The sequence below is a fragment of the Photobacterium sp. WH77 genome (assembly GCF_022014395.1).
In the GTDB taxonomy this organism is placed as follows: domain Bacteria; phylum Pseudomonadota; class Gammaproteobacteria; order Enterobacterales; family Vibrionaceae; genus Photobacterium; species Photobacterium arenosum.
On sequence record NZ_JAKLTE010000006.1, the window covers coordinates 56,391 to 114,061 of the forward strand.

Below are 57,671 nucleotides of genomic sequence, written 5' to 3' on the forward strand. Positions count from 1 at the left end.
GAAGCGGAAATCCCGGAAATTAATGCCGGTGATTTGAAAATTGATACTTTCCGCGCCTCCGGTGCCGGTGGTCAGCACGTTAACACCACGGATTCTGCCATTCGTATTACCCACTTGCCAACCGGCATTGTGGTTGAGTGTCAGGATGAGCGCTCGCAGCATAAAAACAAAGCGAAAGCCATGTCTGTGCTGGCGGCCCGTATTATCAAGGCCGAGGAAGAGAAGCGTCATGCTGAAGAAGCCAGCACAAGACGTAACCTGCTGGGCTCTGGCGATCGCTCCGATCGCATTCGTACCTATAACTATCCGCAAGGCCGGGTATCTGATCATAGGATCAACCTGACCCTCTATCGCTTGAACGAAGTGATGGAAGGCGAGCTGGAAAGCCTGATTGATCCTGTTGTGCAGGAACACCAGGCGGATTTGCTTGCTGCCATGGCTGATCAGCACTGATGAATCCCGCCATCGACGTTGCACTTAAGCAAGCGGTAACGCAACTGATGAACGCCGGCTCTGACAGTCCGCAGCTTGATGCTGCGGTCTTGTTGTGTCATGTGCTGGATAAGCCCCGCAGCTACCTGCTGACCTGGCCTGAAAAAGTGCTGACTGACGAGCAGTCCGCTGCGTTTTCAGCGCTGCTGGCGCGTCGTGAATCGGGCGAACCGGTCGCCTATATCACAGGTGAACGTGAGTTCTGGTCACTGCCGCTGAAAGTGGCGCCCCATACTTTGATCCCGCGTCCGGATACGGAACGACTGGTGGAAGCGGCGCTGGAGAAAATGCCTGCAGCGGCGTCGGTACTTGATTTAGGTACGGGAACCGGGGCGATTGCTCTGTCTCTGGCCTCTGAGCGCCCGGATTGTCAGTTCACTGGCATCGACTTGCGCCCGGAAGCGGCGGCACTGGCGGAAGAAAATCGGCGTGCGTTGCAATTGCAGAATGTACGTATTTTATGCGGCAGTTGGTTTAATCCATTGCCGGAAAATGCACGTTTTGATGTTATTGTCAGCAATCCCCCTTATATTGATGCCAACGATCCGCATCTCGCAAGAGGGGATGTGCGATTCGAACCCCGAACCGCATTGGTCGCAGAAGACGCTGGCCTGGCGGACATTCGTCATATTTGTTCACAAAGCCGGACATTTTTAACGCCTGGTGGCTGGTTACTGCTGGAGCATGGCTATCAGCAGGGCGAGGCCGTACGGGGCATTTTTTCTAATTTAGGTTATCAACAAGTGATAACCGTTCAGGATTATGCAGGACAAGACAGGGTAAGCTTAGGCTGCTGGTCTGTCTGAGGCCGTCTGGCCATTCATGATTCGAAGGAAACGATAAAGAGAAAAACCAGATGTACATAGCATTAAAACATTTTCACCTGACCATTATCGCCATGAGCGTGTTGTTATTTGTAGTGCGATTTGGCCTGATGATGGCAGATTCAGCACTGATGCAGAAAAAAGCCCTGAAAGTAACACCCCATGTGGTCGATACCTTTTTGTTGCTGAGTGGCGTCGCACTGGTGGTGTACACTGGCTTTACTCCTTTCACGGCAGGCGCAGGCTGGCTGAATGAAAAGCTGACCTGTGTGCTGGCCTACATTGCGCTTGGCTTTTTCGCGCTGAAATACGGCAAGAACAAAGTGTTTAAAACCTTTGCTTTTTTCGGTGCTTTAGGTTGGCTGGCAATGGCCGGCAAACTGGCGGTGACTAAAATGCCGTTGCTGGGGTAAAGACATGTATTTCTCAGATGAAGACAGAGATTTCGAAGCGTCTGCGCTGGTAGAGGGAGCCATTGAGATCATGGTGGATCTGGAGCCGGATTTTCCGGTTGCCTGGGTACGCCATCAATTACAAAAAATGGCAAAAGATGTCGAGGCGGCACTGATGTCAGAAACCAATCCCCATCTGCGATTAGAAGGGCTGCTGCGCCTGTTTTACCGCGAGTGGGGGTTCTGTGGTGATCGCCATCAGTACTATGCGGCTGAAAATGCCTATCTGGACAAGGTGATTGAGCGTCGTAAAGGCATTCCGGTCAGTCTGGGAGCCATTATGATTTATCTGGCTCAGCATCTGGAGTTACCTGTCACTGGTGTGGCTTTTCCCACTCAGTATATTCTGCGTGTCGACTGGCCCAACAGTGAGCCTCAGTTTATTAATCCGTTTGACGGTGAATTTGTCAGCCGCCAGACACTCAGTGCCTGGCTGCGTGGGCACAAAGGCCCGCTGGCACCCTGGCGCGAAAGCTATCTCACCACCACCAGCCATACGGATGTGCTGGCACGATGGCTGACGGTGCTAAAAAGTGCTTTGCTGCGAGAAGAGCAATACGCTGATGCATTACGCTGCAGCGATCTGGCCCTGTCGCTGCGGCCGGGTGATCCCCATGAAATTCGCGATCGCGGCTATATTTATCAGCAATTAGAGTGTAGTCATGCCGCTGCTATGGACTATGCCTATTTTATTGAGCAGTGTCCGGAAGATCCGGCCGCAGAATTGCTGAAACTGCAAGTGAAAGTCTTGAATGCAAACCCGCAGGTCCTTCACTGATAGCCTGCGGAACAGACTAAATGACAGAGAAGAAGAGTAGCATCATGGAACAGAAAGTGGTTCGTATTGGCGACATTGATGTCGCTAACGACAAAGCCTTTGTGCTGTTTGGTGGCATGAATGTGCTGGAGTCGCGTGATCTTGCGATGCAGATCTGTGAGCACTATGTCAAAGTAACGGAAAAACTGGGTATTCCTTATGTATTTAAGGCTTCCTTTGATAAGGCGAACCGTTCTTCGGTCCATTCTTATCGTGGTCCCGGTATGGAAGAAGGCCTGAAAATCTTTCAGGAGCTGAAAGATACCTTTGGCGTGAAAATCATCACTGATATTCATGAACAATATCAGTGCCAGCCTGTTGCCGAGGTGGTGGATGTGATTCAGCTGCCGGCATTTCTCGCTCGTCAGACCGATCTGGTTGAAGCGATGGCAAAAACCGGTGCCGTTATCAACGTGAAGAAACCTCAGTTTATGAGCCCGGGTCAGGTGGGTAATATCGTTGAGAAGTTTGCTGAATGTAACAACGACCAGATTATTCTCTGCGAGCGTGGTGCGCTGCACGGTTACGATAACCTGGTCGTGGACATGCTGGGCTTTGATGTCATGAAGAAAGCCTCGAAGGGCAGTCCGATCATTTTTGACGTCACCCACGCACTGCAGTGCCGTGATCCACTGGGTGCCGCCTCCGGTGGTCGCCGTGAGCAAACTGTTACGCTGGCGCGTGCAGGTATGGCGGCGGGAATCGCAGGTCTGTTCATGGAAGCGCATCCCAACCCGGATGCCGCTCGCTGTGATGGCCCTTCTGCATTCCCTATGGATAAGCTGGAGCCATTCCTTCACCAGATCAAACAGCTTGATGATCTGGTGAAAAGTTTCGAAGCCATCGACATTGCATAAGGCTGTTACTGGCAGAACCTGATCAGGGTGACTACCGGAGACGACCTGAGACAAACGATCAGAGAAAAACGAAAGGGGGTGTCATGACTGACACCCCCTTTTTTGTTTTCTTTGTTCTATTTGTTTTATCCGCTTAACGGCTCTTATAACTTAAAGCGGCTGATTTCCTGCTGTAGCTCGTGAGACAGCTCTGACAGCTGAGAAGCCTGCTGTGCCGCTTCACTTGCTTCCTGAGCCAGCTCGTTAGAGACATCCCGGATGCCCTCAGTGTTACGCGTGATCTCAGAGGTCACAGAAGACTGTTCTTCTGCAGCAGAAGCTATCTGAGTTGCCATGTCACTGATATTGGTAATTGCCGAGATGATTTGCGCCAGACTGGCAGAAGCGGCATTGGCATCATCCACACTGGTTTCAGCTAAACGGCGACTGTCGCCCATAATGCCGACAGCACGTCCTGTCGTTTGTTGCAGGGTTTCAATCATTTGCTGAATTTCCTGCGTAGAAGCATGGGTACGCTGGCTCAATACCCGCACTTCATCTGCCACTACGGCAAACCCGCGACCTTGCTCACCTGCACGGGCGGCTTCAATGGCAGCATTGAGCGCCAGCAGGTTGGTTTGTTCAGCAATATTCTGAATGGTCGACAGAATCGTGGTAATGCTCTGCGCATGGGTATTGAGCTCACCAATGACGTCTGTCGCTGTTTCCACTTCGCCGGCCAGATTGGTAATAGAATGCTGGCTTTGGTCGACCTGCTCGGCACCGTGTTCTGCCGCCTGAACCGTTTCGGTCGAGGTACGTGCCGTGTTATCAGCATTGCCGGCAATTTCCTGTGTGGCAGCCGCCATTTCATTGATGGCAGTTGCCACCATGTTGATTTCATCCTGCTGGTGGCGGATTCGAGTGCTGCGCTCTTCTGCTTGTGAGGCCGTTTGATGCGCCTGCAACGTCAGAGAGTGAGAAACATCGCGCAGACGCGTTACCATGCCATGCATGTTACCGACAAAGCGGTTGAAGTTATGTGCCAGTTGGCCGACTTCGTCGTCGCTGCGTGGTTCAAGGCGCTGGGTCAGATCACCTTCACCCGTTGCAATCTCGGCCAGTGCATCAGACACACGGCTCAGGTCGCGGAACAGGAATCCGACCAGCCAGGCAACAGCTGCCAGAACGATCAGAGTAATAAGGATGGAGGTGATGATCAGGCGGCTCAGCAGTTGGCTCTGGCTGGCTTCTTCGGTGGCCTTGTCCATTTCAAGGCCAAGAATCCATGGCGTGCCGGGAACTTGCGCAAAGTACAACAGTTTATCCGCACCCTGAATCGTCTGATTCAATACCGTTCTGTTGCTTACCGAGCGCTGAATCTGGCTGATGCTCAGGTCTTCAGTGTAACCATTGATAGGTTTCAGTAGCAAAGACTGATTAGGGTGGGCCAGGAACGTATTATCCTGGGTGTTGATGAGCATGGCGTAGGCATTTTTACCTGCATCCAGGCTGATCACATCGGAAATCAGTTGATCAATCAGTACATCGGAGCCAATAACGGCTGCAAGCTGGCCATTCTTTTTGACAGGCTCAGCCAGAGTCACCAGTAACGCGTTAGTAATGGCATCACGATAGGCGGTTGTAATAATAGGTTTGTTAGCCGATTTGGCATCTATATACCAGGGACGCTGGCGGGGATCGTAACCTGCCCGGTTTCGCTCAGGGTAGGAGCGGAACATGTCACCGGCGGACGTGCCGAAATACATTTCATCAAAGCCACCGGCAATGCGAGCCTGCTGCAGGTATGGCACAGGATCTGAGGTTTCCAGGTAAGGTTTGATAGCACTGGTGATACTGCGACGGATCTCAATCCAGTCACTGATCCCTTTAGTCGCTGTTTTGCTCAAGCTGTCGGCACGGCTAAAAATGCTGTTTTGTGTCTGTTGATAAAGTTGGTTTGCGGCCAGCCATGTCAGCGCGGTTGCCATAACCACGACGGCAGATAAGCTGGCTCCTATGAGTTTTTGTTTTAGGGTCAGTTTCATGATGAGTCTCAATGGATGGAACAGAAGCTGATATCAATGTTTTTACTTTTCGTTGCACAAAAAATGTGACAAATGAGGAAAAACAGTACGGAGAATTCTATATAGCTATACGACGGTTGTATATGGAAATTTAACTTTTTAACATGACTGATTATTGACGCTTTTTTGGTTGAAAATTTGTCACTTTGAGGTGCTTGCAGCGGGTGTTAAGACGGAAAGGATAAGATGAAGGAGAATATTTTGTTTAACATGAGCTTACAGTTGTAACAACTATTGCATCTGATAAAAAACGTAAAAATGAAACAATATATTATCGGAGCTTTATTAGTGACATGAAACACAGCAAAGTAACTTGTGTTTAAATATCTGATTTCCATGATTATAGTTATTTAATATTTAAATTGTTATCAATGGGTAAAATAACGTCTTAATTATCAATAAGTGCACTATGTTGACTATTGTCATAGTTGAATATAGCATCCGTTGTTTTGGTCATATAACAAGGATGTAACAATGGATATAAAGACAAATTATGAAGACGGGAAACGCCCGCAACTCGTTATGTTTACCGGTGGAAGAGACAGTACTCTTGCCGCCAGTTATTTAATGTTAAACGGCATTCCGGTTCACTTATTTACTGCCAATAGTGGTTGTGGGCTACATAGAAAACTATTGCCTTTACGTGTGGAAGAATTAAAAAACAGATTTGGTGATTTGGTAGTAACACATCAAGTGGTTGATATTAGTGGTAGTTTCAGAAGTATTGCGATAGAGAATATTGAAAGCGATTTTGCCAGGTACAAGAAGAACCTGATATTACTGGGTGAAAAAATGGCGATTCATGCCCACGTTATTGATTATTGTACAAGGAATGGTATTGAAGTGATCAACGATGGCATCGTTGAATATCAAAAAGAATTTCCAGAGCAACGTTTAGTGGCGAAAGACTATTTCGTTGATTATATGAAACGGTTTGGTATTACGTATAACAGCCCTATTTATCATATGGCTCAGTCACAAGATGAAGTAAAGTACCGTTTACTGCAATTAGGACTGTCGACAAAATCACTGGAAGGTGTGTCGATTTTTGGCGATTCAGCGACCATTGCTTCCGATGAAACGATTTTGGAATATTTGGCTGAAAAGGAAAGTCTGTGTGATGACATCATTCATTTTCTGTCAGGTAGCCTTAAAAACTACCAAGAATTGAGACAAGCTTCCTGAATGTATTGATACATCTGTATCCATATGTTTAACAATGCATTATCCATCTAAGAGTGTTGTTAATACAGCACTCTTATTGATTTGCGAAAAGTGACGCTGAAAATGAAAACGATAAGAAAATATGCTGCGGCTATATGCCGGGCAGGACAAATATTACTGGTCAGAAAAAAAGGGACAGATATGTTTATCTCTCCAGGGGGTAAACCCGAAGCCGGTGAAACAAAAAAGGAATGCCTTGAGCGGGAGTTAGGTGAAGAGCTTGGCGTAAGCCTGGTGAGAGCTGAGTATTTGGGTACTTTTACACGAAAGAGTGCTTTTGAAGATGCCTTGGTGGAGATTGATGTTGATACTGTGACAATATTTGGTCTGCCAAAGCCATGTTCTGAAATTGAAGAGATAGCCTGGGTTGATGGAGAACACTTGGCAAATGGCATGGCGGTGGGCAGTATTTTTGCTATTGATGTTATTCCTTCTTTGATCAGAGATGGATTAGTCAGGCAATCAGCAAAGAAAATCAATAAGGCACTTCCCAACATGCTGGTGTTTGATATTGACGGCACGATTGCCGACGGCGGAGTCGTCAGTAACAAAATGAAAGCAGCGCTCCAAAAAATCAAACAAGATCCGTCATCCCGTTTGGCATTTGCTACATCCCGTGCTCCCAGAGGAGCCAGAAAAGCATTAGGCGATCTGATCAGTGAAGTCCCTGTTATCTGCTGTAATGGTTCTATCATATTAGATGAAACACAGAAGCAGACTTTTGTGTCCGGTTTGTCGCAACAAGACGTGAATACCATTGTTCAGTTCCTGGAAGAAAATGGTGTGAGCTACTTTCTGGAGTACGGGGATAAGTTTGCGATTCATGGTGACGAGTCATTGTATCCGGAAATGCTTGCCTATGAAGATAAACTGACGCTGGACAAAGAGAGCCCGTGGTGGGATCAGGGGGTGATAAAAATATCTTGTCGCTCAGCGAATATTCAGAAAAAAATCATGCCACTGTATAAAGATATCAGAGATGGGGTCGCATTTAATTTTCATGGTGATGATACCGCAGAGCTGAATTGCAACTTTACAGATAAATACAAAGCACTGAGTTTAGTCAGCGGAATCGAGCACTCTAACCTTATCTGTTTCGGCAATGATGACAATGATTTTACTTTGTTATCGAATGCTTCTGAAGGTTATGTAATAGGCGATGAGCTGGTTGGATTAGAAAACAGCATGAACGTGTCACGTTTGAGCCGAAATGATGACCTAATCATTGATATTATCAGTCAGCGCTTAGAAGGGCATAAATAAAGTGACTGAGACAATCATGTTGTCAGACTCCTCGTCAGTACACCCGGATCTCGTCAAATCGTTTGGAGCGGATCTGAAAGGAAAAGCATACTATAAAACGTATTACCAACTGAAATTGAATGTTAAGGAAAAACTGAAAAACATATATTGCCCTGAACATGATGTATTCATGTTTACCAATACAACGGAGTGTCTGGTCAATTTTTTATTTGCTTGCCAGTTAAATAATCTTGGGATCAATATTGATACTAAGGGTGAGCAGCACTATCCGCAATACCGTCATTTATTTCAATTGTTCTCTGAAATGAATACGAGCAGTGAGTGTCCTGAGATACAGCTGGTGACGCATCTGTCGCCAGTGACAGGCAATCTTCTGGATTTAAGTCAGTTGAATGGTCATTCAATACTGGCAGTAGATGGTGCGCAGACATTTGCTACCGTGCACCATAGCGATCTTATTAAACACTCTGATGTCTTCTTTGCACCTCTTCATAAGCATGCCGGGTTACATATTGGTATTGCTTTGATAGGTATTAAACGTTCCCATCCGTTAAATCAGGTTCTCAGCAGTACGCTGGAAACAGCCAGCTCAGGGGCTCGTTCATTGCTGGATTTAATCGCGCTGGAAAAGCGGCTGTCCTCCGCTCCGCCGCAATGTTTCAATAAGGCTTTTATCCATATCTCACCCAGAATCCAGGCCCTGCTCAATCTGAACGGTGTAACAGTGATTTCTTCCGATAACAGCCACATGGTCGTGATTGAGTGCCAGTCGGCAGTATTAAGGCAGAAGCTGGCTGCATTTTTTTCATGTCAGCCGATAAAAAACACCGATCGCCTTCGTATTTCAGTCAACCACATGACGGATGACAGACATCACAGTGTTGATTTTTCTGAGTTGTTTTATCAGTCACTCAGGTTAATCCTCGATGAGGATAACCATGTTAAGTAAAGGACATTATCTGGGGCAGGCCTGATGCAGCCGACACCTTTTCCATAGCGGTGATTGGCTATCTCATCGCAGACCAAAGCTCAGTCTGTTTGCTCATCTTGATTTATTGCTGATTGTTATCAGTGGATTAATGAATGTAAGGCATAGGACGAGAATGCTAGCTAGACGGGCAAGGCACAGGTGACAGGGGTCAGGATAAACATTCTGACTATTAATTGCATATAGATGTTTAGACGTCTGGATGTTGACACGTTTGGATGTAAGTTTTAGGCTATGCGACCAATTCGGAACAATACCCTGTAGAGATAATGTCGCACGCCAAACCACACACACTTTCAGACTCACCGTCTCCTTCTGCTCTGGCACTGCTGCCTTTGGCTGTTTTTCTGTCTCTCTTTATTGGTGTAGGCAGCTACCTGACCTGGCAGGGTGTTGATTTTGCCTTCTATCAGTTACCGGCCCCTGTTGCGGCTTTGCCTGCAATACTGATTGCTATTGTGTTGAGCAAAGAGGCGCTCAATAAAACCATTGAAGATTTCATGCGTGGTGTGGGTCACAGCGATATCATAGCCATGTGTATGATTTATCTGCTGGCCGGTGCGTTTGCGGCAGTGGCGAAAGCAACGGGTGGGGTTGATGCTACCGTCAATCTCGGTTTGTCTTTATTGCCACCCAGCCTGATATTGCCGGGTATTTTTGTCATCGCGGCCTTTATTGCCACGGCAATGGGAACCTCTATGGGCACGATTGCAGCGGTGGCACCTGTGGCGTTGGGTATTGCAGATACGGCCGATCTGGATATCGCTCTAACAGCCGGTGTGGTGCTCAGTGGTGCCATGTTCGGCGATAATTTGTCGATTATCTCTGATACCACTATCGCCGCAACCCGCTCTCAGGGCTGTGCGATGCGCGATAAGTTCCGCGAGAACATCGCGATTGCGCTGCCAGCGGCGCTGGCGGCCATCTTGCTGTTTCTTTTCCACTCCTCACCGTCTGAAGCACCGACTGTCACCAGCATAGAATGGCTCAAGGTCTTGCCCTATATCACGATTCTGGTACTTGCTGTGTCCGGCGTTAATGTTTTTGTTGTACTGAGCCTGGGCATTATTCTGGCTGGCGGTGTGGGTTTATTGTCAGTGTCTGATTACAGTCTGGCGAGCTGGAGCAAAGATATCTATACCGGGTTTGGCAACATGCAGGAAATCTTCCTGTTATCTCTGCTGATTGGCGGTATGAGCGAACTGATGCGTCGTCAGGGAGGGCTGGCATTTCTGACGCTGTTAGTCAGTAAACTGATCGGCGGTTTCAGTAAAAAATCAGGCGGTGATCAGTCGCAAAGAGCGAGCGAAATGGGCATTGCGGGGCTGGTCAGCCTGACCAATGTCTGCACGGCCAACAACACTGTGGCTATTATCGTCGCAGGCGGCGTTGCCCGTGAACTGGCAGAACAAAATGCAGTGACGCCACGTCGCTCTGCCAGCTTGCTGGATATATTCTCATGCGTTATTCAGGGTGTGCTGCCTTATGGTGCGCAGGCGCTGTTGCTGGGTTCTGTCTTTGGGCTGTCGCCATTAGCGGTTGTCAGCCATTCCTATTATTGTTTCTTTCTGGCTGCCAGTGCGCTGATCGCAGTGTTTGTGAAGCATCAGCAGCGCCAGGCCGTAACCGCCTAAACGCAGGCGTATCCTCAAATAAAAACACCCCGATTCGGGGTGTTTTTTTGGAAAGCAACTGAGTCGCAGACTACAGCTTAAAGCGGCTGATTTCCTGTTGTAGCTCATGCGACAGTTCAGACAACTGCGCGGCCTGCTGTGCTGCGACACTCGCTTCCTGAGCCAGATCGTTAGAAACGTCCCGGATACTTTCAGTATTCCGGGTGATTTCTGATGTCACAGAGGATTGCTCTTCCGCAGCCGATGCAATCTGTGTTGCCATATCACTGATATTGGTAATCGCAGAAATTATCTGTGCCAGGCTGGCTGAAGCGGAATTAGCGTCATCCACACTGGTTTCCGCCAGACGGCGACTGTCACTCATAATACCGACGGCACTGCCTGTTGTTTTTTGCAGAGTTTCAATCATTTGCTGAATTTCCTGTGTCGAGGCATGTGTACGCTGGCTCAGCACGCGCACTTCATCGGCAACCACAGCAAAACCACGACCTTGTTCGCCGGCACGGGCGGCTTCAATCGCGGCATTCAGTGCCAGCAGGTTTGTTTGTTCAGCGATGTTTTGAATGGTTGACAGAATCGTGGTGATGCTCTGCGAGTGATGATTCAGTTCACTAATGACCTCTGTTGCCGTTTCTACTTCGCTGGCCAGGCTGGTAGTTGAACTCTGACTCTGATCGACTTGCTCGGCACCATGCTGTGCAGCCTCAACGGTCTCTGCCGATGTTTTGGCCGTATTATCAGCATTGCCGGCGATTTCCTGTGTGGCTGCAGCCATTTCGTTTATGGCGGTCGCAACCATGTTGATTTCATCCTGCTGGTGGCGAATGCGGGTGCTGCGCTCTTCCGCCTGAGAAGCCGTCTGATGTGCCTGAGAGTTCAGTGACTGAGAAACATCCCGCAGGCGCATTACCATGCCGTGCATGTTGCCGACAAAACGGTTGAAATTATGGGCCAGCAGGCCGACTTCATCATCGCTGCGCGGCTCCAGACGCTGGGTCAGATCGCCTTCACCCGTCGCAATTTCAGCCAGTGCTTCAGACACCCGGCCCAGATCACGAAACAGGTAACCGACCAGCCAGGCCACAGCCGCCAGCACAGCCAGCGTAATCACGATTGAAGCAAGGATCAGCCGGGTCAGCAGCTCGCTCTGGCTGGCTTCTTCCGTCGCTTTGTCCAGTTCCAGACCTAAAATCCACGGTGTACCAGGGACTTCGGTAAAGTAGAGCAGCTTCTCCTTCCCTTTGATGGTTTCATTGACAAGGGTTCGGGTGCTGACCGCTTGATGAATGATGCTCATGCTTAATGCCGAATCGTATTTGTTGATGGATTTAAGCAGTAGCGTTTTGTTTGGGTGTGCTAAAAATGTGTTGTCCTGAGTATTGAGCAGCATTGCATAAGCATTATCACCGGCATCCATGCTGATCACATCTGAAATCATCTGATCAATCAGGACATCAGAGCCGATGACAGCAACCAACTGCCCATTTTGCTTCACAGGCTCAGCCAGTGTCACCATAGGCGCATTGGTAATCGCATCCAGATAGGCCGTGGTAATGATCGGTTGATCTGCTTTTTGAGCATCCGTGTACCAAGGGCGGACGCGGGGATCATAGCCAGCGCGGTTGCGCTCCGGATTAGAACGAACCATGTCTCCGGCTGGCGTACCGAAGTAGGTTAAATCAAAGCTGCCGGCATCCCGGGCCTGTTGCAGGTAAGGGACAGGTTCTGCAACGGTTACATAAGGTTTGACGGCACTGGTAATATCACGTCGAATATTAATCCAGTCGCTGATCCCTTTGGTTGCTGTTTTGCTCAGGCTGTCAGCCCGGTCAAAAATGCTGTTTTGGGTTTGTTCATGAAGTTGGCTTGCAGCCAGCCAGGTCAGAGCGGTAGCCATAACAACAACGGCAGATAAGCTAGCGGCTATGAGTTTTTGTTTTAGGGTTAGTTTCATGAGTGGTCTCAATGGATGGAACAGAATCTGATCACCATGATCTTTCATTATGTTGCATATAAATGTGAAAGATGGGGCAGGGAAACAACATTTGAATTCAATATCTTTAAACGACGGCCATATCCATAAACTTAAATATTAGGTGTAACTAATATTACCGTTTTTTTGGGTTAAAAGTTTGCCGGGAAAGCTTAAATGATAAATATGTGATTAATTATCTTGGTTGATGGCCTGTTTGGTGAATAAAAAGCGGTTCAAACATTTTCGTTTTATTTAGGGGCATGATGTATGGAAGCTTGTGTTTTTTGGAGAGGTGGGCATGTTTCCTTAGATAGGAGGTATTTATCAGCAATCCTGTAACGTCATGATGCCGGGTTCTGTATGTTATCTCGATTCCAGTGTTTGGGTCAGATACTGAAAGTCGCGTTTTCTGATATGAACCTGGTGTATGCCATTCAAAAATAAAAATGATATCGATTGCATAGTGATCCAATTAACACTATGGTGAAATCGCCTGCCACCTGGCATTTGATTACTTTACACTGAGCACTGTTTTTGGCCACAACCACCGCCAAGGAAAGGAGGTGAGCCATGAGAGTTGACTGTGTAAGGTGATGAAATGAAAAATAAAATGTTTACCCGCACTGCCTTGTCAGCGGGATTGCTAATGGTATTGGCTGGCTGTGCGAGCCAGGAACAAGCCGACACCTGGCAATCAGACCAGACCTACAAGCTGACAATTCTTCATACCAATGATCATCATGGCCGTTTCTGGCACAACCGTGACGGTGAATACGGTATGGCTGCCCGCAAGACCTTGCTGGATGACCTGAGAGAAACCGTGACAGAAGAAGGCGGCACCAGCCTGTTACTGTCTGGTGGCGATATCAACACAGGCGTGCCTGAGTCGGATCTGCAGGATGCGGAGCCCGATTTTAAAGGCATGAACATGCTTGGCTATGATGCGATGGCTGTGGGTAACCATGAATTCGATAACCCGCTCGATGTGCTGCGCAAACAGGAAGGATGGGCAAACTTCCCTATGCTGTCAGCCAACATTTATGACAAGGCGACAGGCAAGCGTTTGTTCCAGCCGTACCAGATTTTCGAGCAGCAGGGGATCAAAATTGCCGTTATCGGTCTGACGACAGAAGATACCGCGAAAATCGGTAACCCGGAATACATTGGCGGCATTGAATTTCGCGATCCAAAAGCCGAAGCTAAAGCTGTCATCGCCGAGCTGAAAGCAACGGAAAAGCCGGATCTCATTATTGCGGCTACCCACATGGGCCACTATGCCAATGGTAAGCATGGTGTCAATGCGCCGGGTGATGTTGCCCTGGCGCGTTATCTTGAACCGGGCGATCTGGACTTGATCGTCGGTGGTCACTCTCAGGAACCTGTCTGTATGGAAGGGCCGAATGTGGCGAACCCATCTTTCAAACCGAGTGACGATTGCAAACCGGATCAGCAGAATGGCACCTGGATTGTGCAGGCGCACGAGTGGGGCAAGTATGTGGGCCGGGCGGATTTTGAGTTCAGAAACGGTGAGCTGAATATGGTCAGCTACGATCTGATCCCGGTTAACCTGAAGAAGAAAATCAAGCTGGCTGACGGCCAGTCAGAGAAAGTCTTTATTGAGCAGGAGATCCCTCAGGATGCCACGGTGAAAGCTTTCTTAACGCCATACCAGGAGCGCGGACAAGCAAAACTCAATATCAAGATTGCCCAGTCAAACGGCAAACTGGAAGGTGACCGGAGCGTAGTGCGTTTTCAGCAGACCAATCTGGGACGTTTAATTGCCGCCTCTCACATGCAGCGTGCCAAAGCTGATTTTGCGGTCATGAACTCAGGCGGCGTCCGTGACTCTATTCCTGCCGGTGATATTACTTATAAAGATGTGCTGAAAGTACAGCCATTTGGCAATATGGTGACCTATACCGATATGACAGGGGCCGAAGTGCTGGACTACCTGGGTTCTGTTGCGACTAAGCCAGTCGACTCGGGGGCATATGCGCAGTTCTATGGTGTCACTATGGATATCCGGGACGGTAAAGTCAGCAATGTTAAGATTGGTGGCAAAGCTTTGGTACCAGGCAACACCTACCGGTTTACTGTGCCCAGTTTTAATGCCGCCGGTGGCGATGGATACCCTAAACTGGTTGATCATTCCGGTTACGTGAATACCGGATTTGTTGATGCAGAAGTGCTGAAAGACTACCTGGAAGACAGCAGCCCGATTAATGTTCATGCGTTCGATCCTAACGGCGAGATTGTGTACCGTTAATCGGTACTGAGATTCTGTGCTGAAGACTAAAGCTCACTTGTTCTGGCAGGTGAGCTTTTTTATTGCTGCCTGTGCCGAAACTGGCTTGGCGGGAAGATACCTGTTAGCTATAGTGGGTAACGATAATTATGCCGGAGGACAGGATGACACCCGCTATAAATCTCGCGAAAAAGCACAAAATTGCCCATAAAGTCCATCAGTATCTGCATGATCCGAACAATACCAATTTCGGCCTGGAAGCGGCAGAGGTGCTGGGACAGGATCCGGCCCGGGTGTTTAAAACCCTGCTGTTTTCCTGCAATGGCGATCCCAGGCAACTGGCGGTGGCTATAGTCCCGGTGGCGGGTATGCTGGATCTGAAATCGGCGGCAAAAGCCGCAGGGGCCAAAAAAGCCGAAATGGCCGATCCGGTCATAGCTGAAAAAACAACGGGATATATTGTTGGCGGGATCAGTCCCTTAGGCCAGAAAAAACGCTTGCCCACTTTTCTTGATGACTCGGCCAAGGACTATGACACTATCTGTGTCAGTGCGGGTCGGCGAGGATTGGAAATAGAACTGGCGCCCAAGGATCTTTTGCAACTGACCAATGGTCAACTGGCGGCGTTAGCCCGCTAATTATTCCAGCCACTTATAACCACTTATTTAATTTACGACAGGCTGAGTATTGGCCGCAGGAGACAAGGATGACGTTCAGTATCTGGCTTTCATTACTGATGATTTGTATGTTGGGGGCAATGTCGCCCGGACCCAGTTTAGCGGTTGTGGCTAAACACAGTCTGGCGGGCGGGCGCTTACATGGTATTGTCACCTCCTGGGCCCATGCATTTGGCGTTGGCGTGTATGCGTTACTGACGCTGCTCGGGCTGGCTGTTGTCCTCAAACAGTCGCCAGCACTCTTTCAGGTCATGACCTATTCAGGAGCGGCTTACCTGGCGTATTTGGGGATCAATGCTCTGCGTTCGAAAGGGGGAGTGGCGGCAAAACTGGCAGCAGGCGAATCTGCAAGCATGGCTAGTGCAGCCCGGGACGGATTGATGATCTCTGTGCTGAATCCCAAACTCGCGCTGTTTTTTCTCGCCTTGTTCAGCCAGTTTGTGGCCGTTGGGAGTGCTATGAGCGATAAAGTGATTATTGTCGCTACACCATTATTGGTGGATGGCCTCTGGTACACTCTGATTGCTCTGGTTCTGTCCCGGCCAGCGGTGCTGGAAACGCTGAAAACGCGCGCCCAGTTGATCGATCGTTTGTCCGGCGTGGTGCTGATTATGCTGGCACTCAGAGTGGTGTGGCAGGGATAGGCACACTGCCACCCGTTGCTAATGTTAATATTAATGTCAGCTTTGACGCTTCTGATGCCGCTCCCGGTTTTCCAGTTTACGTTCAGGGCTTTTCTTTAGCATGACATACAAGGCTCCGTTTCCGCCATGTTGTCGTAACGCTGAATGATAGCCCATCACATCGCTGATTTGAGTCAGCCAGGTCGCGGCATAGCTCTTCATTAAAGCCGGAGGCGTTGAACGTTCACCTTTACCGTGAACGATCAGCACGGTACGAATATCCATTCGCTGACATTGCTTGAGAAAGTGCAACACGTCATCTCTGGCTTCCCTGAGCGTTTTGCGGTGCAGATCAAGCCTGGCCTGAATATCGTACTTGCCCAGTCTTAACTTGCGGATGACGCCATCCTGAACCCCGTCACGTTTGTAATCCAGCATGTCATCCGGCTTGACCATAGTGACATAATCTAGCGATAAATATTCCGGGTCACTGTCAGTCAGGCTCTGCGCTGCGGCTTGTCGGGCGAGCTGGGTGTCAGTAATCTGATGCTTCTTTTCCGGGGGCACTTTATCCTGCTCCAGCGGGGCCACATCGGCCATCATTTCTCGGAACAGGTCCAGTTCATCTTGATCGGACATGGTGTGTTTTTCTACTGCGGACGGTAGGGAAGATTATACGTGGCTAGGCAAGAAAAAAAAGAATCCCGAGCCTGTCAGAGTTCTCAGGATTCAAAGAAGATTGGAGATAACGGAACGGCTAATCTTGTGGCTTTGCATTCATAGCTTTATAGACAAAATAACCACCATAGAAGAGCATTAGCCCCAATGCACCGAAAATCACTATCATTGATGATAGGCCAACCGGATTACCAAAGAGTAAATCTAGCCAAAAATCCATGTGATGTCCTCTGCCTGGGAAACTGAATTCAAGCTTAATGGACCTTGGCGAACGAGCTGATGATCTGGATCAATTCATACTCGAATCATCACTATTGGTGTGTTTTTTTGCGGATCTCAGCAAAATTCTGTGTTAACTGGTGCATTCCTAAGCAAGTAGCAGCAAGGAAAGGAAATTTTCTGTCCATCCTCTTGCGTTCAGTAAATTAGCCAGTATTATAGGCCACCTCGAATCGCATCAGCGTTTCGTTTTTGTCGGTGAATAGCGCAGTTTGATAGCGCATCTCCGGCTTTTGAGAATAGCGGACCAGAGGAACCCTCTGGAGTAAGTCTCAAAGCAATAGAAAGAATTATCGGTGAATAGCGCAGTTTGGTAGCGCATCTCCGGCTTTTGAGAATAGCGGACCAGAGGGACCCTCTGGAGCAAGTCTCAAAGCGAAAACAGAATTATCGGTGAATAGCGCAGTTTGATAGCGCATCTCCGGCTTTTGAGAATAGCGGACCAGAGAGACCCTCTGGATCAAGTCTCAAAGCGAAACAGAATTATCGGTGAATAGCGCAGTTTGGTAGCGCATCTGGTTTGGGACCAGAGGGTCGGGGGTTCGAATCCCTCTTCACCGACCACTATTTCCAAAGTCTGATTCGTCAGGCTTATTGGTTGGTAAGACGGCGACACGGGTCGGGTGCGGAAGCCCGTCGCGATGAATCCCTCTTCACCGACCACTATTTTAAGACGCGGTTTGAGTAACTCAGATAACAAGAGTTATACTTTCAAAAGAAGCAAATCTCGTTTTTAAGACTGTAGTCAATCTGAACAAATTTCGGTGAATAGCGCAGTTTGGTAGCGCATCTCCGGCTTTTGAGAATAGCGGACCAGAGGGACCCTCTGGAGCAAGTCTCAAAGCGAAACAGAATTATCGGTGAATAGCGCAGTTTGGTAGCGCATCTGGTTTGGGACCAGAGGGTCGGGGGTTCGAATCCCTCTTCACCGACCACATTACGGAAGTCCGCTCAATGAGCGGGCTTTTTTGTGTCTATTGACTTTTAATTGTCAAGAGAGCGGCAGTTTTAGTCCCGTCGGGTCGGGTGCGGAAGCCCGCCGCGTTGAATCCCTCTTCATCGACCACATTACGGAAGCCCGCTCGATGAGCGGGCTTTTTTGTGTCTATTGACTTTTAATTGTCAAGAGAGCGGCAGTTTTAGTCCTGTCGGGTCGGGCACGGAAGCCCGCCGCGTTCAATCCCTCTTCACCGACCACATTACGGAAGTCCGCTCAATGAGCGGGCTTTTTTGTGTCTATTGACTTTTAATTGTCAAGAGAGCGGCAGTTTTAGTCCCGTCGGGTCGGGCACGGAAGCCCGCCGCGTTGAATCCCTCTTCACCGACCACATTACGGAAGCCCGCTCGATGAGCGGGCTTTTTTCGTGTCTATTGACTTTTAATTGTCAAGAGAGCGGCAGTTTTAGTCCTGTCGGGTCGGGCACGGAAGCCCGCCGCGTTCAATCCCTCTTCACCGACCACATTACGGAAGCCCGCTCAGTGAGCGGGCTTTTTTATATGTGCATGATTTGGCTTTTGTGCCCAGTAACCCCACCTAGCCTCCCCCTTGAAAAGGGGGAGGGATCGTACAGAGCTTGCTGAAACCAAGGATATTCCCTCCCCTTGGCGAGGAAAGAATTAGACCAGGCGACTCATGGCAGATTGCCAGAGGTTTTTTTTGTGATACCAGATTGGCAGGTAGCTGGTTGCGCGCTGTTGATTTGCTGAACTGTGAATCCCTGCTTTTGCAGCAATGCCGGTAGCCCCTCCTCGCCCATCATGTGGTAAGCGCCGACTACCACCAGAAAAGTCCCTTTTTGGTACTGAGGGGAGATGGTGAGCTGTTTAGCCCAGTTGTAATTACGCTGTATCAGCAAGTGCTGTTCGGTCTCTTCAGACAGGGCAACTTGCTGGCTGAGCTCTGTCAGTACGGCATTATTGCCCTGCTGCCAGGCGGTGAGCAGGCATGTCATTTCTTCTTCCAGCAGAGGCCATTCGTTGAGCGTCGTTTGCAGCAGGTTTAATCCGTGATCAGGCAGTGAAGACAGCAGGCGGAACTGCGCTTCTATCCCTTCCAGCTCGAAAATGGGCAGATTCTCTTTTAGTGCCCGGTTAAACACCACCTGATCAATCCCTTTGTCCGGAGTGAGGCCAAGCGCTAGTGACTGGGCCATTTGCAGATGCATGGCGGTGAGCCAGGGAGGGCTTTCAAGCAGGCTGAAAGGAGACAGTTTGAGCTGAGCGGCAAGCTCTCTGAGTGTCCGGATATCAGATGGCGGCAGCAGTTTACGGGTAAAGTGAGCCTCGTCGATGGCCGGCATACTGAATTGTTTTTGGATATTGGCTTCTAAAATCAGACCATCCGCTTGAGGCCAGTAACGGTTAAAGGCATCAGGCAGCGGGTAGAGTGCATCGCTGCCGACATGGATAGATCCCATCAGCACAAACTGTCGCTGGTTGTCTTTGGCCAGCCAGACCTGAGGTTCTGCAGAGGCACCTGAACTGAAGATTGTCAGCAGGATACCGGCTTTGGTGAGCAAGGATTTGAACATGCTGTTTCCATTGGCGGTAGGATGCATACAGCCTATGGAATCTGGTGTGGGCTGGCAAGAAAAAGCGGCTGTAGAAAGCAGCCGCTCAAAAGTGATTATTTTTTTGGATGCAGCCAGAACCACCAGACAATAAAGCCAATGGTCAGTGCAGCAAGTATTGCCATCATATCAGGCCTCCTTCTTCAATTGAGCGTTGTCCTGACTACCAGGGCGGAAAAGTCTCAGTCTGTTGGCATTGCTGACCACAGTGATGGACGAGAGCGCCATTGCCGCTCCGGCTATCACAGGGCTGAGCAGGCTGCCGGTGAAAGGGAACAGGATACCGGCGGCCAGCGGAATCCCTAATGTGTTATACACAAAGGCACCGAACAAGTTTTGCTTCATGTTACGTAACGTCGCTGATGAGAGCTCAAGTGCATCGGCGACGCCGTGCAGAGAATGGCGCACCAGGGTTAATTGCGCGCTTTCAATGGCGACATCGCTGCCGCTGCCCATGGCAATACCAATTTCTGCCTTAGCCAGTGCAGGAGCGTCATTAATGCCGTCCCCGACCATGGCTACGTGTTTCCCGGACTGCTGTAATTGCGCCACCTGCTCGGATTTTCCATCGGGCAGGACACCGGCAATGACGCGGTCAATCCCCGCCTGACGAGCGATCGCTTTGGCTGTTCGTTCGGTGTCACCGGTCAGCATGATCACCTCGATCCCTTTCGCCTGAAGTCTCTCTACTGCCGCTTTAGAGTCTGAGCGCAGCGGATCACTGATGCCTAACAGTGCGGCCAGTGCTCCGTCTACGGCAATGAAAATAGCCGTTGCACCTGCATCGGCCAGCGAGTGGGCATCGTTTTGATGGGCAGAAATGTCGATATTTTCTTTTTCCATCAGCGCACGGTTGCCCAGCAGAACACGCTGTCCGTTAACCTCGCCGCTGACGCCATAGCCAGCCTGAGCGTTAAAATCTCGGGCTGATTGCAAAGACAGTCCTTTTTCCTGTGCCGCCGAGACGATAGCTTTTGCCAGCGGGTGCTCTGCACCCCGTTCGAGGCTGGCCGCCAGAGTCAGCACAGCGTGTTCAGTGTGATCACCATAATAATGGTTGTGTGTGAGCACAGGCTTGCCTTCGGTCAGCGTACCGGTTTTGTCCAGCACCACTGTATCTATGTTGGCGGCCAGTTGCATCGCATCGGCATGACGGATAAGGATGCCGTATTCCGCAGCGCGGCCAAGACCGACTGTCACCGACATGGGGGTCGCCAGTCCAAGTGCACAGGGGCAGGCAATGATGAGTACAGTTGTTGCGGTGATCAGCATGTAAATCGAGACGGGATCCGGGCCAAAGTAATACCAGAGAGTGGCGGTAACAATGGCAATGATCATCACGGCCGGAACAAAAATGGCAGAAATGGTATCCGCCATTTTCGCCAGCTCAGGCTTGCTGCTCTGCGCCTGACGAACCAGACCTATGATCCGGGCCAGCAGGGTTTGATTACCGACCTGCACCGCTTTAAACAGCAGGCTGCCGCTTTGGTTAATGGTACCGGCATGGAGTTTGTCTCCCGGCTTCTTGTGGGCCGGGACGGGTTCACCGGTCAGCATGGATTCGTCAAGATAGCTCTCACCTTGCTCAATCACGCCATCGACAGGCACTTTGGCACCCGGACGTAAACGCAGCACCATACCCGACTGAACTTCAGCCAGAGGGACTTCACGCTCGCCTTGCTGATCCACCAGAATGGCGGTCTGCGGCTGCAGATCGATCAGTTTTTCCAGTGCCCGTGAAGTGCGACCGCGCGCTTTGGCTTCAAGTGCATGGCCCAGTGTGATCAGCCCCAGAATCATGGCTGACGCTTCAAAATAGACATGCCTGGCTTGTGCCGGGAACCAGTCTGGCTTGAGCACCACAAACATGGAATAAAACCAGGCAGCACCTGTCCCCAGAGCGACCAGGGTATCCATACTGGCTCTGTGATGTAAAAAAGCTTTCCAGGCATCGCGGAAAAAGTGGCCGCCACAGTAAATGAGCAACGCCAGCGTCAGCACACCTATGATGCCCCAAGCCCACTGGCTGGTGGCCGACTCTATCATCATACTGCCACCGAATACGCCCCAGGCCATGAGGGGCACACCCAGCACTAATGCCAGCCCGGCATTGAGCAGATGCTGTTTGTAAGTTGCTGTATTCTGGGCTTGCTGGCGCTCACGTCTTGTCGCTTCATCTTCACTGAGCTCTGCACCATACCCGGCATCAGACACAGCTTGGATCACAGATTCAGGACTGATATCCCCTTGAACCAGCGCTGTCCGTTCGGCCAGGTTGACACTGACAGCCGTAACCGCTGCCACGCCCTGAATGGCTTTTTCAACTGAGGACACACAACTGGCGCAGGTCATGCCTGAAAGTAAAAAGTAGTGGCTGTTATCGGATGATGGCGCGGTTTCAGCATCGGCTGATGGTGACGGCTCGGGTTGCTCCGTTTTCGCTTGTTCAGGTGCAGTTGCGTCGTGCAAGACAGCTTCTGCCGCATTCGTTTCAACCGCACCAGCTTCAGCCGGTACCTGATAGCCTGCAGATTCAATCAGGGCTATCAGCGCGGATTCGGTCAGTGAGCCCTGCACCTTTGCCCGGGTTTTGCTGACTTCAAACTGCGTGATTTCCGGCTCGTTTGTGAATATGGCCTCCAGCTTGCTGACACACTTGCCACACGACAGACCCGACAGCGGCAAGTCATGGTGGTAACCCCCTTGGTAGCCAAGGCTTTCGATAGTGGCAATCACTTCATTCAGATCGACCTGCCCTGTGATATGGGCTTGCTGGGTATTAATGTCCAGAGATTCGATACCATCAAGCTTGCTCAGTGCCTGTTTAATTTTTCCGACGCAGTTCATACAGCGAACCTTGCCAAGTGGCAGCCTGATATCCATGTTGGCAGCGGAATGGCTGGCTGGGGTGGCGGCGTGATTTGAATTATCCATGGGCTTCCTCTACACCACAGTTATGAGATATGCTAACCCTAAAGCTTCCAGTTAATGGAAGGTCAAGCGGTATTTTAACGAGGTAATGATGAATATCAGCGAAGTGGCAAAACAGACGGGCCTGACTAACAAAACCATACGATTTTATGAAAGCAAGGGCATGATTAGTGAGCCGCAGCGGGGTGAGAATGGCTATCGCCGTTACAGCCAAAAGCAGGTGAACGAACTGTTGATGATAAAACGATCGCGGCTGGTCGGATTCAGTCTGGATGAAAGTCGTGAGCTGCTGGCCTTGTCGCGGGATCCGGACAGAAAAAGTGCTGACGTAAAAGAAAAAGCTGAGCACAAACTGGCTGAGATTGATCATCAGATCCAGGAATTACTGGCAATGAAACAAAGCCTTCAGAGCCTGATCAGTCAGTGTCCGGGTAACAACCAGCCGGGTTGTCCGATCATAGATGCCCTGACCATAGGGGAGGCTGCGGCAAGATAACCGCAGGCAAAGTGGGATTGCCTGCGGCGTGGATGAGATCAGTACAGCAGAGAATAAAGCTGGCGACGATACTGACTGGCAAGGGCATTGCCCTGACCGAGTGAGGCCAGGATATCCATCATGGTTTTCTTGGCATTACCGTCGGCGAAGTTCAGATCTTTACGCAGCAGATTCAGCAGGATATCCAGAGATTCCTGATGACGATTGACCTGGCTGTACTGCACCGCAAGCTCATAAGCGAGCTGTCCGTTGCCCGGATCGGTGGCCAGTTTCTCTTCTAACTGGCGGATCTCCGGAGAATCGCTGGCTTGGCGGTGGAGCTCCAGCTTTGCAACCAGCCCTTTGTAATAACCGTCCTGATCCTGCATCGGAATCTGCCCAAGCAGGGTTTCCGCTTCGTCAAACTGTGCCGTTTCCAGCAGGCATTCGGCGGTGGCAAGCAACACCTGGCTGTTACCCGGCAGGCTGCCTGCCAGTTCGCGCAGAATGGGCAGTGCTTCGTTGAAGGCTTGCTGGCTGACTAATTGAATGGCCTGTTCCAGCTGCATTTCTTCCTGGCTGGGTAAATGCTTACTCAGCATCTGACGCAGGCTGTCTTCGGTTTGCGGACCTGCCGCGCCGTCAACCGGCTGACCATTGCTGAAAATGGCGACGGTCGGAAGACTGCGCACACCAAACTGGGCTGCCACCATCTGCTGTTCTTCACAATTGAGCGTTGCCACCACAAACTGGCCAGCATACTGGGCCGCCAGACGCTCAAGCAGGGTGTTGACTTCTGCTGTTTCTGGCATGGATGGAGCCCAGAAGCTGATCACGACCAGCTGTTGCATTGACTGCTCTATCACCTGATGCAGATTGGTTTCATTCAGTTCAATTGCTAATTTGTCATTCATACCGGGCGTTTCCGTGATCGTTTAAGAGTGATGTTCAAGATGTTGGGCTGATTGGCTGGAAAATCAAGAGAAAAGACAGAAAAACGCGGCTGGTAACGGGTCTAAGAGAAAAAAACGGAGAGCAGGGCTCTCCGTTACAGATGGAAGGTCAGAAGCAGAGCAATAGCGACACAAAGACAGAGCGCATTTATCTGGCGTAATGTCATGCCGATCTCTCCGAAAAATGTAGCACGTTTATTTAGGGGGATCGCTGGTTTACCCCTTCAGCAGGTAAGGACCAACTTACCCTGAAGCCTAGAGTGCTCAGATGACACAATCATGACAGCTGGCTAAAAAAAGCGCATTTTTCCGCTGAGGTTTTGACTCTCGGATCAAGATCAAAGTTTGCCCATTATGAGTGCCAGTTAATCGCTTTTTCCCAGCAGATGATCGAGCCAGCGAACGGGCAACACTCTGCGCAGAAAGCCAAAGATATAGGTCGGCTGGGTGACATAGTACCGGGCTGATGGCCGATCACTGTTGATAATGTGCATCAGCGGTTTGAGTACGGCCTCCGGGGTCAGTGTGAACTTATTGGACGGGGAGGGCTTGCCCAGTCTGTTCAGTGTGTTCTGATAACTCTCTTTGTGCCGTGATGCCGTCATATCAATATGGGATTCAAACTGACGCTTGGCATTGGCCCGGAACTGACTTTCAATTGGCCCTGGCTCTATCAGGCTGACTTTAATCGGGGTGTTAGCCAGCTCCAGCCGCAGTGTATCTGTGTATCCTTCCAGCGCAAATTTACTGGCGTTATAGGCGCCGCGGTACTTCATGGCAACAAGACCGAGTACAGAGCTGTTTTGCACGATTTTGCCGCCTCCCTGAGCCAGCATGACAGGAATCACAGCTTTAGTGAGCGAGTGCCAGCCAAACAGGTTGGTTTCGAACTGCTCGCGAAGGGCATCGGTGGGGAGATCTTCAAGGGCGCCGGGCTGGCCGTAGGCGCCGTTGTTAAACAGCACATCGAGTTTACCTTCAGTGATACTCAGTGCTTCTGCCAGTCCTTGTTCAATAGACTGGTTGTCGGCGAGATCGAGCCTCACGCAGTGAAGGCCTTCGTCACGCAGGCGTGCGACATCGTCATCGTGCCGGCAGCTGGCCACCACTAGATAGCCAGCCTGATGAAGCGATCTGGCACAGTGGTAACCGATACCGCTGCTGCAGCCGGTAATAAGAATGGCAGTGCTCATTGATAGTCCTTAAATCCGGGCATCATCGCGCCCGTAAAATCTGGTTACAAAAAAGGTGTGATAGTGTTTGTCATGAATTCAGCGATCCAGGGCTGGGCATCGGCTTTGGGGTGCAGGCCATCATCCATCATCCAGCCGTCACGCAGAATGACTTGCTCCAAAAAGAAGGGAAGCAGAGGCAAAGCGTAGTCTGTGCTGAGTCTGGGATAGATAGCTTCAAACTGGCTGGTATAGCGCTTGCCGTAGTTGGGCGGGATGCGGATTTGCATCAACATCGGCTCACCGCCGCTATCCTTAATAAGGTCAATAATGGCTTTGAGGTTATTCTCTATGGTCGCCGGTGGAAATCCGCGCAGACCATCATTCGCACCCAGTTCAATTATGACGTAATCTGGAGCATGCTGTTTCAATAGCTTAGGCAGACGGGCAAGACCATTTCCTGTGGTGTCGCCCGATATACTGGCATTAATGACGTCAATTTTCAGCCCGTTGCCGTTAAGCATGGGTTCCATCAGGCGGGGCCAGCTTTGTTCGGCACGCATCTGATATCCTGCACTCAGGCTGTCGCCAAGCACCATTAAGGTGGCGGCAACACTGCTGAGTGGGGTCATAACAAGTAATAACAGTGCAAGGATCCGCATCATGTCTACATCCGTGATAAAAGCGCAATCAGTAACTAAACAGGTGACAACGGCCACCACGACTCTCACCATTCTGCAGGATGTTTCGCTTGAGGTCGAGCAGGGTGAAAGCATTGCTTTGGTTGGGGTTTCCGGGGCGGGTAAATCGACACTGATGACCTTGCTGGCCGGGCTGGACGTACCCAGCAGCGGCGAAATTGAGTTGCTGGGGCAAGTTTTGTCCCACATGGACGATGAGTCCCGTGCCGCGTTGCGCAGCCAGGCCGTTGGGTTTGTGTTCCAGAGTTTTTTGCTGATCCCGTCGCTGACGGCGCTGGAGAATGTGACATTACCGGCCATTATCAAAGGGGAAACCGGTGATAGCGAGCGGGCAGCAGAGTTGTTGCGCCAGGTCGGACTGCAGGGGCGCGAAGAGCATCTTCCTTCCCAGTTATCGGGCGGTGAGCAGCAGCGTGTGGCACTTGCCAGAGCATTCATGACCGCCCCACAGGTGCTGTTTGCCGATGAACCGACGGGCAATCTGGATCAGCAAACCGCTGCGACCATCATAGATTTACTGTTTGCGCTCAACCGGGATCACGGCACTACCCTGGTGCTGGTAACGCACGACCCGCAACTGGCAGAACGTTGTGATCGGGTAGTGCGTATTCATGGCGGACGGGTGGAGGCGGCATGACAGAGATGAGTGAAAGCCAGAGTCCTGTCAGGCCAAAGGGCCATTCCCTGTTGCTGAAATGGAGCTGGCGTGAACTGTGGCAAGGGCAGTTGTGGCCCGTTGCGGTGGCACTGACTTTGATCATTGCCTGTGTGTTTGCACTGGCCTCGCTGGTGGTACGGGTTGAGAAGATCATGATTAACCAGGGGCGCAGCATGATAGCCGCTGATCTGGTATTAAGATCGGCCAATCCTGTGCCTGATAACCTTGTCAGGGAAGCGGAGCGTCTGGGGCTGACGGTCACAGAGCAAACGCGGTTTGGCACCATGGCGTTCAGCGATAATGCCATGCAGCTGGTTAGCGTGAAATCTGTCTCCAGTGATTTTCCATTGCGGGGAGAGCTGGTGCTGCAGGGCACCCGCCGGACCCAGCAACAGGTCAATCCGGGTGAGTTATGGCTGTCTGAGCGGTTATTCTCTCTGCTTAATGTCAGCAATGGTGATCAGGTGGCCATTGGCAACGCTGAGCTGACAGTGGCCGGCACCATAGTGCAGGAACCTGAACTGTCGTTTAACCCTTTCAGTCAGATGCCGGCCGTGTTGATGCATGAAGCCGATCTGGCCGCCACTGAGGCTATCCAGCCCGGCAGCCGGGTACGTTACCGGGCTTATTTTAATGGTACTGAGACCCAGTTAAAGCAACTCAGGGAGCAATCACAGCTGACACCGGATCAGCGCTGGATCAGTGAAACCACCCAAGGCCGGACCGGCGAGATGATCGAGCGGGTGCAGCAGTACCTTTCGCTGACCCTGATACTGGTGATCATGATGGCCACGGCCACTCTGGTGCTGACCTGTATGCACTACACCTCCAGCCGGACGGAAACCGTGGCCATGATGAAAAGCCTCGGTGCCGGTAAAGCCTTCTTGTGGCGGTGGCTGGCGAGGCAGCTGGGGCTGTTGTTTGCCATTGCCGCCTCGGCGGGCCTGGCGCTGGGGCTTTTTCTGGAGTGGCTGTTACGTCTGCCGCTTACTGATGTGTTACCGCAGCCGCTGCCCGAGATGGGAGCCATGCCCTGGCTGGTCAGCCTGCTGGTGGCGATCCTGGTATCGGTACCGGGCATCGGGATCGCACTGTGGCGCTTGCTGGATGCACCGGCTCTGGCTGTGATGCAGCGCCAGACGGCGGACACCAGTTCTAAGAAACGTTACCTGCTGATTTTGCTGCCTGTTGTTGCACTATTACTCTGGGTCGGTAATAACCCTATGATGTGGCTGACCCTGGCTGGTTTGTTTGTGTTGCTGGTGCTGCTGGCGGGCATGGGATTATTGCTGGTGGCCGGGTTGCGTCGTCGTCAGTGGGGACCGGCGATGACACTGGCTCTGAGTCGTATCGGTCGCAGTCCGCTGGCAAGCGGTGCCCAGTTGGCCGCCCTGACCAGCTCGCTGATGCTGCTGGCGGTTATCTGGCTGCTGCGTACCGATTTGCTGGCGGACTGGCAGCAGACATTGCCGCCGGATGCCCCCAATGTGTTTGCGCTTAATATCAGCCCGGTTCAGCATCCGGCCTATCTCAATGTGCTGGATGAGAGCGGCTTAATGCGTTCCGACAGTTATCCTATAGTGCGCGGCCGGCTGGTAACCATAAACGGCCAGAATCCAAGGGCTGAAGGCGCTGAAAACGGCAGTGAGAGTGATGAGCGTCAGGAAGGGGATGAATCCTTGCGCCGCGAACTGAATTTTACCTGGCGAGATTCCATGCCAGTACACAACACCTTAGTGGCTGGCGAATGGAGCAATGCCCCCGGCGGTGTGTCGGTAGAAACCGGTGTGGCAGAACGGCTGGGGATAAAACTGGGTGATACCCTGGGCTTTAACGTGAACAGTCAGGTGTTCAGTGCAACAGTTACCAGTCTGCGGGAGGTGGAATGGCGCAACATGCGGCCTAATTTCTACTTCATCTTCACACCGGATGTCATGGCTGATTTGCCTGCCACCTGGCTGGTCAGTTTCAGAGTGGCGGCAGAGCAGAGTGAGTTGGTGAACAAGCTCGGCCGAGACTATCCGACAGTCACCTTGCTGGACTTGAGAACCATGGCAACCCGTATTCAGGCCATACTACAGCAAGTGTCCTTGTCATTGTCTGTGCTGGCTTTTCTGGGGGTGTGCAGCGGCTTGTTACTGGTGCTGACTTTGTTACGCCTGAGCCTGTCACAGCGGCAGCAGGAAATTAAGCTCTACCGCACCTTAGGCGCCAGCCGAAGCCGGATCCGTGCCACCATCTGGAGCGAATATGGCCTGATGGCGGTACTGGCGGGGGTGATCGCCGTACTCGGGGCTGAAGCACTGGTGGCTTCTTTGATCAAATGGGGATTTGAGCTGCCTGTCAGCTGGCATCCGGGGTTGTGGCTGGTATTACCGCTACTCTCAATCGTGCTGATCCTGCTGATCATCAGTACCATGATGAAGCAACTGCTGCGTCCTTTGGGCCGATAGCGCGGTTGGGCCGGGTTACTCTACACGGGTAACCCGGCTTTCCTGATCGCTCAGGGCACTTTTCAGCGCACCTTCCAGCTCCGGGTAGCAGAAATGGAAACCATGGGCTTCCAGCTTAGCCGGCAGAGCACGCTGGCTGTCGAGCAGCATCTGGGCCGATTCTCCCATACCGAGGCGCAACAACCATTCCGGTGTGCTCATCACATGCGGACGATGCAGCACTCTGGCCAGTGTCTGGCTGAACTCTTTATTGGTCACAGGTTTGGGGGCCGTGAGGTTATAGGGGCCCTGAGCATTAGTTTGCTTGATCAGAAACAGTATGCCTTTCACCATGTCCTGCAGATGAATCCACGGGAAATACTGCTGTCCATTGCCAATCGGGCCACCCAGGCCCATTTTGTACAGCGGGACCAGTTTTGCCAGCGCCCCGCCGCCTTTGCCCAGTACAATGCCGGTGCGAAGCACACACACGCGGGTTTTGTCTGACTGCGCCGCCAGTGCCCGCTCCTCCCAGGTACGGCAAACCGTATGGGCAAAATCGTCGCGCTTAACATCGAGTGACTCGTCAAAGCCGTTGTGCTGTTGATCGCCGTAGTAGCCTACAGCAGAGCCGCTGATGAAGGTATGCGGCGGGCTCTCACCGGCCTGCAATCTGACCACCAGATCCCGGGTGAGCTGCCAGCGGCTGCGGCAAATCTCTTCTTTCTGTTTCTCTGTCCAGCGCTTATCAGCAATCGGTTCACCGGCCAGATTGATCACCACATCAAATTCATCCAGATTAACCAGTGAATCCAGGCTGGTGATGACTTTAATATGATGGCCCAGACGTTGATAAGCGCGGTTGGGGTTACGGCTGAGAACAGTTACCTGATCATGATTCAGATGAGGAAGTAGCGCTTTGCCAATAAACCCGGTTCCGCCGGTGATCAGAATATGCATGTCTCGTCCGCCTGTCTGACTGATAATTTATCCTTGTTTTGTCTAAATTATAATCAATCGGCGAGCTGTTCTCTGTTTTTCCAGCGCTTTCGGTTTTGACGTCAGTCAAAAAACGAGGATCAGCGATCAACATGACCCAGATCACGAGCGGGATCCAGAATATCCCTGACCCTTTGTTTGAGCTGTTTGGCATCAGGAAAACCGCCATCGGTTTTGCGTTCCCAGATGCGAACGTTATTGCAGAAGACTTCAAACCGGCCACCTGTGTCCGGGTGCAGGCTGACGGCGTCCAGATCTTCGCTGAACGTATGCAACAGCTCCTGACACATCCAGCTGGCCCGAAGCATCCAGTTGCACTGGCGGCAGTAGTAAATATCAATCACGGCTTTGCTGGCCGTTTGCGGTGTATTGTCAGACATAAGAATTCTCACATTCCGAATAACAGTTTGGCCCCGATCAGAAACGTCAGGGCTTCGAAACAGCGCTTGATCAGCTTATTGCTCTGCCTGATAGCCAGATGCGCCCCGAGGTAGCCCCCCAGCAATGAACCGGCAATCAGAATCGGCAGCCAGGGCCAGAATATTTCCGCGCCTGCCGCGTACATGGCGACCGCGCCTGTGCCGTTCCAGAATAAACCGACACTGATCATGGTTAACGCGACGGCCTGTTTATAGTCATACCCAAACCAGCGTATCAGAAATAAGGTCACAAACAGACCGCTGCCTGCGGTCAGCGAGCCATTGATCACTCCAATCCCAGCCAGACCCAAGCTGCCGGCGATCAGCCCTTTGGTATCCCGTCGGCGTGCATTTTCGCTCTGGCCCAGGCTGGGTTGATACAGGGAGTATACGCCAAGGCCAATGATAAGGATGCCAAGGGCGGACTCGGCTATTCGGCCCGGTACAAAGAGAATGGCATTGGCGCCCAGGATGACACCTAAGGTACCGGATGCAATGACATAGCCTGTCATTGACCAGTTCAGCTTACCGGATCGGATATGTTTGACGGCTGCACCCAGCCCCAGCGCGACGCTGGCAATTTTATGGGTAGCCAGCGCCACGGAAAAGGGCAGGCCCAGAAAAATCAGCAGGGGAAACTGGATCAACCCGGCACCGCCGCCGGACAAAGAGGCCAAAGTGTTGGCAAACAGGGAGCCAATGAAAAGTCCGAGAGAATTCAACCAATCCATGTATCTTGCTGCAATCCTTAATTATTCAGACTTCACAGCATACGGATTATGAATAGTCTGGCAATGAGAATAGGGTGCTGCAAAAAAAATACCCCGGCGATGCCAGGGTATTTTCTTCGTTCGATTAAGTGGAGACTTAAGCGTTTTGCTCTTCAGCCTGCTTGGCCTGAATCGCGGTCAGAGCGATGGTATAGACGATGTCGTCTACCAGCGCGCCACGAGACAGGTCGTTCACCGGCTTGCGCATGCCCTGAAGCATTGGACCGATAGACACCAGCTCGGCAGAACGCTGTACCGCTTTGTACGTGGTGTTACCTGTGTTCAGATCCGGGAACACGAAGACAGTTGCTTTACCGGCAACCGGTGAGTCCGGCGCTTTAGATTTTGCCACGTTTTCCATGATGGCGGCGTCGTACTGCAGCGGACCGTCGATGATCAGGTCAGGACGTTTTTCCTGCGCAATACGTGTTGCTTCACGGACTTTATCAACGTCTGCACCCTGGCCCGAGTTACCGGTAGAGTAAGAGATCATTGCTACGCGCGGTTCAATACCGAAGGCTTTGGCTGAGTCCGCCGACTGAATGGCGATTTCAGCCAGTTGCTCAGCGTTCGGATCCGGGTTGATGGCACAGTCACCATATACCAGAACCTGATCAGGCAGCAGCATGAAGAAGACAGAAGACACCAGTGACGCACTTGGCGCGGTTTTGATCAGCTGCAGCGGCGGGCGAATGGTGTTGGCTGTGGTATGTACCGCACCCGAGACCAGACCGTCCACTTCGTTTTGTTCCAGCATCATGGTACCCAGTACAACTGTATCTTCCAGCTGTTCACGGGCAACCACTTCGGTCATGCCTTTGTTCTTACGCAGCTCAACCAGACGAGCCACATACTGCTCGCGCACAGAGGCCGGATCGATAATGTCAACACCGGCACCCAGTACCACACCTTGCTGTTCGGCAACGCGTTTGATTTCCGCCGGGTTACCCAGCAGCACACATTCAGCAATACCGCGTTCTGCACAGATAGCAGCCGCTTTTACTGTACGTGGCTCATCACCTTCAGGCAGCACGATGCGTTTTGCCGCGCGGCGGGCATATTCTGTCAGTTGGTAACGGAAAGCCGGCGGGCTCAGGCGGCGTTCACGGGCAGAACCTTCGCTCAGGGATTCGATCCACTGGCCATCAATGTGGCTGGCCATGTACTCGTTGACCATCTCGACCCGCTCTTTATCGTCAGCCGGTACTTCCAGGCTGAAGCTCTGCAGGTTCAGAGAGGTCTGCCAGGTGTTCCCTTTGGCAATCATCACAGGCAGGCCGGTTTCGAAAGCACGCTTGCACAGTTTTTCAACGGTAGCAGGCAGTTCATAGCCACCGGTCAGCAGCAACGCGCCGATTTCCACACCGTTCATCGCCGCCAGACAGGCAGCCACAACCACATCAGGACGGTCTGCTGAGGTTACCAGCAGTGAACCCGGACGGAAGTGCTCAACCATGTTAGGGATAGAGCGGGCACAGAAAGTGATGCTCTTAATGCGACGGCTGTCGATTTCACCCGGGTTGATAATGTCAGCATTGAGGTGCTTCGCAATATCGGTTGCACGGGTAGCGATCAGCTCGGCATTGAAGGGTGCACAGCCCAGCACGCGAATCGGGCTGGAGTTGAACACTTGCATCACTTCAACGTGAGTGGGCATCACAGAGTCAGAACCGTCGAAAATCTCAGACAGATCCGGACGGGTACGGCCTTCAGCATCCACAGGGGCATTGAGTTTGTTCACAATCACACCTGAGATGTGTTTGTTCTTAATACCGCCAAAGTTAGAGCAGGCAATTTCAATGCGCTCTTTCAGCTGGGCTGGGTTATCTGTACCCGGCGAGACCACGAACACGATTTCCGCGTCCAGTGTCTTGGCAATTTCGTAGTTGATCTGGTTCGCAAACGGGTGCTTGCGGGTGGGTACCAGACCTTCAATCAGGGCCACTTCAGCGCCTTCAGTGGCTTCTTTAAAGCGTGCAACGATATCTTCCAGCAGCACGTCGCTCTGGTCGCTGCGGATCAGTTCATCGGCTTCAGCCATGGACACCGGCTGAGCAATTTGCATGTCGCTGTTGGCACGGATAATCGACGTTGTCAGATCCGGCTGATCGCCGCCGTGACGAGGCTGGGCGATAGGTTTGAAAAAGGAAACACGGACGCCTTTGCGCTCCATAGCGCGAAGCACACCCAGGCTGACGCTGGTCAGGCCGACTCCGGCACCGACCGGAATGAGCATTATGGTACGTGACACAGTCAATTCCTCAAACTGTTAGCAAACGGTAGAAAGGGAGGTCAGGCTGTCGGACAGCAACTCCCGATTATTATCATTCTTGATAGAAAAAGGCCGACTAAGTCGGCCAATTGGTGTTGCTTAGATGTTGGTCAGGCGTGCTGTATCTTCAGCAATCACCAGCTCTTCATTGGTCGAGATAACCATGGCCGGTACGCGGCTGTTGTCTGTCGTGATCACACCTTCGCCACCGAAACGGGCTTTCAGGTTCTTTTCACTGTCGACTTCGATACCGAAGAACTTCAGGCGGTTCAGCACCATTTCACGGATTGGGGCAGAGTTCTCGCCAATGCCGCCGGTGAAAGTGATCGCATCCAGCTGACCGTCCAGCGTCGCTGTGTAGCTGGCCACGTATTTCGCCAGGCGGTGGCAGAATACGTCCATCGCACGGGTCGCTTCTTCTTTCTGACCGTAGTTGTCTTCAACGAAACGGCAGTCAGAAGTGACTTCTGTCAGGCCAGCCAGACCGGATTCTTTGGTCAGCATGGTGTTGATTTCGTCAACAGAGTAGCCCAGAGAGTCGTGCAGGTGGAAGATGATAGCCGGGTCGATGTCGCCACAACGCGTGCCCATCACCAGGCCTTCCAGCGGAGTCAGACCCATAGAGGTATCAACAGACTTACCATTCTTGATTGCGCAAACAGACGCGCCGTTACCCAGATGGCAGTTAATGATGTTCAGTTCGCTTTCTGCTTTACCCATGCGGTTAGCCGTTTCACGGGTGATGAACAGGTGCGAAGTGCCGTGCATACCATAACGACGAATGCTGTGGTCTTTGTACAGCTTATATGGCAGCGCGTACAGGTACGCTTCTTCTGGCATAGTCTGGTGGAATGCGGTATCGAATACTGCAACGTTCTGCAGAGCCGGGAAGGCTTTCTGAGCGGCTTTGATACCAATGATATGTGCTGGATTATGCAGCGGTGCCAACGTAGCGCACTCTTCAATGCCTTTCAGCACGGCTTCATCAATCAGAGCTGATTGTGTGAACTTCTCGCCACCGTGAACCACACGGTGACCAATCGCTTTCAGGTTTTCAGCCAGCTCAGGCTTGGAAGCCAGAATAGTTTCTACCATGAAAGCCAGTGCTTCTTCGTGTGCTGCACCATTACCCAGTTGAGCTTCGTGTTTGGCACCATCAAGTTTCCACTTGATACGGGCTTCTGGTAGGTGCAGACATTCTGCAAGACCTGTCAGGTGCTCATCACCTGATACTGCGTCGACGACAGCAAACTTCAGAGAAGAACTACCGCAGTTAAGAACTAAAACCAGCTTAGACATGTGAGTGACTACCTATATAATCTGTCTGAAAGTTGATATTCAATTGAATAAGCGTTAACCATAGAATAGTCGACCCAGTGTATGGCGAGACTAAACCAGGTATTTTTGCTTCTGTCCGTAGAAGTGAAATGCAAACCTGAGGAGTTAACTTATCCTTAATTTATTGCGATAACAGGGTTATCGGCCAACAATTACCTAAGGCGTGCATAGGATAGCCCTTGTTGGTCGATATAACAAAAAAATTTTTAAAAATTAATTCATGGTAGATTGATTGTTGTTTGTTTTGAAAATTTACAGTATTTGTTGAGGCTGGTGCGATATGAATCAGACAAAAATCTGGAAACAGGTCCAACACGGCCAGCATTACATGTCGGTATGGCCAATGCGCAAAGAGCTGGCTGTATTGTTTCCTGAACAACGCTATATCAGGGCCACCCGATTTGCGGTGCGTGTGATGCCCGCTGTGGCCGTGATGAGCGTTCTGAGCCAGATGGCTTTTCATAATTCCTCTGGTTTGCCACTGGCGATGGCAGTGGCCTTGTTTGCGCTCAGTATGCCGTTGCAGGGCCTGTTGTGGCTGGGGAAACGCAGCCGGACAGCCTTGCCGCCCTCACTGGCGAGCTGGTGCCGTGAAATACACGGCAAAATTTTAAGTGAAGGCTATTCCATGCAGCCGCTGAAAGAGCGGCCTCGCTATCTGGAGCTGGCACAGGTGCTGGACAGAGCCTTTAAGCAGTTAGATAAGGCCTCTCTCGAACGCTGGTTCTGATTGCCGTTTTGCGGGGTGATGTGCTGCGGATTTTCCCTGTGTTCAGTCTGCAAAGGCGATTAGGAAAGGCGAAAAACGGTTAAAGTGAACATGTGGCAAACAAAAAAAACGGACAGGGATATTCCTGTCCGTTTTTTGTTTGCTATCACCGGCGATTCAGCTGGCCAGATAGCGGCGGATTTGGGCCTCTATGCCCGGACCATCGATTTCCAGTTCAGCATGCAGTTCAGCTTGAGTGCCCTGATGGACAAATTTGTCCGGCAGGCCGATTTGCAGCACAGGCTTAATGCGTTTGTCTTTCATCAAAAACTCGATCACACCGGAACCGGCGCCGCCGGCGATGGCATTTTCTTCCACCGTGACCAGCAGATCATGGTTGTCGGCCAGCTCGCGAATCAAGGCTTCATCCAGTGGTTTGACAAAGCGCATGTCAGCAACAGTGGCATCCAGGGCTTCTGCCGCTTCCAGCGCATAGCTCAGTGTGGTGCCGAAGTTCAGGATCGCCACTTTTTCACCCTGGCGGCGGAGTATCCCTTTGCCCAGTTCCAGCGCCGTCATGGTGGCATCTGGTGTTACACCGGTTCCGCTGCCTCGCGGGTAGCGCACTGCGCTGGGCCCCTGATGCTGATGACCGGTATAGAGCATCTGGCGGCACTCGTTTTCGTCACTCGGTGTCATGATCACCATGTTAGGAATGCAGCGCAGGAAGCTCAGATCAAAGGCGCCCTGGTGGGTCTGGCCGTCAGCCCCGACCAGTCCGCCACGATCTATCGCGAACATCACAGGTAAATCCATAATGGCGACATCGTGGATCAGCTGATCATAACCGCGCTGCAGGAAAGTCGAGTAGATAGCGACAACCGGGTGATAACCGCCAATAGCCATACCGGTCGCCAGTGTTACCGCATGCTGCTCAGCGATGGCGACATCAAAATACTGATCCGGGTATTCTTTGGAGAACCGGACCAGGCCGGAACCTTCACGCATTGCCGGTGTGATGGCCATCAGCTTGCTGTCTTTCTCTGCCATATCACATAGCCAGTCGCCGAAGATTTTCGAGAAAGTCGGTTTGCTGTCTTTGGCTTTCGGCAGCGGGTTCTGGCTCAGATCAAACTTTGGTACGGCGTGATAATTGATCGGATCGGCTTCCGCCGGCGCATAGCCTTTGCCTTTTTTCGTCATGATATGAAGAAATTGCGGGCCTTTGAGGTTGCGCATATTTTTAATCGTACGCACCAGCTCCTGCACATCATGGCCGTCGATAGGGCCGATGTAATTAAAGCCCAGTTCTTCAAACATAGTGCCTGGCACGACCATGCCTTTGAGGTGCTCCTCGGCCCGGCGGACCAGTTCTTTAATCGGTGGTGCGCCTGAGAGAACCTTCTTGCCGCCTTCGCGAATGCTGGCATAGAAATTACCGGACAGCAGACGTGCCAGATGATTATTGAGCGCACCTACGTTCTCGGAGATCGACATTTCATTGTCGTTGAGGATCACCAGCATGTCGCTGTGTACATCACCGGCATGGTTCATGGCTTCGAAAGCCATGCCCGCGGTAATGGCCCCGTCACCGATCACGCTGACAACTTTGCGGCCCGCGCCTTCACGCTCGGCGGCAATCGCCATGCCCAGGCCGGCACTGATTGAGGTAGAGGAGTGGCCGACAGACAGCACGTCATATTCACTTTCTTCCCGCCAGGGGAAGGGGTGCAAACCGTTTTTCTGGCGAATGGTATTTAAACGATCGCGACGCCCGGTCAGGATTTTATGCGGGTAGGCCTGATGACCGACATCCCAAATCAAATGATCGAAAGGTGTGTTGTACACATAATGCAGGGCAACCGTCAGTTCTACGGCGCCCAGACCCGAAGCAAAATGCCCGCTGGACTGACTCACAGAGTTGAGCAGATACGTCCGCAGCTCATCGCAGAGCGCAGGTAAACTGTCCACCGGCAGTAAACGGAGTTCGTCCGGTGTATTGGCTAAGGCCAGATGTGGGTATTTAGAAATATCCAATGTCATAACAAGTCGGCGCTTATACTGTTTTAGTTGTTGCGCTCGATAACGTATCGGGCGAAAACTTCTAATGAATCTGTATTGTAGGGTATAGCTTCCAGGGCGTGTAGGGCTTCCTGGTATAGCTGGCGAGCTTTATCCTGTGCGCCTGCTAATCCTAGCAGGGCAGGGTAGGTGCTTTTTTCCAGAGCGGCATCTGATCCCTGGGGTTTCCCCAGTGTCTGAGTATCGCTGATCACATCCAGAATGTCGTCCTGAACCTGAAAGGCCAAGCCAATCGCCTCTGCGTACCTGTCCAGCTGTGGCAGGATGGCGACCCCTTTTTCACCGGCCGCCAGAGCGCCAAGGCGCACCGCACAACGGATCAGTGCCCCGGTTTTGTGTCTGTGTATCGTTTCCAGCTGCGCCAGACCGACACGCTTGTGCTCTGCAGCTAAATCCAGCATCTGTCCGGCACACATACCGGATGCGCCGGCAGCCTGAGCCAATTCGCGAACCATGGCGATGCGCTGGCTGTTGCCCTCGGCACTCAGCCGGCCAGAAGCCAGTATTTCAAAAGAGAGTGTCTGCAAGGCATCACCGGCCAGAATGGCAGAGGCTTCATCAAAGGCAATGTGACAGGTCGGTTTGCCCCGACGCAGTTCGTCGTCATCCATAGCAGGAAGATCGTCATGGATCAGCGAATAGGCATGAATACACTCTACTGCCGCCGCCGGGGTATCCAGATCATTGATATCCGCTCCCAGCATGCTGCCTGTGACATAAGTCAGGAAAGGCCGGGCACGCTTTCCGCCCAGCAAGGTGCCGTGCCTCATCGCCTGAACCAGAGGCTGATCGGTAAAGGGCAACTGACTCAGCCAGTGTTCCAGCTGATCATTATTACGGGCCGCGTACTCGGCCAGTTGTTGAGAAAGGCTGTTAGTCATCGCTCGGTTCAAAGTCCGTTAGTGGCGCATTGTCGTCAGCTTGCAGCAAAATCTCAACCCGTTGCTCGGCCTGGGTCAGTTTTTGCTGGCTGTTGCGGGCCAGGGAAATGCCACGCTCAAATTTTTTCAGCGCGTCTTCTAAAGGGATATCACCGGATTCCAGCTCGTTGACTATCACATCGAGTTCATTCATGGCCTCTTCGAAGGCCATCTTTTCTGGTTTTTTAGTCGCCATATCCGGTCCATTGATGGGTTGTGAGCGCGTTTGGAGGTGCGCCCGAAAATGAGGGGAAAATAGCGCACAGGCTATGCCGGGTCAAATTATGGCACAGGGAAGTGTGCGCATTACAGTGTTATTTTTATGGTTTTTATACCCTGTGCTGCTTTCTATCGCCCATTGCAAGAGGAATGCAATCACAGATGACAGGCGGAAGTTCGGTTTTTCCCAGCAGAGCACAAAACCAAGGGTTAATCAGTGCTAAACCAAAATCCAAAGGTGCCGATACAGGGTGAGTAAGTTAGAATAGCGCCAGTTTGAGCTGGCCAGAGTAACCCGGACATCCTTGATGTTACTTGGGTTGATAAGAAAAAATTACAGAGGAGTGATCCGTGGATTTGGCAACCCTCATAGGCTTAGTTGGTGCCTTTGCTTTTGTCATTATGGCGATGCTGCTGGGTGGCAGCCTTGATATATTTTTTAATGTGCCCTCTATTTTGATTGTATTGGGCGGGACATTATTTGTTGTATTAATGAAGTACAGCCTGTCGCAGTTTTTTGGCGCCGCCAAAATTGCGGCCAAAGCCTTCATGTTTAAAACAGACGACCCGGAAGATTTGATCGCCAAGATTGTTGAAATGGCGGATGCGGCACGTAAAGGCGGCTTTCTGGCGCTGGAAGAAATGGAAGTCAATAACAGCTTCCTGCGTAAAGGGATTGATTTACTTGTCGACGGTCACGACGCCGACGTAGTGCGTTCGACATTGCAAAAAGACATCGGGCTGACCAACGAGCGTCATGAACGGGGTGTCGGTATTTTCAGCTCATTAGGTGAAGTTTCACCTGCGATGGGGATGATAGGTACCCTGGTGGGACTGGTCGCCATGCTGACCAACATGGACGATCCGAAATCTATCGGCCCGGCTATGGCCGTGGCGCTGTTAACCACCTTATACGGTTCGATCCTGGCCAACATGGTCGCTATTCCTATTGCTGATAAACTGTCATTACGTAAAAACGAAGAGCGCCTTAACCGCCGCCTGATTCTTGATGGGGTACTGGCCATACAGGATGGCCAGAATCCGCGTGTGATTGACGGTTTTCTGAAAAATTACCTCCATGAAAAACAACGCCGTACTGACGTTGATGAATAAGGAGGCTGGTGATGGATGAGACCGAATGCAATTGTAAGAAAGGGACACCGGCCTGGATGGCAACGTTCGCCGATCTGGCGACCCTGCTGATGTGTTTCTTCGTGCTGCTGTTGTCATTTTCTGAGCTGGACGTCCTGAAGTTCAAGCAAATTGCAGGTTCTCTGAAATTTGCCTTTGGTGTGCAGAACATGGTGGAGGTGAAAGACATTCCAAAAGGCACCAGTGTTATTGCACAGGAATTTCGTCCGGGGCGGCCTGAGCCCACCCCGATTGAAGTCATCATGCAGCAAACCATTGACATGACGCAGCGGACGCTGGACTTTCATGAAGGTGAATCGGATAAGGCCGGCGGTACGAAACGCGAAGCCGGTAAGCTGACTGGTGGGCGCTCCGAGCATACCGCCACCCAGATGAACCAGAATACTCAGTCGGAAATGACCCAAGCTCAGCAGCAACTGGCTGATGTCTTGCAAACGGCCCTTGAGCGAGAAATACAGGAAAATCTGATTGAGGTTGAAAACCTGGGTCAGCAGGTGGTGATCCGTATTCGTGAAAAAGGGGCATTTCCGGAAGGGTCGGCTTTTCTGCAACCCAAATTTCGTCCGCTGGTGCGCCAGGTGGCTGATCTGGTCAAAGACGTGCCTGGCGTGATTACCGTTTCTGGTCATACTGATAATCAACGTCTGGATTCAGAGTTGTATCGCTCCAACTGGGACTTGTCGGCACAGCGAGCTGTGTCCGTTGCTCAGGAAATGGAAAAAGTGCAAGGCTTTGATCATAACCGGATGCGTGTGCTGGGACTGGCAGATACCTCGCCGCTGGACAGCAATGACACCCTGGATGGACGTAAACGTAACCGCCGGGTAGAAATTGCCATCATGCAGGGTAAACCGCATTTTACCAATGAACTGACCAGCGACCCGGCAGGGGAATCTGCCGTCCCGTCAAATTAAGCCTACAATCTGAATAAGGACATGATGCGCGTTCGCCTGACAGGGCGAACACGCATCAGGCGGCGAGGGCAAGAGCCATGATGGACCGCGTGTCTGTGAATCTCTGCAATCGCCGTTTTTCTGATAATCCTTTGTATTTCAGCGACCGCTTGCTTGCTGTATAATCCGCGCCTTTAGTTAGGCCCTGTGAAGCGAAGCATGTTATGAAATTTATTGTAAAGCCCCATCCAGAGATTTTTGTAAAGAGTGAATCAGTGCGGAAGCGCTTTACCAAAATCCTGGAGTGCAATATCCGCATTATCCTTCAGCGCCTGTCTGATCAAGTGGCTGTGTACAACCGACGCAGCTACATTGATGTCACAGTGAAGGACGACAGCCTCCGTGATCAGGTTCTGACCGTACTGACCCAGACGCCTGGGATTCATCATGTGCTGGAAGTCAAACAAACCGGTTTTACCGATATGCACGATATCTTCGAGCAGACTCTGGCCCATGTCGGCAACGAGCTTGACGGCAAAACCTTTTGTGTGCGCGCCAAGCGGGTTGGTAAACACGATTTCACCTCCATTGAGCTGGAACGTTACGTCGGCGGTGGTCTGAATCAGGCCTTTGAAAGTGCGAAAGTGCAACTGAAAAATCCGCAGGTGACGGTCAATATTGAAGTGGACGGCGAGAAACTCAACCAGGTGCTTGCCCGCCATAAAGGGCTGGGTGGCTTCCCGCTGGGTACTCAGGAAGATGTATTGAGCCTGATCTCAGGCGGTTTCGATTCCGGTGTGTCCAGCTATCTGCACATCAAGCGCGGCAGTAAAGTGCATTACTGTTTCTTCAATCTTGGCGGTCCGGCACACGAAATTGGTGTGAAGCAGGTTGCTCACTATCTGTGGAAGAAATTCGGCTCTTCGGCCAAAGTGAAGTTCATTGCCATTGATTTTGAACCTGTTGTGGCAGAAATCCTGGAAAATGTTGATGACGGCCAGATGGGCGTGGTGCTCAAGCGTATGTTCATGCGCGCGGCAGGCCAGGTTGCTGAACGTTTTGGTATTCAGGCACTGGTGACCGGCGAAGCATTGGGTCAGGTATCAAGCCAGACGCTGACCAATCTGCGTCATATCGACAACGTGACAGATTCGCTGATCCTTCGTCCGCTGATCAACTGGGACAAAGAAGATATTATCAATATTGCCCGTGATATCGGTACGGAAGACTTTGCCAAGACCATGCCTGAATTTTGTGGTGTGATTTCGAAAAGCCCGACCGTGAAGGCGGTGAAAGAGAAACTGGAAACCGAAGAAGCCAAGTTTGATTTTGCGGTGCTGGATCGTGTGGTGAGTGAAGCCCGTATCCTTGATATCCGCGACATCGAAAAAGAAAGTCAGGAGCAGGCGCCTGAGATTGAGTTGGTGGATCAGATTGACGGCAACAGCACAGTGCTGGATATCCGCAGCCCGGATGAAGAAGATGAAAGCCCGCTGCATATCGAAGGGGTTGAAATCAAGCATTTGCCGTTCTACAAACTGGCGACCCAGTTTGGCGATTTACCTCAGGATAAAACCTACCTGCTGTATTGCGCTCGCGGTGTGATGAGCCGCTTACAGGCCCTGTACCTGAAAGAAAATGGTTTCGATAATGTGAAGGTTTATCGCCCATAATCTTCCATTGCTTTTCGTTCCCTCCCCTTGGCAAGGGGAGGGCTAGGGTGGGGTTCGTGAGGCGTTCTCGACTTTGCGTCAGTGCCTTTTAACCCCCTCCTAACCTCCCCCTTGAAAAGGGGGAGGGATCGTACCGCGATGACTGAGACCATGAATATTCCCTCCTCTTATGAATTACGAAGGGGAGGGAATATCAGCTTTTCCCAAGCACGTCATAACTCATACTTGGCCACATCACCATAGGTTCTGCCACTTTGGCGGTTGTTGCTTTCCCCAGCAGCAGGGTGATGATTTCCAGTGCAAACTCTTGCGAAGTGCCCGGTGCCTGGCTGGTCAGCAGATTATTATTCACATCAAACATCACGCGACGACCTTCACGGCGACGGTGCTCAGGAATACGATCAACAAAGGCCGGGTGAGCCGTCATCAGCGCGTCCGGATACAGCTGGTGATGTTCCAGCACCACAGCAGGTGCGGCACAGATCGCCGCCACAAGCTTACCGTCGTATTTATGCTGTTTAATGAATTCAACCGTCAGCGTGCTGTCTCTGAGATATTCTGCGCCAGGCAGCCCGCCGGGCAGTACCACGCAGTCGAACGGTTCATCCGCAATCTCAACCAGCGGGCAGTCCGCTGTCAGTGTAATGCCCCGCGAGCCTTTCATCGCCAGTGCCCCATCCTCAGCCACGCTGGCAATGGTGACTTGCATGCCGGCCCTGATCAGAATATCAACCGTGTTGATGACTTCCATTTCCTCACTGCCGGGGGCAATACAGACCGCCACTTTGGGGGGCCGGACTGAGGATTGTTGTGGATTAGCCATAGTTTTGCTCCAAATGTTTTATCTGTTGCCACAAGGCGACGTTCGCCGGGGTGGCAAGCTGAAAGTGGTGTGCCTGCTCAATCAGAAAGCCGGTAATGGCGTCGATTTCTGTCGGCCGCCGGTTGGCAACATCCTGCTGCATGGATGAGTAGTTGGCCGCCGTGGCTTTGATCACTGTCAGGGTACGTTGCCAGAGATCGTCTGCGCTGGTGGTGTAGCCGACGGCTGTCATGACAGCCGTAACTTCGCGGCAGACAGCCATCAGTTCGGCACTAAAATCCGGCGCAGCCAGATCGCCATTGCGGCATTGGTGGATGGCCGTCAGCGGATTGATGGCGCAATTGATCGCCAGTTTCTGCCATTGCGGATAGTGAATATCATCATGCCACTGGCAGGGAGCCAAAGCCGTGTCCAGCATCCCAGCCAGTGCCTGCCACTGATTGCCGGCTGCATTTACAGCGCCCAGCCAGGTCGGGCCAGATCCTGTATGGCGTACGCTGTGGCTGTCGACACGTAACGCCGCCTGAGAGGTGGTTGCATACAGTACCGGGTTATCTGGCAGCAGTTGCAGCACCTCGTTTTCGGTACCCATGCCGTTGTGCATCACAATCACAGGCGTTGAGGCGTCCAGCCAGGGGGCGATGCTCTTTATTGCCTCGGAGACCTGAAAGGCTTTTACTGTGATCAGAACGATATCGCTGCAGGTAAGCTGGTCGGGCTGATTGCAGCGAAAGGTGAAAGTGTCCAGATTCGTCGTATCAATACCTTGCCAGTTCAACGTATAGGTACTGTCAGTCTGGCGGCGCCAAAGGTGTACGGTGTGGCCTTGTCTGGCCAGAGCTCCTGCCCAGAGGCTGCCTATGGCGCCAGCGCCGACTAAGGTAATGTTCACGGTATTGCCTGTTGGGAAAGGGATCACTGAAGCCTATTGTAGCGGCTGTGAAATCAAGGGGTAAAGCAAAAGTCCGGATACCTGAGTACCCGGACCGGATGTTATTCAGAATTTATAGGTGACAGAGAAATAATGGGATGGGCCGGTTGACTCAAAGCTATCTGAATCTTCAATCAGGTAAACATCATAGAAGAGTTTCAGGCCGTATCCGACGGAAAAGCGATCGGAGTGCCAGTAAAGCCCGTTGAACCAGTTCCCGCCATGTGTGGCCTGGGAATTGCCGTTAAACTCATCATCTGCCCCGAACTGGTAATCAATATAGCCCTGATAGGAAATGAATGAGCCATTATCAAAGGTATAGAAGGGTTTAAACCAGTTGGTGGATATCTGGTAGCCGTTCCAGTCTTTCGCGTTGACATCATACAAGCCATACAGATTCAGGCCCACTTTACCAAACCAGGGCACCATGATATCGGAGCCAATCCCCCAGAAGGAATTATTGACGTCATGCGCACCGCCTCCCCAGTTGAACAGGGTGGCAAAATAGAGTTCCTGCACCGGGCCGAATGAGAGATCGGTTTTGGTTAATGCATCGAGCGAAACCCGTGGTGCAAACTTCATGAACATTTTGGGTCTGTCTTTCTTGTCACTGGCATCGCTTTCTGTCAGATCGAAGAAATCCACATAGCCGTACAGGTCAAAAATACCCGACCGACCACCAAATTCCATTTCCAGATAGTCATGACCGGATGGATCGCTGGGCGCACGGGGATACTCTTCCAGTGCGTACATCAGATTGAACTGAAACCATTTATAGTCATTTTTATGGATATCGCCGTCAGTGTAGTCAGCGGCAAAAGCGGTTCCGGGACATACCAGTGCTGCTCCAAGAGCCAAAGCTAAACGAGTCTGTTTCATGTTGGCGTTCTCACTTATCGTTTATCGTTGCCATTGCTTAGTAACACTTCTGCCAAGAGGCTTGTTTCTTAACAGAAAGACAGTGTCTAACTTAAAAGATTAGTGGATTGCGGATGGGATGCCTTAGAAGTAAGAAAATAATCTGTGCCCTGGGGAGTGATACAGATCGTAACTTTAGAAATCAGTCAGAAAATCAGTCAGATGAGAGGGTTTGGCAGGAGAATAAAATCGTCTCAGGAGTTAGAACGAAAACAAAGGCGCCGGGAAGGCGCCTTTGCAGGATTCAGAGTGTTGCTCAGGGCAAGCCTTAGAACTTGTAAGTCACGCTGACATAGTGGCTGATACCGGTCGATTTGAGGGAATCAGAGTCTTTAATACCGTACACGTCTTTGTAGGCTTTCAGGCCGTAACCCACCGCATAGCGCTCAGAGTGCCAGTAGATACCGTTGAACATGACGCCGCCGTTGCTGGCAGAAGAGTACTCTTCTTTCATCTCAAACTGGTAATCAATGTAGCCCTGGTATGACACAAAGCTGCCGTTGTCCAGGGTATAGAAAGGTTTGAACCAGTTGGTCGAAATCTGGTAACCGTTCCAGTCTTTTTTGTTCAGGTCATACAGACCATAGACGTTCAGACCCACTTTACCCAGCCAAGGTACGTTCACGTCTGAGCCCAGCCCCCAGAAAGAGTTGTTTACGCTTCCTAAATTAGCTGAACCGTCTTGGTTAGTTGTTGCTGCGCCGTTCCAGTTAAACAGGGTAGCAAAGTACAGTTCCTGGACCGGACCAAAAGACAGATCAGAGTAAGTCAGTGCATCCAGAGATACACGTGGCGCAAACTTCATGAACATTTTTGGCGCAGTTGCTTTATCGCTGCTTGGGCTGTTGGTCAGGTTGAAGATGTCGACATAACCATATAGATCAAAGATACCGGAACGGCCGCCGAATTCCATTTCCAGATAGTCGTGGCTGGATTCGCCTGGCAGCTCGTCAAATGCGTACATTAGGTTGAACTGAGACCATTTGTAGTCGTTCTTGTGGATATTACCGTCGGTGTAATCAGCAGCATTTGTAGCAGCAGACAGGGAAGCTGCCAGTACACTCAGTGCAACAAGGGATTTACGCATCGTCAACTCTCGCTAATTGAATTAAAACACCGGACTTTTTTGACCAGTCCGTATCAATGGCGGGAAGTGTATTGTTTGATGTCACTAATGTGAATGTAACAAAAGACCAGTTGTTTTTTGATTGTGAGTTTGATCTTGTGTAATGGATTGCAAAAAAAATCAAAAGTGATTTTGATCTCTTTTTGTTCGCTATTGGATGTAATTTTTCTGATCTAAATGAGTAATAGGTCAGTTATTGCCCATGTCTGGTATGCGGGAAAGTTAACTGAGATCAAATAAAGTCAACTTGAGAGTCAGAATTATCAACAGATATAGAAACAGAAGGGGAGGAGGGCAAGCTATCTGGCCTGACATGTTGGAACGCTCAGGCCAGATAAAGTTCCCGGACAAGGTTATTTAGTTCTGATGAGGGGCGTATTTCGCCACCGCTTTGATGAGGATCAGTACAGGTAAGCCGATCAATGCGGTACTCAGAAAGAACATGTTATAGCCCCAGTGATCAACAAACAGGCCTGAAAAACCGGCAAGAAATTTCGGGAACAGCAACATGATGGAGCTGAAAAGGGCATATTGGGTAGCAGAGAACGCCACGTTGGTCAGACCGGACATAAAGGCAATAAAGGCAGCGGTGGCAATGCCCGCACTCAGGTTATCAATCGAGATCACCAAAGTCAGCATAGGCAGGCTGTTGCCGATATAGGTAAAGGCCATAAACAGCAGGTTAGTGAATGCGGCCAGCACAGCGCCCAGAGCCAGAATCCGCAGCGTGTTATAGCGGTAAATTAATATACCGCCCAGGCCCGCACCAGCCAGTGTCATGATTACGCCGTATATTTTCGAGACAGAAGCTACTTCGGTTTTACTGAACCCCATATCAACATAGAAAGCATTGGCCATCACGCCCATGACGACGTCTGAGATACGGTAACAGCCGATCAGCGCCAGCAGCAGCAGGCCGGCTCTCCCATAGCGCGAGAAGAAATCGATAAAAGGCATGATCGCAGAGGTATAAAACCAGGCACACATATGGGCCAGCCAGTGCGGCATGTTCCCGGCTGCCAGTCTTTGGCGGATCTCCGCTTCCAGCGCATCCATTTCTTTGCCGTTACGTGCTGGTTCATGAATGCAAAGCGCGGTGATCAGGCCGACGGCCATAAAGCCGGCCATGATGAAATAGGCAGTTTTCCAGCCGATAGGGTCATAGCCGGTGTCTGAACCGAATAAAGCGGCAAAAGCCAGTGCGCCAGCGCCAGCCATGATCATGGCCAGTCGGTAGCCTGTCATATAAGCGGCAGCCAGCGCGGCCTGCAAGCGTTCCGTTGCCAGTTCTATCCGGTAAGCATCAATCACTATGTCCTGCGACGCGGAAGAAAACGCCACTATCACAGCAAATACCGCTAACTGGTATAAATCAATCTGCGGATTACTTAGCGCCATACCGCACAGTGAGGCGATGATCAGCAGTTGCGAGAATACCATCCAGCCACGGCGACGCCCCAATAAGCTGGACAGTACAGGAACGGGGAAGCGGTCTATCAGTGGTGACCATATCCATTTAAAGCCGTATGCGAGCGCGACCCAGCTGAAATAGCCAATGTCAGTACGGCTGACTTCTGCTTCACGCAGCCAGAATGACAGGGTACCAAAAACCAGCAAAATGGGCAGACCGGACGAAAATCCGAGTGCCAGCATGATGAGAACTTTTTTTTCGAGATATACGCGCCACCCGGTGTTCGGGCGATCGTCGACGGTATGCTCCATGTGGAGTGGCCTCTGCTACTGAATACTATCTGGTTCCAGATTTAGCGCTATAAGGTAACAGCAAGCGCGGGTGAGAAAAACCATCGGAAAGTCAAAGTGTGGTGAGTTTGGGGGCAAAGTACTGCTTTAGGGGCGAATGCCCTGCATTTTGTCGGGTGCCTCACCGATACCCAGCAGGAATTTAGCGCCGGCAGTGACACGAAACTGGATAAAGCAGTTGCCCAGCAACTGGTGTTCTTCCAGCGACTCCATCAGATGCAGCAGATACCAGTACACGGACTCGTAGGTATTGTCAGGCGTACCGCTGGGGATCGACAGCAGCCACCAGTCATGCAGATGCTCTGTGCAGGTTTTTTTTAAGGAGTCGTAGCTGGTATCACCATTAATGGTGCCCAGCATAGAAACAGCCAGAGCGGGCGCGTAATCAGTAATGTGACTGGCAATTTGCTCTGTCGGCACATCCGGCATTGAGGAAACAAGTTTGAGCATAGGCACCACCCTGGCCGAAGATTAACGGCCAGGGGCGTCAATCTACTTGTTGATTAGGTTAATAGCTTTAATAACTATAGGCTGCTGAGGCACATCTTTCATACCTATTGAGCGGACTGTTGTTGTAGGAATCGCGGCCATTTTTTCAATAACTGAGAACCCTTTCACAACTTTTCCGAACACCGCATAACCCGGCTTGCCCGAGCGGCCGTCAAGAAAGGTATTGTTCTGGTAATTGATGTAGAACTGACGAGTGGCTGAATCGGCCACTTGTGTCCGCGCCATTGCTAGGGTGGCTCTTTGGTTGCTCAGGCCGTTATCTGATTCATTCTTGATAGGCTCGTAACTCGGGCGCTGCTGTAAATCGGCATCAAATCCACCGCCTTGCGCCATGAATCCCGGAATAACCCGGTGGAAAATGGTGCCCACATAGCTGCCGTCTTCGACATAGCGCAGGAAGTTTTTGGTGGTGACTGGCGCTTGCTCTTCATTCAGCTCAACCACAAATTCGCCCAGACTGGTTTCAATGGCAACCTGAGTGGCGGCAGAGGCTGAAAACGAGAGTGCCAGCAGGGTGGCAGTGATAAAATGTCGCATTACAGGTTTTCCTCCATGTAGCTGTTCAGTTCAGTATCAGACTGGATGTCACGAAGTACAGCATCCATCAGACCCGTCATCGCCACTTCCATTGACTCCGTTGACGCTGTCATCGCGCCTTCCCGGGATGATTTACCCGCATAACGTTTAATGAATTTTCCGTTGGGGGTTGTCAGAACCAGCTGCAGCTGCAACTTGCTGTTCAGGGTGTGGCTGAAGGCGCTCTGCTTGACATTGACTATGGCTTCAAGAATATCCAGTCGCATTGTGTTCTGGCTTTCGTGACCAATTTGAAGGCCCTGAGAGGTCAACTGACGAGAAAGTGCGTCTTGTAATGTCAGGCGCAGGTTTTCTTTCGCGTGCAAGGGGTGAACGTTTTGATTGCCGTTATCTACCACTGCAACGAACTGGGCGGTGCGCAGGTCGCGGCTTTCAAGGGTCAGGTTTTGCCCCTCCAGGTCTGATTGTTTGGCCAGAGAAGGGGAGGGTTGGATAGAAAGCTGGGAGTCAGTCGGTGCCGTACAGGCAGTCAGCGCCAGCAGTGATACGGCGAAAATGAAGGGTTTCATCCGGTTTGTTCCTTATTAAACTGGCTGTCGTCAGCCGCAATGAGCAAAATTATGGGCTTATTTTTCAGCTTGATAAACCACAAATTTATGGTTCTGAGCAATTTTATGTACTTTAGCAAACAGGCGCTTAAGCTTTCCATCATAGCCAAGATGACGATTACCGATCACAATCAAACGTCCATGTTGCCTTAGGCTTTGCTTTGCATCACAGAACATTTGCCAGGCAATATGATCGGTAATGGTATTTTGCTGGTGGAAAGGTGGGTTGCATAACACCAGGTCTGCGTTGCTATTTGCCATACTTTCCAGGCAGTTATCTACTTTAGCCTCGAGTTGAGCCGGGTTAGTCAGATTCAGGTCAGCATTTTCCCGGCAAGACGCCACGGCCATGTAACTTTCATCGACACAAGTCACTGTTGCTTGTGGATTGAGCCTGGCTGCCTGCAAGCCAATGACCCCGTTTCCGCACCCTAAGTCGATAATGTGCTTCAGTGCCTGATCCTGAGGGATATGCTCCAGCAATAATCTGGCCCCGATGTCGAGACTTTCACCGGAAAACACATTGGCATGGTTGGTTAAGGTGAGTTTGTACTCAGGTACCTCCCAGCGCTGGGTTTCCGGCAGCGATGCCGCCAGATTTTTATCCGGCTGACAGAAAATCAGTCGTGCTTTTTTCATTGCCAGTGACGTACTGGTCGGGCCCAGATGTTTCTCGAACAGTTTGAGTGTGGAGGAATGTATGTCCCTGGCTTTAGCGGCAGCAATCACCACACAGTCTTCAGGTAAAGCGGCACAAAGCTGGGTAAGCTGCCAGATGAGCAGCCGGTTATTTTTGGGCAGCTTCAGCAGTACCAGCTGGGTCTGGGGTGGCACAGGAGCCAGGCAGTCAGCGAATTTGACGTCCGGCAGCGTGTTTGCGGCCAGATTGTGCTGGCTGGCCGTTCTTGCAATGTATGAGTCACCAACAGATACCGTCTGTCCCTGACGGGCGAACCAGCATGCTAAGGCACCAAAGCTGTCATTCATGATCAAAACGGGGCGCTCTGCATCCAGAGTGAGCGCCTGCTTCTGCCTCATGTCTTCAACCTGGTTGATCAGGTATTCATCCGCCGCATCCCAGGCTTGCAAAGTTTCATTTTGACGAATCGGGTATCGGTTCAGTTGCAGGGTCTGGCCGTGCAGGGTGAGCTCAGGTTTCATTCAGGCTATCTTTAGGGTATGTTGTCGGGTTGAATATTTTCGCAGATGCTGACGTAGCTGCAAAGACTAACAGTGAGAAGTGTGTTGTTATGGTGAGCATAACACAGCGATTTTCAGGATATCGCCGAATTTTCATTCGCTACTCTTGCACAGACACCTAGCATGCCAGCGTCAGGAGGCCATATGATCCAGGAACGCATTGAACAGAAACTGCAAGCCGCATTGTCACCGACCCATCTGGAAGTGCACAATGAAAGCTATATGCATAATGTGCCAGAAGGCGCAGAAAGTCATTTTAAAGTGATAGTGGTCAGTAATGAATTTGAAGGTCAGCGTCTGATTGGTCGCCATAGAGCAATTAATACAGTACTGGCAGATGAGCTGGCCAATCACATTCATGCGCTGGCGATTCACACTTACACACCGGATGAATGGCAGGCGCAGCAGTCTGCACCGGCTTCTCCCGCTTGTTTGGGTGGTAGTAAGTTTGGTTAAGATATGATGACTACATCAAGTGATTGAACAGTGGTGAATCGCTCGTTGATCAAAAACCGCATCTTGTTGCGGTTTTTTACAGTCCGAAGTTTGAAGTTGATAGTCATCAATAATTGAGGCATGGCGTAGTATACGCACCGTTAAGTCACAGAGTGTCCTGTGATTGTCCCGCTGCTGGTCTTGTGGCGCAGGGCTGCTTAGTTAGCAAGCCTTTTCTCATTTCAGGCGACTATAATGAGTCCCGAATGTGGTGAAATGTTCGGTGATGCCTTAGCTGCCGGATGAAAACATATGTTGCAAATTCGATGCGGTTTTGCGTCGAATTTTACTGTTTTATGACCATCGAATGCGTTAGTTTTACCGACTGTCCTTTGGTGTTGACGTTTTGATACCAATTTGTAAATAGCAGAAAAATACAATTTTCGAGGCGACAAGCAGAAGATTCAGCGCAAGTGTGCGTTGGGTCAAATTTATCTGTTCTCGTGATTATTAGCACATCAGCTATCGCTGAATTTCAGTTCGATTAGCGAGGTTTGCCATAGTAAAAACCTGTTGATTAATGCTAAAATCCGGCCCTCGAAAAAACTCGTCATCTTAATGTGTGATGGAAGAGTTAATAGGATGTTGCGGCGCTGGTTGCTGGAAAACCGGCCTCGGACCAAGGAAAGTCGTGTCTAAGTTGCGCAATAACAAGTTCTTTTTCCCGTTAATGTAGTGCAAGTGCGTATGATTACAATAAAGAAGGGGCTGGATATCCCAATTGCAGGGACTCCTACCCAGGCGATAAATGATGGTAAGTCCATCTCTCGAGTCGCCTTGCTTGGCGAAGAATACGTGGGTATGCGTCCAACCATGCATGTCCGCGTAGGGGATGCAGTAAAAAAAGGTCAGGTGCTCTTCGAAGATAAGAAGAACCCAGGCGTTAAATTTACTGCTCCAGCCAGTGGCAAGGTTGTGGAAGTCAACCGTGGAGCTAAGCGTGTGCTTCAGTCTGTTGTCATTGATGTTGAAGGCGATGATCAAATCACCTTTAACCGCTATGACAAAGCTGGGCTGGCTCAACTGGATCGCTCTGTGATTGTAGAGCAGCTGGTTGAGTCTGGTATGTGGACAGCGTTACGTACCCGTCCATTCAGCAAGGTCCCAGCGATCGATTCTGAAACACAGGCGATTTTTGTCAATGCGATGGATTCCAACCCATTGGCAGCCAACCCAGAAGTGATTATCAACGAACAAGGCGAAGCCTTTGTTGCTGGTCTGTCGCTTCTGTCTCGTCTGACCGGTGGCAAGGTGTATGTGTGTAAGTCAGGTGCAAGCCTGCCGCGCAGCAGCGAAGCCAATGTTGAAGAACACGTATTTAACGGACCGCACCCTGCCGGTCTGGTAGGTACGCACATCCATACTTTGTTCGGTGCTGACGCTCATAATGTTGCATGGCACCTGAACTATCAGGATGTGATTGCTCTCGGTCAGTTATTCCTGACTGGTGAGCTGTACACTCAGCGTGTTGTTTCTCTGGCAGGTCCTGCCGTTAACAACCCTCGTCTGGTTCGTACTGTTATCGGTGCGTCTGTCGAGCAGTTGACTGAATCTGAGCTGTTAACCGGTGAACTGCGTGTGCTGTCAGGTTCTGTCCTGAATGGCATTCCGGCGACTGGCCCTCATGCTTATCTCGGCCGTTACCACCTGCAGATTTCTGCGCTGCGTGAAGGTCGTGAGAAAGAGTTCATGGGCTGGATCGTTCCTGGTAAGAACAAATTCTCTGTAACACGTGCTTTCTTTAGCCAATTTTTCCCAGGCCAGCTGTACAACATGACAACCACTACCAATGGTAGTGAGCGTTCCATGGTGCCAATCGGTAACTATGAGCGTGTCATGCCGCTGGACATCGAGCCTACACTGCTATTGCGTGATCTGTGCGCCGGCGATACTGACAGTGCCCAGCAGTTGGGTGCGTTGGAGCTGGATGAAGAAGATCTGGCACTGTGTACCTTCGTGTGCCCAGGTAAGTATGAGTACGGTCCAATGCTGCGTGCATGCCTGGACAAGATTGAGAAGGAAGGATAATTCATGAGCCTCAAGAATTACCTCGAGCAGATCGAACACCACTTTGAGCCAGGTGGTAAGCATGAGAAATGGTTTGCACTGTATGAAGCAGTCGCCACCGTGCTTTACACCCCAGGTATTGTAACCCGTACCGGTTCTCACGTGCGTGACAGTATCGACCTGAAACGTATCATGATCATGGTCTGGTTGGCCGTATTCCCTGCCATGTTCTGGGGTATGTACAACGTAGGTCATCAGGCAGTGTTTGCCCTGAACCACCTGTATGCAGGTGATCAGCTGGCTGCCATTATCAGTGGTGACTGGCATTACTGGCTGACCGAGTCTCTGGGCGGCACCTTAGGTGCTGACGCCGGCTGGGGCAGTAAAATGCTGCTGGGTGCGACATACTTCCTGCCTATCTATGCCACGGTATTTATCGTTGGTGGTTTCTGGGAAGTGCTGTTCTGTATGGTGCGTAAGCACGAAGTGAACGAAGGTTTCTTCGTGACTTCGATTCTGTTTGCGCTGATCGTTCCGCCAACACTGCCTCTGTGGCAGGCTGCACTGGGTATTACCTTTGGTGTGGTCGTGGCGAAAGAGATCTTTGGCGGTACAGGTCGTAACTTCCTGAACCCGGCTCTTGCCGGTCGTGCCTTCCTGTTCTTCGCTTACCCGGCGCAGATCTCAGGCGATCTGGTGTGGACTGCCGCTGATGGTTTCTCTGGTGCAACGGCATTGAGCCAGTGGGCAACCGGTGGCCAGACAGCAGTGGTTAACACTATCACAGGTGAAGCTGTGAGCTGGATGGATGCTTTCATTGGACGCATTCCTGGTTCAATCGGTGAAGTGTCGACTCTGTTCATTCTGATCGGCGGTGCTTTCATTGTGTATCTGGGCATTGCGTCCTGGCGCATTATTGCCGGTACCATGATAGGTATGGTTGCTGCCGCAACACTGTTTAACATCATTGGTTCCGATACCAACGCAATGTTCGCTATGCCTTGGCACTGGCATCTGGTACTGGGTGGCTTTGCCTTCGGTATGATGTTCATGGCAACCGATCCGGTTTCTGCTGCTTTTACCAATAAAGGTAAGTGGTGGTACGGTGCACTGATTGGCGTGATGGCTGTGATGGTACGTGTGGTTAACCCTGCGTTCCCGGAAGGCATGATGCTGGCGATTCTATTCGCAAACCTGTTTGCACCGCTGTTTGACCATGCAGTAATTCAAGGCAACATCAAACGGAGACTGGCTCGTCATGTCAAATAAGAATGATAGCTTTAAGAAAACGCTGATTGTTGTTGTTGTCCTGAGCCTGGTGTGCTCTATCGTGGTATCAACAGCAGCAGTCATGCTGCGCCCGATGCAGCAAGCGAACGCTAAGCTGGATGTTCAGCGCAATATCCTGTCTGTAGCTGGCCTGCTGCAAGAGGGTGTGAATGTTCCAGACACGTATAACAAGTTCATTGAACCAAAACTGGTTGAACTGAAATCCGGTAACTTCGTCGAGTCTGTCGAAGGTGAATCACCAGCAGAGTATGACCAGCGTGACGCATCAAAAACGCCGGCTCTTTCTGTGAAACTGGATCCGGCTGCTGATCCGGCGAAACTGATTCGTCGTGCGAACGTTGCCAAAGTGTATCTGGTAAAAGATGAAAACGGTCAGGTTCAGAAGCTGATTCTGCCAGTTAATGGTAAAGGCCTGTGGTCCATGATGTACGCATTTGTTGCAGTTGAAACCGACGGCAACACCGTGTCTGGCATCGCTTACTATGAACAGGGTGAAACCGCTGGTCTGGGTGGTGAAGTCGTTAACCCGAAATGGCGTGCACAGTGGGAAGGCAAGAAGCTGCTTGATGATAACTTCGAACCTGCCATCCGCGTTGTGAAAGGCGGCGCGCCGGAAGGTGATATTCATGGTATCGACGGCCTGTCTGGTGCAACGCTGACGAGTAATGGCGTTCAGAACACCTTCCAGTTCTGGTTAGGTGACAACGGCTTCGGTCCGTTCCTGGCTAAAGTGCGCAATGGAGGCCTGAACAATGGCTGATACTAAAGAAATGAAAAAAGTCCTGTTGGGGCCGATCGTTAGCAATAACCCGATCGCCTTACAGGTACTGGGTGTGTGCTCAGCGCTGGCTGTAACCACTAAACTGGAAACTGCGTTCGTAATGGCGCTGGCTGTGACCTTCGTTACTGCATTTTCCAACTTCTTTGTGTCTCTGGTGCGTAACCAAATCCCTAACAGCGTACGTATTATCGCTCAGATGGCGATTATTGCCTCGTTGGTAATCGTGGTTGACCAGGTGCTGAAAGCATTCGTTTACGACATCTCTAAGCAGCTGTCTGTATTCGTTGGTCTGATCATCACCAACTGTATCGTTATGGGACGTGCAGAAGCCTATGCAATGAAATCGGCCCCATTGCCATCTCTGTTGGATGGTATTGGTAACGGTCTGGGGTACGGCTTCGTACTGCTGACAGTGGGCTTCTTCCGTGAGCTACTAGGCTCAGGTAGCATCTTCGGTGTTCAGGTACTGCCGCTGATTTCTGAAGGTGGCTGGTATCAGCCAAACGGTATCATGCTATTGGCACCGTCTGCCTTCTTCCTGATTGGCTTTATGATCTGGACAATCCGTACTTTACGTCCGGATCAAGTAGAAGCGAAGGAGTAAGGGAAACATGGAACATTATATTAGCTTGCTGGTTCGCTCGATTTTCATCGAGAACATGGCACTGTCTTTCTTCCTGGGGATGTGTACATTCCTGGCGGTCTCTAAGAAAGTCAAAACCTCTTTTGGTCTGGGTATTGCAGTAACAGTGGTACTGACAATTGCAGTGCCGATGAACAATCTGGTTTATAACCTGTTGCTGAAAGACGGCGCCATTGTTGAGGGCGTTGACCTGACGTTCCTGAACTTTATCACTTTTATCGGTGTTATCGCGGCACTGGTACAGATTCTGGAAATGATTCTGGACCGTTTCTTCCCGCCGCTGTACAACGCGCTGGGTATTTTCCTGCCGCTGATCACCGTTAACTGTGCAATCTTCGGTGGCGTATCTTTCATGGTACAGCGTGACTACAACTTCGCGGAGTCTGTGGTATACGGCTTTGGCTCTGGTGTGGGCTGGATGCTGGCTATCGTTGCCCTGGCGGGTATTCGCGAGAAGATGAAGTATTCTGACGTACCTGCCGGTCTGCGTGGCCTGGGTATCACTTTCATCTCTGTAGGTCTCATGGCGTTGGGCTTCATGTCCTTCTCCGGTGTACAGCTGTAATCAGGATAATAAGGAATAATTCATGGATATTATTCTTGGCGTAGTTATGTTCACCTTGATTATCCTGGCTCTGGTATTAGTGATTCTGTTCGCTAAATCCAAGCTGGTACCATCTGGTGACATTACTATCTCAATCAATAACGACCCGGAAAAAGCAATCACGACCCCTGCGGGTGGTAAACTTTTGGGCGCACTGGCAGGCAGCGGCATCTTTGTCTCTTCTGCTTGTGGTGGTGGTGGTTCATGCGGTCAGTGCCGCGTGAAAATCAAATCTGGTGGCGGCGATATTCTGCCAACGGAACTGGATCACATCACTAAAGGTGAAGCACGTGAAGGTGAGCGTCTGTCTTGCCAGGTTAACGTGAAAGCCGACATGGACATCGAACTGCCGGAAGAAATCTTTGGTGTTAAAAAGTGGGATTGCTCTGTTATCTCTAATGATAATAAAGCGACCTTCATCAAAGAGCTGAAGCTGGGCATTCCAGACGGTGAGTCAGTACCATTCCGTGCTGGTGGTTATATTCAGATTGAAGCGCCACCACACCATGTTAAGTATGCTGATTACGACGTACCTGAGAAATTCCGTGAAGACTGGGACAAGTTCAACCTGTTCCGATACGAGTCAAAGGTTAACGAAGAAACAATTCGTGCTTACTCGATGGCGAACTATCCGGAAGAGGAAGGCATTATTATGCTGAACGTGCGTATCGCTACGCCGCCACCTCGTAACCCGGACGTGCCACCAGGTATCATGTCTTCGTATATCTGGTCACTGAAAGAAGGTGATAAGGTGACTATCTCTGGTCCGTTTGGTGAATTCTTCGCGAAAGATACCGATGCTGAGATGGTGTTTATCGGCGGTGGTGCAGGTATGGCACCTATGCGTTCACACATCTTTGACCAGCTGAAACGTTTGCAGTCTAAGCGTAAGATGACTTTCTGGTATGGTGCTCGTTCTAAGCGTGAAATGTTCTATGTGGAAGATTTCGATATGCTGCAGAACGAAAACGATAACTTTAAGTGGTACTGCGCCCTGTCTGATCC

Annotated in this window: 52 protein-coding genes, 2 tRNA genes and 2 pseudogenes (2 of these 56 cut by a window edge); 29 read left to right on the forward strand and 27 right to left on the reverse strand. The window is 51.0% G+C overall.

From position 1 onward, the window contains the following. The 5 genes in view from prfA to kdsA are tightly spaced (at most 50 nt apart) and all read left to right on the forward strand, a layout consistent with a single transcriptional unit that may run on beyond the window. A protein-coding gene (prfA, locus tag L6J37_RS08210; protein ID WP_192015032.1) for a peptide chain release factor 1 crosses the window boundary here: on the forward strand, positions 1-453 show its 3' end. 636 nt of this gene lie to the left of the window's left edge; the window shows 453 of its 1,089 coding nt (coding positions 637-1,089); its start codon lies beyond the left edge, outside the window; it ends in the stop codon at positions 451-453. Continuing rightward, entirely contained in the window at positions 453-1,298 is an 846-nt protein-coding gene (gene prmC, locus L6J37_RS08215) for a peptide chain release factor N(5)-glutamine methyltransferase (protein ID WP_192014603.1), read from the forward strand. The genes prfA and prmC overlap by 1 nt, the downstream gene beginning before the upstream one ends. Before the next feature lie 50 nt (positions 1,299-1,348). Further along, positions 1,349-1,729, forward strand: coding sequence for a SirB2 family protein (locus L6J37_RS08220; RefSeq protein ID WP_192014604.1), 381 nt, complete (start codon positions 1,349-1,351; stop codon positions 1,727-1,729). Between the two features lie 4 nt (positions 1,730-1,733). Further along, positions 1,734-2,546: a SirB1 family protein gene (locus L6J37_RS08225; protein WP_046221536.1), complete on the forward strand. Its 813-nt coding sequence runs from the start codon at positions 1,734-1,736 to the stop codon at positions 2,544-2,546. Between the two features lie 41 nt (positions 2,547-2,587). Next, entirely contained in the window at positions 2,588-3,442 is an 855-nt protein-coding gene (kdsA, locus tag L6J37_RS08230; RefSeq protein ID WP_192015033.1) for a 3-deoxy-8-phosphooctulonate synthase, read from the forward strand. Positions 3,443-3,585: 143 nt separating this feature from the next. On the opposite strand, the pseudogene L6J37_RS21470 reads toward kdsA, so the two are convergent. After that, a pseudogene (locus L6J37_RS21470) lies at positions 3,586-4,764 on the reverse strand (methyl-accepting chemotaxis protein); the annotation flags it as partial. Beyond that, a pseudogene (locus L6J37_RS21475) lies at positions 4,759-5,469 on the reverse strand (PDC sensor domain-containing protein); the annotation flags it as partial. The pseudogenes L6J37_RS21475 and L6J37_RS21470, both read right to left, overlap by 6 nt. Before the next feature lie 513 nt (positions 5,470-5,982). Between L6J37_RS21475 and L6J37_RS08240 the strand changes: the two are divergent. From L6J37_RS08240 to L6J37_RS08255, 4 genes are all read left to right on the forward strand, one after another. Beyond that, on the forward strand, positions 5,983-6,693 hold the full coding sequence (locus tag L6J37_RS08240; RefSeq protein WP_218383842.1) for a hypothetical protein: 711 nt from the start codon (positions 5,983-5,985) through the stop codon (positions 6,691-6,693). Between the two features lie 102 nt (positions 6,694-6,795). Continuing rightward, positions 6,796-7,995, forward strand: coding sequence for an HAD hydrolase family protein (locus L6J37_RS08245; RefSeq protein WP_237794745.1), 1,200 nt, complete (start codon positions 6,796-6,798; stop codon positions 7,993-7,995). A gap of 16 nt (positions 7,996-8,011) precedes the next feature. Beyond that, on the forward strand, positions 8,012-8,944 hold the full coding sequence (locus tag L6J37_RS08250; RefSeq protein ID WP_237794854.1) for a DUF6024 family protein: 933 nt from the start codon (positions 8,012-8,014) through the stop codon (positions 8,942-8,944). A gap of 308 nt (positions 8,945-9,252) precedes the next feature. Continuing rightward, positions 9,253-10,617: a Na+/H+ antiporter NhaC family protein gene (locus tag L6J37_RS08255; RefSeq protein WP_192014608.1), complete on the forward strand. Its 1,365-nt coding sequence runs from the start codon at positions 9,253-9,255 to the stop codon at positions 10,615-10,617. 70 nt (positions 10,618-10,687) lie between these two features. Here the strand turns inward: L6J37_RS08255 and L6J37_RS08260 are convergent, their stop codons facing one another. After that, on the reverse strand, positions 10,688-12,571 hold the full coding sequence (locus tag L6J37_RS08260; protein WP_237794747.1) for a methyl-accepting chemotaxis protein: 1,884 nt from the start codon (positions 12,569-12,571) through the stop codon (positions 10,688-10,690). A 619-nt stretch (positions 12,572-13,190) separates the two neighbouring features. On the opposite strand from L6J37_RS08260, the gene ushA reads away from it, so the two are divergent. The 3 genes from ushA to L6J37_RS08275 all read left to right on the forward strand — a co-directional run bounded on the left by ushA (position 13,191) and on the right by L6J37_RS08275 (position 16,158). Next, on the forward strand, positions 13,191-14,858 hold the full coding sequence (gene ushA, locus L6J37_RS08265) for a bifunctional UDP-sugar hydrolase/5'-nucleotidase UshA (RefSeq protein ID WP_269093390.1): 1,668 nt from the start codon (positions 13,191-13,193) through the stop codon (positions 14,856-14,858). 143 nt (positions 14,859-15,001) lie between these two features. Further along, positions 15,002-15,475, forward strand: a complete 474-nt coding sequence (gene ybaK / locus L6J37_RS08270; RefSeq protein ID WP_237794748.1) for a Cys-tRNA(Pro) deacylase — start codon at positions 15,002-15,004, stop codon at positions 15,473-15,475. Positions 15,476-15,543: 68 nt separating this feature from the next. Beyond that, on the forward strand, positions 15,544-16,158 hold the full coding sequence (locus L6J37_RS08275; protein ID WP_192014612.1) for a LysE family translocator: 615 nt from the start codon (positions 15,544-15,546) through the stop codon (positions 16,156-16,158). Between the two features lie 36 nt (positions 16,159-16,194). Here L6J37_RS08275 and smrA read toward each other — a convergent pair whose 3' ends face one another. After that, positions 16,195-16,776 carry a DNA endonuclease SmrA gene (gene smrA, locus L6J37_RS08280; RefSeq protein ID WP_237794750.1) on the reverse strand — a complete coding sequence of 194 codons (582 nt, stop codon included), beginning with the start codon at positions 16,774-16,776 and terminating at the stop codon, positions 16,195-16,197. A gap of 118 nt (positions 16,777-16,894) precedes the next feature. Continuing rightward, positions 16,895-17,035 (reverse strand): DUF3149 domain-containing protein, encoded by a 141-nt coding sequence (locus L6J37_RS08285; RefSeq protein WP_027253831.1) that lies wholly within the window; start codon positions 17,033-17,035, stop codon positions 16,895-16,897. A gap of 546 nt (positions 17,036-17,581) precedes the next feature. Between L6J37_RS08285 and L6J37_RS08290 the strand changes: the two genes are divergently transcribed. Together L6J37_RS08290 and L6J37_RS08295 are read left to right on the forward strand one after the other, a co-directional pair. Further along, a tRNA-Pro gene (locus L6J37_RS08290) sits at positions 17,582-17,658 on the forward strand. Positions 17,659-17,952: 294 nt separating this feature from the next. Next, positions 17,953-18,029: transfer RNA gene (locus L6J37_RS08295), tRNA-Pro, on the forward strand. Between the two features lie 696 nt (positions 18,030-18,725). Here the strand turns inward: L6J37_RS08295 and L6J37_RS08300 are convergent. Beyond that, on the reverse strand, positions 18,726-19,625 hold the full coding sequence (locus L6J37_RS08300; RefSeq protein ID WP_237794751.1) for a TraB/GumN family protein: 900 nt from the start codon (positions 19,623-19,625) through the stop codon (positions 18,726-18,728). On the opposite strand from L6J37_RS08300, the gene L6J37_RS21315 reads away from it, so the two are divergent. Then, positions 19,624-19,758: a hypothetical protein gene (locus L6J37_RS21315; protein ID WP_255557874.1), complete on the forward strand. Its 135-nt coding sequence runs from the start codon at positions 19,624-19,626 to the stop codon at positions 19,756-19,758. The genes L6J37_RS08300 and L6J37_RS21315 overlap by 2 nt on opposite strands. 35 nt (positions 19,759-19,793) lie before the next feature. Here L6J37_RS21315 and L6J37_RS08305 read toward each other — a convergent pair whose 3' ends face one another. Next, positions 19,794-22,511 (reverse strand): copper-translocating P-type ATPase, encoded by a 2,718-nt coding sequence (locus tag L6J37_RS08305; protein WP_330872767.1) that lies wholly within the window; start codon positions 22,509-22,511, stop codon positions 19,794-19,796. Between the two features lie 175 nt (positions 22,512-22,686). Here L6J37_RS08305 and cueR point away from each other — a divergent pair, with 175 nt between their 5' ends. Continuing rightward, the gene (gene cueR, locus L6J37_RS08310; protein ID WP_237028844.1) at positions 22,687-23,091 is read left to right on the forward strand and encodes a Cu(I)-responsive transcriptional regulator; all 405 of its coding nucleotides are present in this window, start codon (positions 22,687-22,689) and stop codon (positions 23,089-23,091) included. Positions 23,092-23,129: 38 nt separating this feature from the next. Here the strand turns inward: cueR and L6J37_RS08315 are convergent, their stop codons facing one another. The 3 genes from L6J37_RS08315 to tesA all read right to left on the reverse strand — a co-directional run bounded on the left by L6J37_RS08315 (position 23,130) and on the right by tesA (position 25,860). Then, complete coding sequence (locus tag L6J37_RS08315) at positions 23,130-23,984, reverse strand: co-chaperone YbbN (RefSeq protein ID WP_192014616.1); 855 nt, start codon at positions 23,982-23,984, stop codon at positions 23,130-23,132. A 404-nt stretch (positions 23,985-24,388) separates the two neighbouring features. Beyond that, positions 24,389-25,216 carry an SDR family oxidoreductase gene (locus L6J37_RS08320; RefSeq protein WP_237794753.1) on the reverse strand — a complete coding sequence of 276 codons (828 nt, stop codon included), beginning with the start codon at positions 25,214-25,216 and terminating at the stop codon, positions 24,389-24,391. A 44-nt stretch (positions 25,217-25,260) separates the two neighbouring features. Beyond that, positions 25,261-25,860 carry a multifunctional acyl-CoA thioesterase I/protease I/lysophospholipase L1 gene (gene tesA, locus L6J37_RS08325; protein WP_218383819.1) on the reverse strand — a complete coding sequence of 200 codons (600 nt, stop codon included), beginning with the start codon at positions 25,858-25,860 and terminating at the stop codon, positions 25,261-25,263. On the opposite strand from tesA, the gene L6J37_RS08330 reads away from it, so the two are divergent. Together L6J37_RS08330 and L6J37_RS08335 are read left to right on the forward strand one after the other, a co-directional pair. After that, positions 25,859-26,533: an ABC transporter ATP-binding protein gene (locus L6J37_RS08330; protein WP_192014619.1), complete on the forward strand. Its 675-nt coding sequence runs from the start codon at positions 25,859-25,861 to the stop codon at positions 26,531-26,533. The two genes, tesA and L6J37_RS08330, sit on opposite strands and share 2 nt — an antisense overlap. Beyond that, positions 26,530-29,007 (forward strand): ABC transporter permease, encoded by a 2,478-nt coding sequence (locus L6J37_RS08335; RefSeq protein ID WP_192014620.1) that lies wholly within the window; start codon positions 26,530-26,532, stop codon positions 29,005-29,007. Before L6J37_RS08330 ends, L6J37_RS08335 begins: the two co-directional genes overlap by 4 nt. 15 nt (positions 29,008-29,022) lie before the next feature. Here the strand turns inward: L6J37_RS08335 and L6J37_RS08340 are convergent, their stop codons facing one another. The 5 genes from L6J37_RS08340 to L6J37_RS08360 form a co-directional block, all read right to left on the reverse strand. Next, positions 29,023-29,946 carry a TIGR01777 family oxidoreductase gene (locus L6J37_RS08340; protein ID WP_218383817.1) on the reverse strand — a complete coding sequence of 308 codons (924 nt, stop codon included), beginning with the start codon at positions 29,944-29,946 and terminating at the stop codon, positions 29,023-29,025. A 119-nt stretch (positions 29,947-30,065) separates the two neighbouring features. Then, the gene (locus L6J37_RS08345; RefSeq protein ID WP_237794755.1) at positions 30,066-30,365 is read right to left on the reverse strand and encodes a SelT/SelW/SelH family protein; all 300 of its coding nucleotides are present in this window, start codon (positions 30,363-30,365) and stop codon (positions 30,066-30,068) included. An 8-nt stretch (positions 30,366-30,373) separates the two neighbouring features. Next, positions 30,374-31,135: a sulfite exporter TauE/SafE family protein gene (locus L6J37_RS08350; protein WP_237794757.1), complete on the reverse strand. Its 762-nt coding sequence runs from the start codon at positions 31,133-31,135 to the stop codon at positions 30,374-30,376. 136 nt (positions 31,136-31,271) lie between these two features. After that, entirely contained in the window at positions 31,272-33,425 is a 2,154-nt protein-coding gene (gene pta / locus L6J37_RS08355; RefSeq protein ID WP_192014624.1) for a phosphate acetyltransferase, read from the reverse strand. 120 nt (positions 33,426-33,545) lie between these two features. After that, positions 33,546-34,745, reverse strand: a complete 1,200-nt coding sequence (locus tag L6J37_RS08360; RefSeq protein WP_192014625.1) for an acetate kinase — start codon at positions 34,743-34,745, stop codon at positions 33,546-33,548. A gap of 319 nt (positions 34,746-35,064) precedes the next feature. On the opposite strand from L6J37_RS08360, the gene yfbV reads away from it, so the two are divergent. Beyond that, positions 35,065-35,514 (forward strand): terminus macrodomain insulation protein YfbV, encoded by a 450-nt coding sequence (yfbV, locus tag L6J37_RS08365; protein WP_192014626.1) that lies wholly within the window; start codon positions 35,065-35,067, stop codon positions 35,512-35,514. 156 nt (positions 35,515-35,670) lie between these two features. On the opposite strand, the gene dxs is transcribed toward yfbV, so the two are convergent. From dxs to xseB, 3 genes are read right to left on the reverse strand one after another with little or no spacing between them, the layout of a single operon-like run. After that, entirely contained in the window at positions 35,671-37,536 is a 1,866-nt protein-coding gene (gene dxs, locus L6J37_RS08370; protein ID WP_192014627.1) for a 1-deoxy-D-xylulose-5-phosphate synthase, read from the reverse strand. Positions 37,537-37,559: 23 nt separating this feature from the next. After that, positions 37,560-38,456, reverse strand: coding sequence for a (2E,6E)-farnesyl diphosphate synthase (gene ispA / locus L6J37_RS08375; protein ID WP_237794760.1), 897 nt, complete (start codon positions 38,454-38,456; stop codon positions 37,560-37,562). Then, positions 38,449-38,691, reverse strand: coding sequence for an exodeoxyribonuclease VII small subunit (gene xseB, locus L6J37_RS08380; protein WP_192014629.1), 243 nt, complete (start codon positions 38,689-38,691; stop codon positions 38,449-38,451). The genes ispA and xseB overlap by 8 nt, the downstream gene beginning before the upstream one ends. A 374-nt stretch (positions 38,692-39,065) precedes the next feature. On the opposite strand from xseB, the gene pomA reads away from it, so the two are divergent. The 3 genes from pomA (at position 39,066) to thiI (ending at position 42,432) form a co-directional block, all read left to right on the forward strand. After that, complete coding sequence (pomA, locus tag L6J37_RS08385; RefSeq protein ID WP_192014630.1) at positions 39,066-39,827, forward strand: flagellar motor protein PomA; 762 nt, start codon at positions 39,066-39,068, stop codon at positions 39,825-39,827. 11 nt (positions 39,828-39,838) lie between these two features. Beyond that, on the forward strand, positions 39,839-40,780 hold the full coding sequence (locus tag L6J37_RS08390) for a flagellar motor protein MotB (protein WP_192014631.1): 942 nt from the start codon (positions 39,839-39,841) through the stop codon (positions 40,778-40,780). A 203-nt stretch (positions 40,781-40,983) separates the two neighbouring features. After that, on the forward strand, positions 40,984-42,432 hold the full coding sequence (gene thiI, locus L6J37_RS08395; protein WP_192014632.1) for a tRNA uracil 4-sulfurtransferase ThiI: 1,449 nt from the start codon (positions 40,984-40,986) through the stop codon (positions 42,430-42,432). Positions 42,433-42,625: 193 nt separating this feature from the next. Here thiI and L6J37_RS08400 read toward each other — a convergent pair whose 3' ends face one another. From L6J37_RS08400 to L6J37_RS08440, 9 genes are all read right to left on the reverse strand, one after another. Continuing rightward, positions 42,626-43,255, reverse strand: a complete 630-nt coding sequence (locus L6J37_RS08400; RefSeq protein WP_218383811.1) for a DJ-1 family glyoxalase III — start codon at positions 43,253-43,255, stop codon at positions 42,626-42,628. After that, the gene (gene panE / locus L6J37_RS08405; protein WP_237794762.1) at positions 43,248-44,147 is read right to left on the reverse strand and encodes a 2-dehydropantoate 2-reductase; all 900 of its coding nucleotides are present in this window, start codon (positions 44,145-44,147) and stop codon (positions 43,248-43,250) included. Before panE ends, L6J37_RS08400 begins: the two co-directional genes overlap by 8 nt. A 105-nt stretch (positions 44,148-44,252) precedes the next feature. Continuing rightward, positions 44,253-45,065 carry a nucleoside-specific channel-forming Tsx family protein gene (locus tag L6J37_RS08410; RefSeq protein WP_218383809.1) on the reverse strand — a complete coding sequence of 271 codons (813 nt, stop codon included), beginning with the start codon at positions 45,063-45,065 and terminating at the stop codon, positions 44,253-44,255. Between the two features lie 307 nt (positions 45,066-45,372). Next, on the reverse strand, positions 45,373-46,191 hold the full coding sequence (locus tag L6J37_RS08415) for a nucleoside-specific channel-forming Tsx family protein (RefSeq protein WP_237794764.1): 819 nt from the start codon (positions 46,189-46,191) through the stop codon (positions 45,373-45,375). Positions 46,192-46,587: 396 nt separating this feature from the next. Continuing rightward, entirely contained in the window at positions 46,588-47,952 is a 1,365-nt protein-coding gene (locus L6J37_RS08420) for an AmpG family muropeptide MFS transporter (protein ID WP_237794766.1), read from the reverse strand. Positions 47,953-48,078: 126 nt separating this feature from the next. Continuing rightward, complete coding sequence (locus tag L6J37_RS08425; RefSeq protein WP_192014638.1) at positions 48,079-48,441, reverse strand: hypothetical protein; 363 nt, start codon at positions 48,439-48,441, stop codon at positions 48,079-48,081. Between the two features lie 42 nt (positions 48,442-48,483). After that, positions 48,484-49,038: a peptidylprolyl isomerase gene (locus L6J37_RS08430; protein WP_192014639.1), complete on the reverse strand. Its 555-nt coding sequence runs from the start codon at positions 49,036-49,038 to the stop codon at positions 48,484-48,486. Next, positions 49,038-49,607 carry a YajG family lipoprotein gene (locus L6J37_RS08435; protein WP_237794767.1) on the reverse strand — a complete coding sequence of 190 codons (570 nt, stop codon included), beginning with the start codon at positions 49,605-49,607 and terminating at the stop codon, positions 49,038-49,040. The genes L6J37_RS08430 and L6J37_RS08435 overlap by 1 nt, the downstream gene beginning before the upstream one ends. Before the next feature lie 57 nt (positions 49,608-49,664). Then, entirely contained in the window at positions 49,665-50,807 is a 1,143-nt protein-coding gene (locus L6J37_RS08440; protein ID WP_237794768.1) for a methyltransferase, read from the reverse strand. 183 nt (positions 50,808-50,990) lie between these two features. Here L6J37_RS08440 and bolA point away from each other — a divergent pair, with 183 nt between their 5' ends. The 7 genes from bolA to nqrF all read left to right on the forward strand — a co-directional run. Beyond that, positions 50,991-51,302, forward strand: coding sequence for a transcriptional regulator BolA (gene bolA / locus L6J37_RS08445; protein WP_161445517.1), 312 nt, complete (start codon positions 50,991-50,993; stop codon positions 51,300-51,302). A 726-nt stretch (positions 51,303-52,028) separates the two neighbouring features. Further along, positions 52,029-53,369: a Na(+)-translocating NADH-quinone reductase subunit A gene (locus L6J37_RS08450; protein ID WP_237794769.1), complete on the forward strand. Its 1,341-nt coding sequence runs from the start codon at positions 52,029-52,031 to the stop codon at positions 53,367-53,369. 3 nt (positions 53,370-53,372) lie between these two features. Next, on the forward strand, positions 53,373-54,617 hold the full coding sequence (locus tag L6J37_RS08455) for an NADH:ubiquinone reductase (Na(+)-transporting) subunit B (protein WP_192014643.1): 1,245 nt from the start codon (positions 53,373-53,375) through the stop codon (positions 54,615-54,617). Next, positions 54,607-55,398 carry a Na(+)-translocating NADH-quinone reductase subunit C gene (locus L6J37_RS08460; protein WP_192014644.1) on the forward strand — a complete coding sequence of 264 codons (792 nt, stop codon included), beginning with the start codon at positions 54,607-54,609 and terminating at the stop codon, positions 55,396-55,398. The genes L6J37_RS08455 and L6J37_RS08460 overlap by 11 nt, the downstream gene beginning before the upstream one ends. Beyond that, on the forward strand, positions 55,391-56,023 hold the full coding sequence (locus L6J37_RS08465; protein ID WP_192014645.1) for an NADH:ubiquinone reductase (Na(+)-transporting) subunit D: 633 nt from the start codon (positions 55,391-55,393) through the stop codon (positions 56,021-56,023). Before L6J37_RS08460 ends, L6J37_RS08465 begins: the two co-directional genes overlap by 8 nt. 7 nt (positions 56,024-56,030) lie before the next feature. Beyond that, positions 56,031-56,627 (forward strand): NADH:ubiquinone reductase (Na(+)-transporting) subunit E, encoded by a 597-nt coding sequence (gene nqrE, locus L6J37_RS08470; RefSeq protein WP_192014646.1) that lies wholly within the window; start codon positions 56,031-56,033, stop codon positions 56,625-56,627. Between the two features lie 22 nt (positions 56,628-56,649). After that, positions 56,650-57,671 carry the 5' portion of an NADH:ubiquinone reductase (Na(+)-transporting) subunit F gene (nqrF, locus tag L6J37_RS08475; protein WP_192014647.1) on the forward strand. 202 nt of this gene lie beyond the right edge of the window, so the window shows 1,022 of its 1,224 coding nt (coding positions 1-1,022); it begins with the start codon at positions 56,650-56,652; the stop codon falls past the right edge of the window.

Coding starts and splice junctions, on each gene's coding strand:
- prmC (WP_192014603.1), top strand. CDS start 453: ATGAATCCCGCCATCGACGTTGCACTTAAGCAAGCGGTAACGCAACTG.
- L6J37_RS08220 (WP_192014604.1), top strand. CDS start 1,349: ATGTACATAGCATTAAAACATTTTCACCTGACCATTATCGCCATGAGC.
- L6J37_RS08225 (WP_046221536.1), top strand. CDS start 1,734: ATGTATTTCTCAGATGAAGACAGAGATTTCGAAGCGTCTGCGCTGGTA.
- L6J37_RS08240 (WP_218383842.1), top strand. CDS start 5,983: ATGGATATAAAGACAAATTATGAAGACGGGAAACGCCCGCAACTCGTT.
- L6J37_RS08245 (WP_237794745.1), top strand. CDS start 6,796: ATGAAAACGATAAGAAAATATGCTGCGGCTATATGCCGGGCAGGACAA.
- L6J37_RS08250 (WP_237794854.1), top strand. CDS start 8,012: ATGTTGTCAGACTCCTCGTCAGTACACCCGGATCTCGTCAAATCGTTT.
- L6J37_RS08255 (WP_192014608.1), top strand. CDS start 9,253: ATGTCGCACGCCAAACCACACACACTTTCAGACTCACCGTCTCCTTCT.
- L6J37_RS08260 (WP_237794747.1), bottom strand. CDS start 12,571: ATGAAACTAACCCTAAAACAAAAACTCATAGCCGCTAGCTTATCTGCC.
- ushA (WP_269093390.1), top strand. CDS start 13,191: ATGAAAAATAAAATGTTTACCCGCACTGCCTTGTCAGCGGGATTGCTA.
- ybaK (WP_237794748.1), top strand. CDS start 15,002: ATGACACCCGCTATAAATCTCGCGAAAAAGCACAAAATTGCCCATAAA.
- L6J37_RS08275 (WP_192014612.1), top strand. CDS start 15,544: ATGACGTTCAGTATCTGGCTTTCATTACTGATGATTTGTATGTTGGGG.
- smrA (WP_237794750.1), bottom strand. CDS start 16,776: ATGTCCGATCAAGATGAACTGGACCTGTTCCGAGAAATGATGGCCGAT.
- L6J37_RS08285 (WP_027253831.1), bottom strand. CDS start 17,035: ATGGATTTTTGGCTAGATTTACTCTTTGGTAATCCGGTTGGCCTATCA.
- L6J37_RS21315 (WP_255557874.1), top strand. CDS start 19,624: ATGCTGTTTCCATTGGCGGTAGGATGCATACAGCCTATGGAATCTGGT.
- L6J37_RS08300 (WP_237794751.1), bottom strand. CDS start 19,625: ATGTTCAAATCCTTGCTCACCAAAGCCGGTATCCTGCTGACAATCTTC.
- L6J37_RS08305 (WP_330872767.1), bottom strand. CDS start 22,511: ATGAACTGCGTCGGAAAAATTAAACAGGCACTGAGCAAGCTTGATGGT.
- cueR (WP_237028844.1), top strand. CDS start 22,687: ATGAATATCAGCGAAGTGGCAAAACAGACGGGCCTGACTAACAAAACC.
- L6J37_RS08315 (WP_192014616.1), bottom strand. CDS start 23,984: ATGAATGACAAATTAGCAATTGAACTGAATGAAACCAATCTGCATCAG.
- L6J37_RS08320 (WP_237794753.1), bottom strand. CDS start 25,216: ATGAGCACTGCCATTCTTATTACCGGCTGCAGCAGCGGTATCGGTTAC.
- L6J37_RS08330 (WP_192014619.1), top strand. CDS start 25,859: ATGTCTACATCCGTGATAAAAGCGCAATCAGTAACTAAACAGGTGACA.
- tesA (WP_218383819.1), bottom strand. CDS start 25,860: ATGATGCGGATCCTTGCACTGTTATTACTTGTTATGACCCCACTCAGC.
- L6J37_RS08335 (WP_192014620.1), top strand. CDS start 26,530: ATGACAGAGATGAGTGAAAGCCAGAGTCCTGTCAGGCCAAAGGGCCAT.
- L6J37_RS08340 (WP_218383817.1), bottom strand. CDS start 29,946: ATGCATATTCTGATCACCGGCGGAACCGGGTTTATTGGCAAAGCGCTA.
- L6J37_RS08345 (WP_237794755.1), bottom strand. CDS start 30,365: ATGTCTGACAATACACCGCAAACGGCCAGCAAAGCCGTGATTGATATT.
- L6J37_RS08350 (WP_237794757.1), bottom strand. CDS start 31,135: ATGGATTGGTTGAATTCTCTCGGACTTTTCATTGGCTCCCTGTTTGCC.
- L6J37_RS08360 (WP_192014625.1), bottom strand. CDS start 34,745: ATGTCTAAGCTGGTTTTAGTTCTTAACTGCGGTAGTTCTTCTCTGAAG.
- yfbV (WP_192014626.1), top strand. CDS start 35,065: ATGAATCAGACAAAAATCTGGAAACAGGTCCAACACGGCCAGCATTAC.
- dxs (WP_192014627.1), bottom strand. CDS start 37,536: ATGACATTGGATATTTCTAAATACCCACATCTGGCCTTAGCCAATACA.
- ispA (WP_237794760.1), bottom strand. CDS start 38,456: ATGACTAACAGCCTTTCTCAACAACTGGCCGAGTACGCGGCCCGTAAT.
- xseB (WP_192014629.1), bottom strand. CDS start 38,691: ATGGCGACTAAAAAACCAGAAAAGATGGCCTTCGAAGAGGCCATGAAT.
- L6J37_RS08390 (WP_192014631.1), top strand. CDS start 39,839: ATGGATGAGACCGAATGCAATTGTAAGAAAGGGACACCGGCCTGGATG.
- thiI (WP_192014632.1), top strand. CDS start 40,984: ATGAAATTTATTGTAAAGCCCCATCCAGAGATTTTTGTAAAGAGTGAA.
- L6J37_RS08400 (WP_218383811.1), bottom strand. CDS start 43,255: ATGGCTAATCCACAACAATCCTCAGTCCGGCCCCCCAAAGTGGCGGTC.
- L6J37_RS08410 (WP_218383809.1), bottom strand. CDS start 45,065: ATGAAACAGACTCGTTTAGCTTTGGCTCTTGGAGCAGCACTGGTATGT.
- L6J37_RS08415 (WP_237794764.1), bottom strand. CDS start 46,191: ATGCGTAAATCCCTTGTTGCACTGAGTGTACTGGCAGCTTCCCTGTCT.
- L6J37_RS08420 (WP_237794766.1), bottom strand. CDS start 47,952: ATGGAGCATACCGTCGACGATCGCCCGAACACCGGGTGGCGCGTATAT.
- L6J37_RS08425 (WP_192014638.1), bottom strand. CDS start 48,441: ATGCTCAAACTTGTTTCCTCAATGCCGGATGTGCCGACAGAGCAAATT.
- L6J37_RS08430 (WP_192014639.1), bottom strand. CDS start 49,038: ATGCGACATTTTATCACTGCCACCCTGCTGGCACTCTCGTTTTCAGCC.
- L6J37_RS08435 (WP_237794767.1), bottom strand. CDS start 49,607: ATGAAACCCTTCATTTTCGCCGTATCACTGCTGGCGCTGACTGCCTGT.
- L6J37_RS08440 (WP_237794768.1), bottom strand. CDS start 50,807: ATGAAACCTGAGCTCACCCTGCACGGCCAGACCCTGCAACTGAACCGA.
- bolA (WP_161445517.1), top strand. CDS start 50,991: ATGATCCAGGAACGCATTGAACAGAAACTGCAAGCCGCATTGTCACCG.
- L6J37_RS08450 (WP_237794769.1), top strand. CDS start 52,029: ATGATTACAATAAAGAAGGGGCTGGATATCCCAATTGCAGGGACTCCT.
- L6J37_RS08455 (WP_192014643.1), top strand. CDS start 53,373: ATGAGCCTCAAGAATTACCTCGAGCAGATCGAACACCACTTTGAGCCA.
- L6J37_RS08460 (WP_192014644.1), top strand. CDS start 54,607: ATGTCAAATAAGAATGATAGCTTTAAGAAAACGCTGATTGTTGTTGTT.
- L6J37_RS08465 (WP_192014645.1), top strand. CDS start 55,391: ATGGCTGATACTAAAGAAATGAAAAAAGTCCTGTTGGGGCCGATCGTT.
- nqrE (WP_192014646.1), top strand. CDS start 56,031: ATGGAACATTATATTAGCTTGCTGGTTCGCTCGATTTTCATCGAGAAC.